Annotated in this window: 56 protein-coding genes (2 of these 56 cut by a window edge); 33 read left to right on the top strand and 23 right to left on the bottom strand. The window is 59.4% G+C overall.

Annotated elements, in window-relative coordinates; translation table 11 throughout:
• Positions 1 to 190, bottom strand: partial view of a PA0061/PA0062 family lipoprotein gene (locus CLU80_RS14030; protein WP_099757640.1) — the start only. It extends 230 nt beyond the left edge of the window; the window shows 190 of its 420 coding nt (coding positions 1-190); the start codon lies at positions 188 to 190; its stop codon lies beyond the left edge, outside the window.
• 40 nt (positions 191 to 230) lie between these two features.
• Positions 231 to 653, bottom strand: coding sequence for a PA0061/PA0062 family lipoprotein (locus CLU80_RS14025; RefSeq protein WP_034152270.1), 423 nt, complete (start codon positions 651 to 653; stop codon positions 231 to 233).
• 59 nt (positions 654 to 712) lie between these two features.
• On the opposite strand from CLU80_RS14025, the gene CLU80_RS14020 reads away from it, so the two are divergent.
• Complete coding sequence (locus tag CLU80_RS14020; protein WP_099757639.1) at positions 713 to 1795, top strand: aminopeptidase; 1083 nt, start codon at positions 713 to 715, stop codon at positions 1793 to 1795.
• Positions 1796 to 1888: 93 nt separating this feature from the next.
• On the opposite strand, the gene CLU80_RS14015 is transcribed toward CLU80_RS14020, so the two are convergent.
• Entirely contained in the window at positions 1889 to 2539 is a 651-nt protein-coding gene (locus tag CLU80_RS14015) for an HAD family hydrolase (RefSeq protein WP_093429482.1), read from the bottom strand.
• 28 nt (positions 2540 to 2567) lie between these two features.
• Positions 2568 to 3113: a gamma carbonic anhydrase family protein gene (locus CLU80_RS14010; RefSeq protein ID WP_099757638.1), complete on the bottom strand. Its 546-nt coding sequence runs from the start codon at positions 3111 to 3113 to the stop codon at positions 2568 to 2570.
• 88 nt (positions 3114 to 3201) lie between these two features.
• Here CLU80_RS14010 and prlC point away from each other — a divergent pair, with 88 nt between their 5' ends.
• Together prlC and CLU80_RS14000 are read left to right on the top strand one after the other, a co-directional pair.
• Positions 3202 to 5253, top strand: a complete 2052-nt coding sequence (prlC, locus tag CLU80_RS14005; protein WP_099757637.1) for an oligopeptidase A — start codon at positions 3202 to 3204, stop codon at positions 5251 to 5253.
• A complete protein-coding gene (locus tag CLU80_RS14000) occupies positions 5250 to 5537 on the top strand; it encodes a YheV family putative zinc ribbon protein (RefSeq protein ID WP_093429485.1) in 288 nt (95 codons plus the stop codon). The genes prlC and CLU80_RS14000 overlap by 4 nt, the downstream gene beginning before the upstream one ends.
• 49 nt (positions 5538 to 5586) lie before the next feature.
• On the opposite strand, the gene CLU80_RS13995 is transcribed toward CLU80_RS14000, so the two are convergent.
• Positions 5587 to 6231: a dual specificity protein phosphatase family protein gene (locus tag CLU80_RS13995; RefSeq protein ID WP_093429486.1), complete on the bottom strand. Its 645-nt coding sequence runs from the start codon at positions 6229 to 6231 to the stop codon at positions 5587 to 5589.
• Between the two features lie 303 nt (positions 6232 to 6534).
• Between CLU80_RS13995 and CLU80_RS13990 the strand changes: the two genes are divergently transcribed.
• From CLU80_RS13990 to CLU80_RS13980, 3 genes are read left to right on the top strand one after another with little or no spacing between them, the layout of a single operon-like run.
• The gene (locus tag CLU80_RS13990) at positions 6535 to 7281 is read left to right on the top strand and encodes a gluconate 2-dehydrogenase subunit 3 family protein (protein ID WP_099757636.1); all 747 of its coding nucleotides are present in this window, start codon (positions 6535 to 6537) and stop codon (positions 7279 to 7281) included.
• Positions 7282 to 7283: 2 nt separating this feature from the next.
• On the top strand, positions 7284 to 9068 hold the full coding sequence (locus CLU80_RS13985) for a GMC family oxidoreductase (RefSeq protein WP_034152261.1): 1785 nt from the start codon (positions 7284 to 7286) through the stop codon (positions 9066 to 9068).
• A gap of 12 nt (positions 9069 to 9080) precedes the next feature.
• Positions 9081 to 10382, top strand: coding sequence for a c-type cytochrome (locus CLU80_RS13980; RefSeq protein WP_099757635.1), 1302 nt, complete (start codon positions 9081 to 9083; stop codon positions 10380 to 10382).
• Between the two features lie 59 nt (positions 10383 to 10441).
• On the opposite strand, the gene CLU80_RS13975 is transcribed toward CLU80_RS13980, so the two are convergent.
• Positions 10442 to 10717, bottom strand: coding sequence for a hypothetical protein (locus CLU80_RS13975; RefSeq protein ID WP_093429489.1), 276 nt, complete (start codon positions 10715 to 10717; stop codon positions 10442 to 10444).
• Between the two features lie 207 nt (positions 10718 to 10924).
• A complete protein-coding gene (locus CLU80_RS13970) occupies positions 10925 to 11227 on the bottom strand; it encodes a hypothetical protein (protein ID WP_093429490.1) in 303 nt (100 codons plus the stop codon).
• Positions 11228 to 11454: 227 nt separating this feature from the next.
• On the opposite strand from CLU80_RS13970, the gene CLU80_RS13965 reads away from it, so the two are divergent.
• The 3 genes from CLU80_RS13965 to CLU80_RS13955 all read left to right on the top strand — a co-directional run bounded on the left by CLU80_RS13965 (position 11455) and on the right by CLU80_RS13955 (position 15097).
• Entirely contained in the window at positions 11455 to 12513 is a 1059-nt protein-coding gene (locus CLU80_RS13965; RefSeq protein ID WP_099757634.1) for a PA0069 family radical SAM protein, read from the top strand.
• A 238-nt stretch (positions 12514 to 12751) separates the two neighbouring features.
• Positions 12752 to 13480: a carbonic anhydrase gene (locus CLU80_RS13960; protein ID WP_064116616.1), complete on the top strand. Its 729-nt coding sequence runs from the start codon at positions 12752 to 12754 to the stop codon at positions 13478 to 13480.
• Between the two features lie 90 nt (positions 13481 to 13570).
• On the top strand, positions 13571 to 15097 hold the full coding sequence (locus CLU80_RS13955; protein ID WP_099757633.1) for a SulP family inorganic anion transporter: 1527 nt from the start codon (positions 13571 to 13573) through the stop codon (positions 15095 to 15097).
• Between the two features lie 129 nt (positions 15098 to 15226).
• Here the strand turns inward: CLU80_RS13955 and CLU80_RS13945 are convergent, their stop codons facing one another.
• Complete coding sequence (locus CLU80_RS13945) at positions 15227 to 15877, bottom strand: hypothetical protein (RefSeq protein WP_093429493.1); 651 nt, start codon at positions 15875 to 15877, stop codon at positions 15227 to 15229.
• Between the two features lie 369 nt (positions 15878 to 16246).
• On the opposite strand from CLU80_RS13945, the gene coxB reads away from it, so the two are divergent.
• The 4 genes from coxB (at position 16247) to CLU80_RS13925 (ending at position 20634) form a co-directional block, all read left to right on the top strand.
• Positions 16247 to 17374, top strand: a complete 1128-nt coding sequence (gene coxB, locus CLU80_RS13940; protein WP_034152255.1) for a cytochrome c oxidase subunit II — start codon at positions 16247 to 16249, stop codon at positions 17372 to 17374.
• Between the two features lie 82 nt (positions 17375 to 17456).
• Complete coding sequence (gene ctaD / locus CLU80_RS13935) at positions 17457 to 19043, top strand: cytochrome c oxidase subunit I (protein WP_034152254.1); 1587 nt, start codon at positions 17457 to 17459, stop codon at positions 19041 to 19043.
• Positions 19044 to 19169: 126 nt separating this feature from the next.
• Entirely contained in the window at positions 19170 to 19721 is a 552-nt protein-coding gene (locus CLU80_RS13930) for a cytochrome c oxidase assembly protein (protein ID WP_016986464.1), read from the top strand.
• A 25-nt stretch (positions 19722 to 19746) separates the two neighbouring features.
• Positions 19747 to 20634 carry a cytochrome c oxidase subunit 3 gene (locus tag CLU80_RS13925; RefSeq protein WP_093429494.1) on the top strand — a complete coding sequence of 296 codons (888 nt, stop codon included), beginning with the start codon at positions 19747 to 19749 and terminating at the stop codon, positions 20632 to 20634.
• 9 nt (positions 20635 to 20643) lie between these two features.
• Here the strand turns inward: CLU80_RS13925 and CLU80_RS13920 are convergent, their stop codons facing one another.
• Positions 20644 to 20847, bottom strand: a complete 204-nt coding sequence (locus tag CLU80_RS13920; protein WP_007911731.1) for a twin transmembrane helix small protein — start codon at positions 20845 to 20847, stop codon at positions 20644 to 20646.
• A gap of 71 nt (positions 20848 to 20918) precedes the next feature.
• On the opposite strand from CLU80_RS13920, the gene CLU80_RS13915 reads away from it, so the two are divergent.
• Genes CLU80_RS13915 through CLU80_RS13895 form a run of 5 tightly spaced genes read left to right on the top strand, consistent with a single transcriptional unit; the run spans position 20919 to position 24827 of the window.
• Positions 20919 to 21659, top strand: a complete 741-nt coding sequence (locus tag CLU80_RS13915) for an SURF1 family protein (RefSeq protein ID WP_099757632.1) — start codon at positions 20919 to 20921, stop codon at positions 21657 to 21659.
• Positions 21625 to 22218: a PA_0111/PP_0108 family redox-active disulfide protein gene (locus tag CLU80_RS13910; protein WP_099757631.1), complete on the top strand. Its 594-nt coding sequence runs from the start codon at positions 21625 to 21627 to the stop codon at positions 22216 to 22218. Before CLU80_RS13915 ends, CLU80_RS13910 begins: the two co-directional genes overlap by 35 nt.
• Before the next feature lie 10 nt (positions 22219 to 22228).
• Complete coding sequence (locus tag CLU80_RS13905) at positions 22229 to 23308, top strand: COX15/CtaA family protein (RefSeq protein ID WP_099757630.1); 1080 nt, start codon at positions 22229 to 22231, stop codon at positions 23306 to 23308.
• Entirely contained in the window at positions 23296 to 24195 is a 900-nt protein-coding gene (cyoE, locus tag CLU80_RS13900; RefSeq protein ID WP_093429498.1) for a heme o synthase, read from the top strand. Before CLU80_RS13905 ends, cyoE begins: the two co-directional genes overlap by 13 nt.
• Entirely contained in the window at positions 24192 to 24827 is a 636-nt protein-coding gene (locus tag CLU80_RS13895) for an SCO family protein (RefSeq protein WP_099757629.1), read from the top strand. Before cyoE ends, CLU80_RS13895 begins: the two co-directional genes overlap by 4 nt.
• 267 nt (positions 24828 to 25094) lie before the next feature.
• Here CLU80_RS13895 and CLU80_RS13890 read toward each other — a convergent pair whose 3' ends face one another.
• From CLU80_RS13890 to CLU80_RS13880, 3 genes are all read right to left on the bottom strand, one after another.
• Entirely contained in the window at positions 25095 to 25865 is a 771-nt protein-coding gene (locus tag CLU80_RS13890; protein WP_099757628.1) for a MetQ/NlpA family ABC transporter substrate-binding protein, read from the bottom strand.
• A 76-nt stretch (positions 25866 to 25941) separates the two neighbouring features.
• Entirely contained in the window at positions 25942 to 26616 is a 675-nt protein-coding gene (locus CLU80_RS13885; RefSeq protein ID WP_016986455.1) for a methionine ABC transporter permease, read from the bottom strand.
• The gene (locus CLU80_RS13880) at positions 26616 to 27623 is read right to left on the bottom strand and encodes a methionine ABC transporter ATP-binding protein (RefSeq protein ID WP_099757627.1); all 1008 of its coding nucleotides are present in this window, start codon (positions 27621 to 27623) and stop codon (positions 26616 to 26618) included. Before CLU80_RS13880 ends, CLU80_RS13885 begins: the two co-directional genes overlap by 1 nt.
• A gap of 260 nt (positions 27624 to 27883) precedes the next feature.
• Between CLU80_RS13880 and katE the strand changes: the two genes are divergently transcribed.
• Positions 27884 to 30025, top strand: a complete 2142-nt coding sequence (gene katE, locus CLU80_RS13875; protein ID WP_099759377.1) for a catalase HPII — start codon at positions 27884 to 27886, stop codon at positions 30023 to 30025.
• Between the two features lie 105 nt (positions 30026 to 30130).
• Here the strand turns inward: katE and CLU80_RS13870 are convergent, their stop codons facing one another.
• From CLU80_RS13870 to CLU80_RS13855, 4 genes are read right to left on the bottom strand one after another with little or no spacing between them, the layout of a single operon-like run.
• On the bottom strand, positions 30131 to 30844 hold the full coding sequence (locus tag CLU80_RS13870) for a PA5502 family lipoprotein (protein WP_099757626.1): 714 nt from the start codon (positions 30842 to 30844) through the stop codon (positions 30131 to 30133).
• Positions 30845 to 30881: 37 nt separating this feature from the next.
• Positions 30882 to 31670, bottom strand: coding sequence for a zinc ABC transporter permease subunit ZnuB (znuB, locus tag CLU80_RS13865; protein WP_093429502.1), 789 nt, complete (start codon positions 31668 to 31670; stop codon positions 30882 to 30884).
• Positions 31663 to 32448 carry a zinc ABC transporter ATP-binding protein ZnuC gene (gene znuC / locus CLU80_RS13860; protein WP_099757625.1) on the bottom strand — a complete coding sequence of 262 codons (786 nt, stop codon included), beginning with the start codon at positions 32446 to 32448 and terminating at the stop codon, positions 31663 to 31665. The genes znuB and znuC overlap by 8 nt, the downstream gene beginning before the upstream one ends.
• Positions 32448 to 32930 carry a Fur family transcriptional regulator gene (locus CLU80_RS13855; protein ID WP_007911760.1) on the bottom strand — a complete coding sequence of 161 codons (483 nt, stop codon included), beginning with the start codon at positions 32928 to 32930 and terminating at the stop codon, positions 32448 to 32450. Before CLU80_RS13855 ends, znuC begins: the two co-directional genes overlap by 1 nt.
• A gap of 66 nt (positions 32931 to 32996) precedes the next feature.
• Here CLU80_RS13855 and CLU80_RS13850 point away from each other — a divergent pair, with 66 nt between their 5' ends.
• Complete coding sequence (locus CLU80_RS13850; RefSeq protein ID WP_099759376.1) at positions 32997 to 33917, top strand: zinc ABC transporter substrate-binding protein ZnuA; 921 nt, start codon at positions 32997 to 32999, stop codon at positions 33915 to 33917.
• Positions 33918 to 34007: 90 nt separating this feature from the next.
• Here the strand turns inward: CLU80_RS13850 and CLU80_RS13845 are convergent, their stop codons facing one another.
• Both CLU80_RS13845 and CLU80_RS13840 read right to left on the bottom strand, forming a co-directional pair.
• Positions 34008 to 34961 carry a homoserine kinase gene (locus CLU80_RS13845; RefSeq protein WP_099757624.1) on the bottom strand — a complete coding sequence of 318 codons (954 nt, stop codon included), beginning with the start codon at positions 34959 to 34961 and terminating at the stop codon, positions 34008 to 34010.
• 61 nt (positions 34962 to 35022) lie between these two features.
• A complete protein-coding gene (locus CLU80_RS13840; RefSeq protein WP_093429504.1) occupies positions 35023 to 35319 on the bottom strand; it encodes a DUF2782 domain-containing protein in 297 nt (98 codons plus the stop codon).
• Positions 35320 to 35393: 74 nt separating this feature from the next.
• On the opposite strand from CLU80_RS13840, the gene polA reads away from it, so the two are divergent.
• Positions 35394 to 38198: a DNA polymerase I gene (gene polA / locus CLU80_RS13835; protein WP_099757623.1), complete on the top strand. Its 2805-nt coding sequence runs from the start codon at positions 35394 to 35396 to the stop codon at positions 38196 to 38198.
• 411 nt (positions 38199 to 38609) lie between these two features.
• Here polA and yihA read toward each other — a convergent pair whose 3' ends face one another.
• Positions 38610 to 39254 carry a ribosome biogenesis GTP-binding protein YihA/YsxC gene (yihA, locus tag CLU80_RS13830; RefSeq protein ID WP_099757622.1) on the bottom strand — a complete coding sequence of 215 codons (645 nt, stop codon included), beginning with the start codon at positions 39252 to 39254 and terminating at the stop codon, positions 38610 to 38612.
• A gap of 191 nt (positions 39255 to 39445) precedes the next feature.
• On the opposite strand from yihA, the gene CLU80_RS13825 reads away from it, so the two are divergent.
• From CLU80_RS13825 to CLU80_RS13795, 7 genes are all read left to right on the top strand, one after another.
• Positions 39446 to 39736, top strand: a complete 291-nt coding sequence (locus CLU80_RS13825; RefSeq protein ID WP_034152239.1) for a c-type cytochrome — start codon at positions 39446 to 39448, stop codon at positions 39734 to 39736.
• Between the two features lie 43 nt (positions 39737 to 39779).
• The gene (locus CLU80_RS13820) at positions 39780 to 40391 is read left to right on the top strand and encodes a c-type cytochrome (protein ID WP_008081240.1); all 612 of its coding nucleotides are present in this window, start codon (positions 39780 to 39782) and stop codon (positions 40389 to 40391) included.
• A gap of 187 nt (positions 40392 to 40578) precedes the next feature.
• On the top strand, positions 40579 to 41220 hold the full coding sequence (locus tag CLU80_RS13815; protein WP_093429506.1) for a thiol:disulfide interchange protein DsbA/DsbL: 642 nt from the start codon (positions 40579 to 40581) through the stop codon (positions 41218 to 41220).
• Between the two features lie 14 nt (positions 41221 to 41234).
• The gene (locus tag CLU80_RS13810; protein WP_093429507.1) at positions 41235 to 42113 is read left to right on the top strand and encodes an endonuclease/exonuclease/phosphatase family protein; all 879 of its coding nucleotides are present in this window, start codon (positions 41235 to 41237) and stop codon (positions 42111 to 42113) included.
• Positions 42110 to 44188 carry a GGDEF domain-containing protein gene (locus tag CLU80_RS13805; RefSeq protein ID WP_099757621.1) on the top strand — a complete coding sequence of 693 codons (2079 nt, stop codon included), beginning with the start codon at positions 42110 to 42112 and terminating at the stop codon, positions 44186 to 44188. The genes CLU80_RS13810 and CLU80_RS13805 overlap by 4 nt, the downstream gene beginning before the upstream one ends.
• A gap of 101 nt (positions 44189 to 44289) precedes the next feature.
• Entirely contained in the window at positions 44290 to 45072 is a 783-nt protein-coding gene (locus CLU80_RS13800; protein ID WP_099757620.1) for an N-acetylmuramoyl-L-alanine amidase, read from the top strand.
• A 76-nt stretch (positions 45073 to 45148) separates the two neighbouring features.
• A complete protein-coding gene (locus tag CLU80_RS13795) occupies positions 45149 to 46762 on the top strand; it encodes an EAL domain-containing protein (protein WP_175559542.1) in 1614 nt (537 codons plus the stop codon).
• On the opposite strand, the gene CLU80_RS13790 is transcribed toward CLU80_RS13795, so the two are convergent.
• Positions 46759 to 48549: a KinB sensor domain-containing domain gene (locus tag CLU80_RS13790; protein ID WP_099757619.1), complete on the bottom strand. Its 1791-nt coding sequence runs from the start codon at positions 48547 to 48549 to the stop codon at positions 46759 to 46761. The genes CLU80_RS13795 and CLU80_RS13790 overlap by 4 nt on opposite strands.
• A 10-nt stretch (positions 48550 to 48559) precedes the next feature.
• Complete coding sequence (algB, locus tag CLU80_RS13785) at positions 48560 to 49906, bottom strand: sigma-54-dependent response regulator transcription factor AlgB (RefSeq protein WP_095049546.1); 1347 nt, start codon at positions 49904 to 49906, stop codon at positions 48560 to 48562.
• A gap of 427 nt (positions 49907 to 50333) precedes the next feature.
• Between algB and CLU80_RS13780 the strand changes: the two genes are divergently transcribed.
• The 5 genes from CLU80_RS13780 to CLU80_RS13755 all read left to right on the top strand — a co-directional run bounded on the left by CLU80_RS13780 (position 50334) and on the right by CLU80_RS13755 (position 54803).
• Positions 50334 to 50618: a hypothetical protein gene (locus tag CLU80_RS13780; RefSeq protein ID WP_093429512.1), complete on the top strand. Its 285-nt coding sequence runs from the start codon at positions 50334 to 50336 to the stop codon at positions 50616 to 50618.
• 72 nt (positions 50619 to 50690) lie between these two features.
• Positions 50691 to 50855, top strand: a complete 165-nt coding sequence (locus CLU80_RS13775) for a DUF1328 domain-containing protein (protein WP_003177151.1) — start codon at positions 50691 to 50693, stop codon at positions 50853 to 50855.
• A 2-nt stretch (positions 50856 to 50857) separates the two neighbouring features.
• Positions 50858 to 51322, top strand: coding sequence for an inhibitor of vertebrate lysozyme family protein (locus CLU80_RS13770; protein ID WP_095049547.1), 465 nt, complete (start codon positions 50858 to 50860; stop codon positions 51320 to 51322).
• A 702-nt stretch (positions 51323 to 52024) separates the two neighbouring features.
• On the top strand, positions 52025 to 53356 hold the full coding sequence (gltP, locus tag CLU80_RS13765; protein ID WP_034152229.1) for a glutamate/aspartate:proton symporter GltP: 1332 nt from the start codon (positions 52025 to 52027) through the stop codon (positions 53354 to 53356).
• 217 nt (positions 53357 to 53573) lie between these two features.
• The gene (locus CLU80_RS13755; protein WP_099757618.1) at positions 53574 to 54803 is read left to right on the top strand and encodes a spore maturation protein; all 1230 of its coding nucleotides are present in this window, start codon (positions 53574 to 53576) and stop codon (positions 54801 to 54803) included.
• Positions 54804 to 54924: 121 nt separating this feature from the next.
• Here the strand turns inward: CLU80_RS13755 and CLU80_RS13750 are convergent, their stop codons facing one another.
• Both CLU80_RS13750 and CLU80_RS13745 read right to left on the bottom strand, forming a co-directional pair.
• The gene (locus CLU80_RS13750) at positions 54925 to 55548 is read right to left on the bottom strand and encodes an ABC-type transport auxiliary lipoprotein family protein (protein ID WP_093429516.1); all 624 of its coding nucleotides are present in this window, start codon (positions 55546 to 55548) and stop codon (positions 54925 to 54927) included.
• Positions 55545 to 56200, bottom strand: partial view of an MlaD family protein gene (locus CLU80_RS13745; protein ID WP_099757617.1) — the 3' portion only. Its footprint extends 283 nt past the window's final position; the window shows 656 of its 939 coding nt (coding positions 284-939); the start codon falls outside the window, past its right edge; the stop codon is at positions 55545 to 55547. Before CLU80_RS13745 ends, CLU80_RS13750 begins: the two co-directional genes overlap by 4 nt.

Below are 56200 nucleotides of genomic sequence, written 5' to 3'. Positions count from 1 at the left end.
TGCCCGGCGTGACCTGAAAGTAGCGCCCGTCATTCAGTCGCTGTTTGTCGAGTCGCTCGGCCATGAGCACTTTACCGCCGGGTGTCGGCGTCGAAAAATCGACCCAGGCCATCTGCGGATCGACCGGGGGCAATGGCGTCTGACAACCGGCCACAAGACTGGCAACGAACAACAACAGCAACTGGCGCATGACGAATATCCACTGATCTGAATACTCAGCATAGCGCCGTTCAGGTTCGCTGACAGCCTGCCGGCGTGCCTTGGCCTACCACTTTGCGCTGCTCGTCATAGAGCTTGGCCCAAGGCCGGAAACCAATACTGCCGGCCTGCAACTGATAACGCTGGCCGGCGTTGAAGTCCTTGAATTTCACGCTCAACTGGCAATCGCGCCACAGCGGCTCAGCGTCGGGACCGATGTTGGTCGCCTCGACCGGAAATTGATAACGCACCTTCAACTCATGGCTGCCGGGCTGTACTTCAAAGTAGCGTTTGTCGGCAGTCGCTTGGGTATCGACCTGCAGCGCTTGCAGCGCCGTGTCCTGCTGCCGGGCATCCAAATCGATCCAGGCTTGCGAAGGGTCAGGATCGGGCATTCCGAATCCGGCACAACCGGCCAGCGTCAGCAGGCCTCCTGACAGCATCAACATGCGCATAGCGGTGCTCCTTAAGGCGGGATAGTCTTGCGGGCAGACTCTCCGGGGGATTTCTTATTTTGAGCAGGCCGTTTCCAAGCCTTGGGTTACTTGATCGCGTTTTTCGGATTTTGTTTCCGGGTGTGATGTTTTTGTTGCTCAACGGTTGCGCCAGCGTCAGCTATTACACGCAGTTGGCCAGCGGCCAACTGCAATTGCTGCGGGCGCGCGAGCCTGTGGAAAAGGTGATCAACGATCCGAGCCGCGACGCCACTCTGCGCACCCACTTGGCGCAGTCGCAAAAGGCCCGTACCTTTGCCAGCGAGCATCTGCATTTGCCGGATAACCAGAGCTATCGCCTGTACGCCGACATCCATCGCCCGTACGTGGTGTGGAATGTGTTCGCCACTCAAGAGTTCTCCCTGACACCGCAGAACCATTGCTTCCCGATTGCCGGCTGCGTGGCCTATCGCGGTTATTACAGCCAGAGCGCGGCGCGCGGTGAAGCGGCGATCCAGCGATTGCAGGGCATGGACGTATCGATTGGCGGCGTCGAGGCCTATTCGACGCTCGGCTGGTTCAATGACCCGATTCTTAATTCGATGATGGGCTGGGGCGACGAGCGCCTGGCCACGCTGATCTTTCATGAGCTGGCGCATCAGCGCTTTTATGTGAAAGACGACACCGAATTCAACGAATCCTTCGCCACGTTTGTCGAGCAGGAAGGCACGCGGCAGTGGCGAGCATTTCGCGGGTTGCCGGTGGATACCGATTCGCGGCTGAAGCAGCGCGATCAGTTTATTGAATTGGTCCTCGATACCCGTTCACGGCTGGAGAAGCTTTACGTGCAGTCAATGCCGGTTGAGCAAATGCGCGAGCGCAAAGCGGCCGAGTTCGAGCAGTTTCGCCGGAGTTATCGGCTGATGAGGGACAGTCAGTGGTCCGGGGACAAGCGTTATGACGCTTGGGTGAATGCGCCGCTGAACAATGCGCGGTTGTTGCCGTTTGGGCTTTATGACCAGTGGGTCCCCGCGTTTTCGACACTATTCAAAAAGGTCGGGGGAGATTGGCTGAGGTTTTATGCTGAGGTAGAGCGGTTGGGTGGACTGCCGGCCGCTGAGCGCAAGGCGGCACTGAAAGCGTTGGCATATCCGGAAGTCTGAGGTGGCTGAAAGGGCGTCATCGCGAGCAGGCTCACTCCTACAGGGGAATGCGTTCCACATGCAGGAGTGAGCCTGCTCGCGATAGCAATCTAATCAGCGCTGCAGAAACGCCTGATGCAACTCGTCCAGCGTTTCAAAGTGATAAGCCGGCGCCTCGGCACTCAACTCTTCAAAACTGCCAAACCCATAACCGACCGCCGCCGCATCCAGCCCATTGCTGCGCGCCCCGATCAAGTCATGCTTACGGTCACCGATCATCAGCGTATCCGCAGGATCCAGCCCTTCTTCCTCGATCAGATGCGCAATCAACTCAACCTTGTTGGTCCGCGTGCCATCCAGCTCACTGCCGTAGATCACCTTGAAGTGCCGGGCAAAATCAAAATGCCGGGCGATCTCGCGGGCAAATTCCCACGGCTTCGAGGTGGCGATATACAGCTGCCGGCCTTGGCCACTGAGGGTTTCCAGCAACGGCGTGACGCCATCGAACACACGGTTCTCGTACAGGCCCGTCACTTTGAAGCGCTCGCGATAGAAATTCACCGCCTGCCATGCCTTGGCCTCATCGAATCCGTAAAACTGCATGAACGCCTGCAATAACGGCGGGCCGATGAAGTGTTCCAGCTTGGTCAAGTCCGGCTCATCGATGCCGAGCTTGGCGAGGGCGAACTGGATGGAACGGGTGATGCCCTCACGCGGGTCGGTCAGGGTGCCATCGAGGTCGAACAGTACGGTCTGGTAATGCATGAGAAATCCTGAGCAGTTGTAAGGCAATTCAGAGCTGGTCGTAACCTTCGGCAAGATGCAGGTCCTTGAGCTTCACGTAGTTCGCCGCGCTGTAAGTGAAGAAGGCTTTTTCCTTGTCGGTGAGTTCTCGCACCTGTTTCACCGGGCTACCCACATAGAGGAAGCCGCTTTGCAGACGCTTGCCCGGTGGCACCAGGCTGCCGGCGCCAATGATCACATCGTCCTCGACCACCGCGCCGTCCATGACAATGCTGCCCATGCCGATCAACACGCGGCTGCCAACACTGCAGCCATGCAGCATGACTTTGTGGGCGATGGTGACGTCATCGCCGATCAGCAGCGGGAAGCCGTCGGGATTGAACGGGCCGGCGTGGGTGATGTGCAGCACGCAACCGTCCTGGACGCTGGTGCGCGCACCTATACGAATGCGGTGCATGTCGCCACGGATCACGGTCAGCGGCCAGACAGAGCTGTCTTCACCGATTTCGACGTCGCCGATGACCACCGCCGAGCCGTCGACAAACGCGCCTTTGTTCAAGTGCGGGGTGTGATTCTGGTACTTGCGAACGGACACGATAATTTCTCTCTCTGTCGCCGATAGCTGCGGTGAATGTCGATTGTAATTAAGATGGGGCAATGTTTCCCCAGCCAAGGTGCCAACCGTGAGCGTGAACAACCCTCTGCTGCAGTCCTACGACCTGCCACCGTTCTCCACGATCCGTGCCGAACACGTCCTGCCCGCCATCGAAACGATCCTGGCCGACAACCGCGCCGCCATTGCCGAAATCCTCAAGACTCAGGTTCAGAACCCGACTTGGTCCGGCCTGGTACTGGCGATGGACGAACTTAATGATCGCCTCGGTGCTGCCTGGAGCCCGGTCAGCCACCTCAATGCCGTGTGCAACAGCGCCGAATTGCGTGAAGCCTACGAGTCATGCCTGCCGGCCTTGAGCGCCTACTCCACCGAGATGGGCCAGAACCGCGAGCTGTTCCAGGCTTATGAAGCGCTGGCCAACAGCCCGGAAGCCGCCGGTTTCGACGTGGCGCAAAAGACTATTCTGGATCACGCCCTGCGTGATTTCCGTCTGTCGGGTATCGACCTGCCGGAAGCCGAACAGAAACGCTACGCCGAAGTGCAGAGCAAACTGTCCGAGCTGGGCAGCCGTTTCTCCAATCAACTGCTCGACGCCACTCAGGCGTGGACCAAGCACGTCACCGACGAAGCCGCCCTCGCCGGCCTGACCGATTCAGCCAAGGCGCAAATGGCTGCTGCCGCACAGGCCAAAGGCCTCGACGGCTGGCTGATCACCCTGGAATTTCCGAGCTACTACGCGGTGATGACCTACGCGCAAGACCGCGCGCTGCGCGAAGAAGTCTATGCCGCTTACTGCACCCGCGCCTCGGACCAAGGTCCGAACGCCGGTCAGAACGACAACGGCCCGGTGATGGAAGAGATCCTCGACCTGCGTCAGGAACTGGCCAAACTGTTGGGCTTCGCCAGTTTCTCCGAGCTGAGCCTGGCCACCAAAATGGCTGAATCCAGCGATCAGGTGCTGAGCTTCCTGCGCGATCTGGCCAAGCGCAGCAAGCCGTTCGCTGCGCAGGATCTGCAACAGCTGCGCGCCTACGCCGCCGAACAGGGCTGCGCCGACCTGCAAAGCTGGGACAGCGGTTTCTACGGCGAGAAGCTGCGTGAACAACGCTACAGCGTTGCTCAGGAAACCCTGCGCGCTTACTTCCCGATCGACAAAGTGCTGGGCGGTCTGTTCGCCATCGTGCAGCGTCTGTACGGCATCGAAATCGCTGAACAGAAAGGTTTCGACACCTGGCATCCGGACGTGCGCCTGTTCGAAATCAAGGAAAACGGCCAGCACGTCGGCCGCTTCTTCTTCGACCTCTACGCCCGCGCCAACAAGCGTGGCGGTGCCTGGATGGATGGCGCCCGCGACCGTCGCCGCACCGTCGACGGCGTGCTGCAAAGCCCGGTGGCCAATCTGGTGTGCAACTTCACCCCGGCCGACAGCGGCAAGCCTGCGCTGCTGACCCACGATGAAGTGACCACGCTGTTCCACGAATTCGGTCATGGCCTGCATCACCTGCTGACCCGCGTTGATCACGCCGGCGTTTCCGGAATCAACGGTGTGGCATGGGACGCGGTCGAGCTGCCGAGCCAGTTCATGGAAAACTGGTGCTGGGAGCCGGAAGGCCTCGCACTGATTTCCGGTCACTACGAAAGCGGCGAGCCGCTGCCCCAGGACCTGCTGGAAAAAATGCTCGCGGCGAAGAATTTCCAGTCCGGCCTGATGATGGTCCGTCAGTTGGAGTTCTCGCTGTTCGACTTCGAACTGCACGCCACCCACGGCGACGGCCGCAGCGTGCTGCAAGTGCTCGAAGGCGTGCGTGACGAGGTGTCGGTGATGCGTCCACCGGCCTATAACCGTTTCCCGAACAGCTTCGCGCACATCTTTGCCGGCGGTTACGCGGCGGGTTACTACAGCTACAAGTGGGCTGAAGTGCTGTCGGCCGATGCCTTCTCGAAATTCGAAGAAGACGGCGTGCTCAACGCTGAAACCGGTCGGGCCTTCCGTGAAGCGATTCTCGCGCGCGGCGGTTCGCAGGCGCCGATGGTGCTGTTCGTCGACTTCCGTGGCCGTGAGCCATCGATTGACGCACTCTTGCGCCACAGCGGCCTGAGTGAGGACGCGGCAGCATGAGTGAGGCACCTGTGATTACCAAGAAACGCTTTATCGCCGGGGCGGTCTGCCCCGCGTGTAGCGAGCCGGACAAGTTGATGATGTGGAACGAGGACGGCGTGCCGCACCGCGAATGTGTGGCCTGCGGTTACTCGGATACGCTAAACGAGCAAGGGCTGTCGGTACCGAAAGAACTGGGCACGCGGGTCAACACCAGCGCGCTGAACAAACCTGCGCCGGACAAGACGGTGCAGGCAGTACAGTTCTTCCCGAATCCGAAGCTCAAGAAGAAATCCGAAGACTGAGCTGCAGCTTGAAAACCTTCCACGATGCAATGTCGTGGAAGGTAGCGGATTACTTCAGATTGACTGACTGAAACCAGCTCTTCATCGAGCAGGTGGCAAACGCACTGGTGCTGCAATCACCATTGGCCAGAGCGGTGCGCAGCTTGTCGACATCGGCCTGCATCACATAACGCACGCCATCCTTGAAATGACCGCTTTCTCCAAATCCGCCCTGAGTCATTTCATTCAGCGCATCTTCCTTGCTCCAGCCTTGCACCACGATCCGGTACATCGCCGCCATCAGGCCGGTGCGGTCAGAACCGTGTTTGCAATGCATCAACACCGGACCGTTGGCTTCGGCGGACTGAATCGCGCGCAGAGTCTTGAGCACATCGGCGTCATCGACATGATTGGTGCGGTAAGGCAATTGCACCTGATTGATGCCCGGCTCGGACAACCAGTTATTGTCCGCTTCCGGAAGGAAGTTGATCACCGTGGCGACTTTCAGATTCTTCAGCAACGGCACCGCACCGCCATCGGGCAAGGCGCTGCGATAGAGCGTCGGCGACATCTGGAACAGGTTGTATTGCACTTCGACCGGTTGCGCCCAATCAGCAGGACGAACTGTCGCAGTTGCCGCAGCCTGGGCAGGCATCCAGGGCAACAGCACCAATAGCGATAAGCACAAAGCGGAAAAAAAACGCACTCGGGACATGCTGGGGTAACCGTGTCGGGGTTCATCGGTGAGAGGAACTGCAGCTTCGATGTTGAGCGGTCAAAGCCCTGTGAGGCGCTTGTCAAAGAATCGTGAATCCGCACGGTTTCATGCACTGGCATGCGGAAAACCGCTGTTTTTTTCCACTGAATCGATTCATCCCGAAGCTTAGCCTGCTACCATTTGTCACACGATGTTGCAGACGCGTCCCCATTTTCCGGGTCATACCGTCACGTCGCGACGAAAAATCCTCAAGCCGTTCGCAGAAGCGGCTGTCCCCTAATGCCTGATGAGGTGCACCCCATGTCTGATGAAAGTCGAGACAACCCGCGGCGTGATTTCTTGCGCAAATCCCTGACCCTGATTCCGGTGGTCACCCTGGCTGGCACCGGTCTGGGCAGCAGCGTCTTGCAAGCAGCGCCTGAAGCCAAACCTGCTGCGCCCGCGCCGCAACCGGTTCGCGCTGATGCCAGCGTGTATCAGCCGAGCTATTTCACCGCCGAAGAATGGGCGTTCATCAATGCCGCCGTCGCACAGCTGATCCCCAACGATGCCCAAGGTCCGGGTGCGCTAGAAGCCGGTGTCCCGGAATACATCGACCGGCAGATGAACACACCGTACGCCGCCGGTGCGCTTTGGTACATGCAAGGCCCGTTCAATGCCGACGCCGCTCCGGAAATGGGTTGGCAGAGCAAACTGGTGCCCAAAGAGATCTATCGACTCGGCATCGCCGCCACGGATCAGTGGGCAAAATCCCTCAACGGTAAAGTATTTGCTGAGCAAGACAGCGCTACCCGAGACGATTTGCTCAAGCAACTCGAAGCTGGCAAGCCGCAATTCGATGCGGTTCCGGCAAAGATTTTCTTCAATCTGCTGCTGCAAAACACCAAGGAAGGGTTCTTCTGCGACCCGATCCACGGTGGCAACAAAGGCATGGTCGGCTGGACCATGATCGGCTTCCCCGGCGCCCGCGCCGATTTCATGGATTGGGTGGAACGTAACGAGCAATACCCCTTCCCGGCAGTTTCGATTCGCGGCGAGAGGGCGTAAGCATGGCAACGGTAATGAAGAAGGTTGACGCAGTAATCGTGGGCTTCGGCTGGACCGGCGCGATCATGGCCAAGGAGCTGACCGAAGCGGGTCTCAACGTGCTGGCGCTGGAGCGCGGGCCGATGCAGGACACCTACCCGGACGGCAACTATCCGCAGGTGATCGACGAACTCACCTACAGCGTGCGCAAAAAACTCTTTCAGGACATCTCCAAGGAAACCGTCACCATTCGCCACAGCGTCAACGACATCGCCCTGCCGAACCGCCAGTTGGGCGCGTTTCTGCCGGGCAATGGTGTTGGCGGCGCCGGACTGCACTGGTCGGGCGTGCACTTCCGAGTCGATCCGATCGAGTTGCGCATGCGTAGCCACTACGAAGAGCGCTACGGCAAAAGCTTTATCCCCAAGGACATGACCATCCAGGACTTCGGCGTCAGCTATGAAGAACTGGAGCCGTTCTTCGATTTCGCCGAAAAAGTCTTCGGCACCTCGGGCCAGGCCTGGACGGTGAAAGGCCAATTGGTCGGTCAGGGCAAGGGCGGCAACCCGTACGCGCCGGATCGCTCCAACCCGTTCCCGCTGGAAGCGCAGAAGAACACGGTGTCTGCACAGCTGTTCGGCAAAGCGGCTACAGAGGTCGGTTACAAACCCTATAACCTGCCGTCCGCGAACACCTCCGGACCGTACACCAACCCTTACGGCGCGCAAATGGGCCCGTGCAACTTCTGCGGTTTCTGCAGCGGCTATGTCTGCTACATGTATTCCAAAGCTTCGCCGAACGTGAACATTCTGCCGGCGCTGAAACCGCTGCCGAATTTCGAACTGCGCGCCAACGCCCACGTGCTGCGCATCAACCTCGACAGCACCAAGAGCAAAGCCACCGGCGTGACCTACATCGACGCTCAGGGTCGCGAGATCGAGCAACCGGCGGATCTGGTGATCCTCGGCGCATTCCAGTTGCACAACGTGCGTCTGATGCTGCTGTCCGGCATCGGCAAGCCATACGACCCGATCAGCGGCGAAGGCGTGGTCGGGCGTAACTTTGCCTACCAGAACATGGCGACCATCAAGGCGTTCTTCGACAAGGACACCCACACCAACAACTTCATTGGCGCCGGCGGTAACGGCGTGGCGCTGGACGATTTCAACGCCGACAACTTCGACCACGGCCCGCACGGCTTCGTCGGTGGCTCGCCGATGTGGGTCAACCAGGCCGGCAGCCGGCCGATTGCCGGCACTTCGAACCCACCGGGCACACCTGCGTGGGGCAGTGCCTGGAAACGCGCGACCGCCGATTACTACACCCACCAGGTGTCGATGGACGCCCACGGCGCGCATCAGTCCTACCGTGGCAACTACCTCGATCTCGATCCGGTGTACCGCGACGCCTACGGCTTGCCGCTGCTGCGGATGACCTTCGACTGGCAGGAAAACGACATCAAGATGAACCGCTTCATGGTCGAGAAAATGGGCAAGGTCGCCGAAGCGATGGGCCCGAAAGCCATCGCGGTGATCGGCAAGAAAGTCGGCGACCACTTCAATACGGCGTCGTACCAGACCACCCACCTCAATGGTGGCGCGATCATGGGCACCGATCCGAAGAAGAGCGCGCTGAACCGCTACTTGCAGAGCTGGGACGTGCACAACGTCTTCGTCCCGGGCGCCTCGGCCTTCCCGCAGGGCCTCGGTTACAACCCGACCGGGCTGGTTGCTGCGCTGACCTATTGGTCGGCGAAGGCGATCCGCGAGCAATACCTGAAAAACCCCGGCCCGCTGGTTCAGGCTTAAGGAGCGATGACCATGAAAAATCTCGTTATCGCGACTCTGGCGCTGCTCGGCAGTGCCTCCATTCATGCGGCCGACGTTGATCAAGCTTTGATCAAGCAAGGCGAATACCTCGCCCGCGCCGGTGATTGCGTGGCTTGCCACACCGCCAAGGGCGGCAAACCGTTCGCCGGTGGCCTACCGATGGAAACCCCGATCGGCACGATTTACTCGACCAACATCACCCCGGATAAAACCGGCGTCGGTGAATACAGCTTCGAAGACTTCGATCAGGCGGTCCGCCATGGCGTCGCCAAAAACGGCAGTACGTTGTACCCGGCGATGCCGTATCCGTCCTACGCGCGTGTCAGCGAAACCGACATGCAAGCGTTGTACGCGTACTTCATGCACGGCGTAAAACCGGTGGCGCAGGAAAACAAGGCCAGCGACATTCCGTGGCCGTTGAGCATGCGTTGGCCGTTGATGGGCTGGCGCTGGATGTTTGCGCCGAAGGTCGAGGACTACAAGGCAGTCGGTGACGACGCCGTCATCAGCCGTGGCGCGTATCTGGTCGAAGGCCTCGGCCATTGCGGTGCCTGCCATACGCCACGCGCGCTGACCATGCAGGAAAAATCCCTGAGTGCGGCTGACGGCACAACCTTCCTCGCCGGCAGTGCGCCGCTGGAAGGCTGGATCGCCAAGAGTCTGCGCGGCGATCACAAGGATGGCCTCGGCAGCTGGAACGAGGAACAACTGGTGCAGTTCCTCAAGACCGGGCGCAGCGACCGCAGCGCCGTGTTCGGCGGCATGAGCGACGTGGTCACCCACAGCATGCAATACATGACCGATGCCGACCTGACCGCGATTGCCCGCTACCTCAAATCACTGCCGGCCACTGATCCGAACGATCAACCGCATCAGTACGATGAAAAAGCCGCCAAAGCCTTGTGGAACGGTGACGACAGTCAGCGCGGAGCTGCGGTGTACATCGACAACTGCGCGGCGTGCCACCGCACCGATGGTCACGGCTACACCCGGGTGTTCCCGGCGCTGGCGGGCAATCCGGTGCTGCAATCGGAAGACTCGACTTCGTTGATTCACATCGTGCTCAAGGGCGGTACGTTGCCGGCGACGCACACGGCACCGTCGACGTTCACCATGCCGGGCTTTGCCTGGCGCCTGTCGGACCAGGAAGTGGCGGATGTGGTGAGTTTCATTCGTGGCAGTTGGGGCAACAAAGGCGCGCCGGTTGACGCTGAAGATGTAGCCAATCTACGCAAGAACGATATGCAAACGACTTCCGGGGATGATTTGGGGCAAGTCACCACGCATAACTGACGGACCTGATTGATACTCCGCTGGCACGGTCCGACTTTTCGTGCGGTGCCAGCGGACGGTCAACGCTTGGACTGAAAGCCTTTGAACTGCGCAAATGCATCGGCCAGTTGCAGATAGAGCTTCTCGTCATATTTGTCGATGTCGCCATCACCGTCAGCATCGACGGCGTCTTCGCAGATCACGTCATAACGACCATTGGCCTGCGACGACGAAGCAAAAAGCGCATAGTCGTAATCCATCATTTCGGTCGCGTCTTCGCTGTAGTGGTAAAACGCGATTTCCGGAGTTCCATCTCGATCCATATCCGCAATTTCCAGCAGTATTCTGATAGCCATGGATGAAACCCTTCAGATTGATTACGTGCTTGAGATTAGGGTTGGCGAAAATTCCGGTCTACTGTCAGAGTTGACAGGGTGTATACCCAGCCAGTCTTTTACTGGCCACCTGTCATTTACCGTCTTTTCTTCTAAAACAATAAAGTCCTGCATGAGTCGTCATGCAGGACTTTATTTTCATTTGCTGTGAGACTCTTGAATTTTCAATTACGGATTAACGATACTTACATAAGCCTTGGCCAGTGCAATCAACTTCGTTTTGTCGTCGTTATCAATATCGCCATCACCGTCCACATCTTTCTTGTTGGTGCGAACAGTGAACGTTTTGCCACGGTCGCTGGACACCGCCACCACGTAGATCGAGTCGACCAGTGCCTCGGTGGGCAGTTCCTGTTCGGCGTTCCAGCCCAGTTCCTTTCGTGCCAGTTGCATCGAAACAATCGTGTTGGGTTCCGATGCATTGGGTTGCATCATTTGCACAAAGACACCGCGCTGATTGAGGTAAGACATGAATTAAATCCTTTTAATTTAGTTATCGGACAAGAACCACTCGAAGTAGCCAAGACTATCTTTGATAACTTGTCACGACAATCGAACATATGTATCTCGGGTTGTACTTCGGCTCTGCACCTATATATAAATTTTGTAACTCAGCAAGTATCCCATCGCTGAACGGTACTGGATCAACGTGGGCTCGCTCATGTACTGTATGCATATACAGATCAGGAGCCTGCCCAATGATCAACCCTCTTCCCCAGCGCGGTCGCGGCACCGCCAGCAACCCGCACAATCGCTTCGCGCCGAACCTTTCGGTGACCGAGGATGACGGCTGGTATCAAGAGGTGCCGCTGACCCAAGGCACCGAGGTGATGATCGAAACCGCGAAAACCATCATTACCCGCAATACCTCTCCGGATCTGCCCTTCGACCGCTCGATCAATCCCTACCGTGGCTGCGAGCATGGCTGCATCTATTGCTACGCACGGCCCAGCCACGCTTACTGGGACATGTCGCCAGGGCTGGACTTCGAAACCAGGCTGATCGCCAAGACCAACGCCGCCCAAGTGCTGGAAGAACAGCTCGGGAAAAAAGGCTATCAATGTGCGCCGATCAATCTGGGCTCCAACACCGATCCGTATCAGCCGATCGAGCGCGAACACAAAATCACCCGGCAGACCCTCGAAGTGCTGCTGCGTTACCGGCACCCGGTGACCATCGTCACCAAAGGCTCGCTGATTCTGCGCGATCTCGACCTGCTGACTGAGTTGGCCGAGCAACGCCTGGTCGCGGTGATGATCAGCCTGACCACGCTCGATGACGAGCTCAAACGCATCCTCGAACCGCGCGCTGCTGCACCCAAAGCGCGATTGCGCGCCATTCGGGTCATGCGCGAAGCAGGCATACCGGTCGGCGTGCTGTGTTCGCCGATGATTCCGATGATCAACGACAGCGAGATCGAAAACCTGCTTAACGAAGCCCACGCGGCCGGAGCACAAAGCGCTGCCTATATGATGCTGCGTCTGCCGCTGGAAGTGGCGCCGCTGTTCGAAGAATGGCTTCAGGCGCACTATCCGCAACGCGCCGCGCATGTGCTGAGCCTGATCCGCCAGAGCCGTGGCGGCGAGCTCTACGACAGCCGTTTCGGCGCACGCATGCGCGGCGAAGGAGTGTTCGCCGACCTGCTCGCGCAACGATTTGCCAAAGCCATCAAGCGTCTGGGCATCAATCACCGCGAAAGCTACAACCTCGATTGCACTGCCTTCTGTCCGCCGGGTCGCCAGATGTCATTGATTTAGCGACAATTAGCCTATGGTTGAGGGGTTGGAATCCTTCCGCCGAAATCACTCAGTCACGTTTTTTGTGACCTGGAACACACGTGCTAGAGCGTTTGATTCAGTTTGAGTTAAGTTTCGGCGGCTACCTTGTTCATCGAGTGACTGACGGGTCGGGATGACCCGGATGTTTTAAACAGCCACTGGCTTCATACCGGAATACATGGGAACGACTCCCCTAATCCGCCAAAGAGGATGAATCATGAGTGACAAGGATAAACAGCCGTTGGCTGCGTCGGCGCAAACCCCTGAAGCGGAATCCGCCGATGCAGCGCTGCGACAGATCGTAGACGGCTTTTTGCATTTTCATCATGAGGTCTTTCCCCAGCAGGAAGAACTCTTCAAGAAACTCGCCACGGCCCAGGCGCCAAAGGCGATGTTCATCACCTGCGCCGACTCGCGCATCGTCCCTGAACTGATCACCCAGAGCTCGCCGGGCGATCTGTTCGTGACCCGTAACGTCGGCAACGTTGTCCCGCCTTACGGCCAGATGAACGGCGGCGTATCCACCGCGATCGAATACGCGGTGCTGGCGCTGGGCGTGCAGCACATCATCATCTGCGGCCACTCCGATTGCGGCGCCATGCGTGCGGTGCTCAATCCGGACAGCCTGGAAAAGATGCCGACAGTCAAAGCCTGGCTGCGTCACGCTGAAGTCGCGAAAACCATGGTGCACGACAACTGTCACTGCGCCGACGAAAAAGAAAGCATGCCGATCCTCACCGAGGAAAACGTCATCGCCCAATTGCAGCACTTGCGTACCCATCCTTCGGTAGCCTCGCGCATGGCGAACGGTCATCTGTTCATCCATGGCTGGGTCTACAACATCGAAACCAGCGAAATAAAAGCTTACGACGCGGATCAGGGACGTTTCCTGCCGCTCGATGGTAGCCATCCGATTCCGGTGGCGACGCCCAAAGCGCGCTTCTAAATCTTCCTAAACATCTGTGTGGTTTGACGCCGGCCGCTGTTTCAGCGGTTCGGCGAAGCCATGCCTGAAGAAAACTTCGGGAGAATCGCCATGCGTGCGGCTCAATTGAAAGCGGTGTTGCCACGGGAGTTGCTCGCTTCAGTGGTTGTGTTTCTGGTCGCGTTGCCGCTGTGCATGGGTATCGCGATTGCGTCAGGGTTGCCACCGGCCAAAGGTCTGATCACCGGGATCATCGGCGGTCTGGTGGTTGGCTGGCTGGCGGGTTCGCCGTTGCAGGTCAGCGGGCCGGCGGCGGGTCTGGCGGTGTTGGTGTTTGAACTGGTGCGCCAGCACGGCATCGAGATGCTCGGACCGATTCTGCTGCTCGCCGGTTTCCTGCAACTGGTGGCCGGGCGCTTGAAGCTCGGTTGCTGGTTTCGGGTCACGGCGCCAGCGGTGGTGTACGGGATGCTGGCGGGGATTGGCGTGTTGATCGTGCTGTCGCAGGTGCATGTGATGCTTGATGCGTCACCGAAGCCCTCTGGCCTGGATAACCTCACGGCGTTCCCGGCGGCTGTGGCGCAGGCCTTGCCGTCGTTCGGCTGGCAGGCCGGACTCCTCGGGCTGTCGACGATTGCGGTGATGTGGCTATGGGAAAAATTTCGCCCACATTCGTTGCGCTTCGTTCCGGGTGCGTTGCTCGGCGTGGGTCTGGCGACAGCTGCCAGTCTGCTGCTGGCGTTGCAGGTCAAACGTGTTGAAGTACCGGCGAATCTGGCCGAAGCCATTGACTGGCTGAAACCGGCGGACCTGCTCAGCCTGGCCGATCCTACGCTGCTGATCGCCGCGTTCGCCGTGGCGTTTATCGCCAGCGCCGAAACCTTGTTGTCCGCCGCTGCGGTGGATCGCATGCACAGCGGCGTGCGTTCGGACTTCGACCGTGAGCTTTCGGCGCAAGGTGTCGGCAACATGCTCTGCGGTCTGCTCGGCGCGCTGCCGATGACCGGGGTGATCGTGCGCAGTTCGGCCAACGTCCAGGCCGGCGCAACCACGCGTTACTCGACGATCTTCCATGGTCTGTGGCTGCTGGCGTTCGTGCTGTTGCTGTCGAGTGTGCTGCAAAGCATTCCGGTGGCGAGTCTGGCGGGTGTGCTGGTGTACACCGGGTTCAAACTGGTCGATCTCAAAGCGTTTCGAGGTCTGGGTCGTTATGGGCGGATGCCGATGTTCACCTATGCGGCGACGGCGCTGGCGATCATCTTCACTGACCTGTTGACCGGGGTGTTGATCGGTTTCGGTCTGACGATGTTGAAACTGGCGTTCAAGGCTTCGCGATTGAAGATCAGCCTGATCGATCTGCCGCAGGACGGCGAGATGGAGTTGCGTCTGGTCGGCGCGGCGACATTCCTCAAAGTGCCGGCGTTGACGCAAGTGCTGGGCAGTATTCCGCAAGGCACCACGGTGCATGTGCCGCTCAATAACCTGAGCTACATCGACCATTCGTGTCTGGAGTTGCTGGAGGAGTGGGGCCGGGCGAATGCGGCGAAGGGCTCGAAGCTGTTGATTGAGTCGCGCGGGTTGAAGCGCAGGCTTGAGGGACGGATTCGAACCACCACCGGGATCGGCGCTGCCGGCTAAATTTGCTGGTTGAACTCAACCCCTGTAGGAGTGAGCCTGCTCGCGATGGCGGTGGGTCAGTCAACAGAGATGTTGAATGATCTATCGCCATCGCGAGCAGGCTCACTCCTACATTGGATTGTGTGTAACTCAGGCGGCAGGCTGGTCCAGTTCCAGGCCCACACCCAGTCGGCGGCCCATGCACGGCCAGCGTTTCCACGCGGCGCCGGTGTCCGGGCTGCTGAGTTTACCGCGGTAGGCTTCTACCGATTCCAGGGCAAAACTCTCGTCGTTGAGCATCTCGTCGATGGCGTGATGCACCGCTTCGTCCAGTTGGTTGGCAAATTCCTCACCGATCAATTGGTGAGCAATCAAGTTAGCGACCGTCATGTCCAAGGGGATCAGTGGCTGGCCGAAATGCTTGATGTACAGGTCGTTGACCTCTTCGACAAAACGGTGCGCCAGATAGGCTTCGTCGAGCAGGCTGTCCAGGCCAACGTGCCCGGCCATGATGGCTGGCGGCTGGAGGAAATACTGCTCGGCGATTTTCAGCACCGGTTTGATCTGCGATTCGATTCCCGCTTCCCTGGCAACTTCATTGGCTGCATCCAGCAGGTCTGGCACTTCATCAATGTAGGCGGCGACAAAACGCGTCAGCACACCGTTGGCGTCGGCTTCCGGCAATTGGATCGCCGGGTGTAAATGAGGCAGCTTGCTTTCCAGCTGACGGGTCAGCAGGCCGGTTTCTTTTTCGTGTTGTTGGGCTTTTTGGATCTGCTCGCGCAATGCGGCGGTGTTCATGAAAACTCCAGGAAACAAGGCAATGAAATAGGGAAGACATAACTTAGCTGGCTTACGAAAAATGCTAAGACGCATTTGTCATAATTATTTCATCCTTGATGCACCTGCGTTATATCGGTTTGCCACCACTCGTCTGCATCCTTCTCCATTCGTGCCCTTGAACGCAAGTGCCAGCTGTTTCAGTTCATTTACGTGCGCACATTGCAATTTCCCGTCGCTGTCTATACTCGCCATTGAATGGAGTTAGCTGATGACGCCCGACTGCACCCGCAGCAAGGCCCGGCGATTCAAGTTCGTAGTCTGATGCAGCCGCTCCCTTGCCGCAGGCGAAAGCCGGCGGGATAACAAGAACGATAAGGGGAACCCGCAATGATGCGACATCCACACGTCTGGATGGGCCTCCTGTTGTGGTCGATTTTCAGTCCGGCACACGCTGCCTGGACTGTAAATATGGCGCCTGGAGCGACTGAAATCAGTCACGCAGTATTCGACCTGCACATGACCATTTTCTGGATCTGTGTGGTGATCGGGATCATCGTCTTCGGCGCCATGTTCTGGTCGATGATGGTGCACCGCCGTTCTACCGGGCAGGTCGCCGCAAAATTCCACGAAAGCACTACCGTCGAAATTCTCTGGACCGTCGTACCGTTCCTGATTCTGGTGGCGATGGCCGTACCGGCGACCGCCACCCTGATCAAGATGTACGACACCAGTGAGCCGGATATCGATATCCAGATCACCGGTTATCAGTGGAAGTGGCACTACAAATACCTGGGCCAGGACGTCGAGTTTTTCAGCAACCTGGCCACTCCCGCCGAACAGATCCACAACAAGGAAACCAAGGGCGAGCATTACTTGCTCGAGGTCGACAAGCCGTTGGTGCTGCCGACCGGCGCCAAAGTGCGCTTCCTCGTGACTTCCGCCGACGTCATTCACTCCTGGTGGGTGCCGGCCTTCGCGGTGAAACGCGATGCGATCCCGGGATTCGTCAACGAGGCGTGGACGCGCATCGACAAGCCCGGCATCTACCGTGGCCAGTGCGCCGAATTGTGCGGCAAGGATCACGGCTTCATGCCGATCGTGGTCGAGGTCAAAGAGAAGGCCGACTACGACAAATGGCTCGCCGACCGCAAAGCCGAGGCTGCGCAGCTCAAAGAGCTGACCAGCAAGGAATGGACCCTCGACGAACTCAAGGAACGCGGCGACAAGATCTATCACACCACCTGCGTCGCCTGTCACCAGGCCGAAGGTCAGGGCCTGCCGCCGATGTTCCCGGCGCTCAAAGGCTCGAAAATCGCCACCGGACCGAAAGAAGGCCACTTGAGCATTGTCTTCCACGGCAAGCCCGGCACCGCCATGGCGGCGTTCGGCAAGCAGCTGTCGGAAGTCGATATCGCAGCGGTCGTGACCTACGAACGTAACGCCTGGGGCAACAACAAGGGCGACATGGTCACGCCAAAAGAAGTGCTGGAGCTGAAACAGGCGGAAAGCAAATGAGCCGGTCTATCGCGTACCTCGTGAACCGGTCGGGGCAGAGCGCCCCGGCCTGCCTCATCCACTCACGTAAAGGAGACCGGCCATGAGCGCTGTCATTGATGACCACGGTCATGCCGACCACGCCCACGGCCCCGCCAAAGGCCTGATGCGCTGGGTGCTGACCACCAACCACAAGGACATCGGCACGCTGTACCTGTGGTTTGCGTTCTCCATGTTTCTGCTCGGCGGCACGTTCGCGATGGTGATTCGCGCCGAACTGTTCCAGCCCGGCTTGCAGATCGTCGAGCCGGCGTTCTTCAACCAGATGACCACCATGCACGGTCTGGTGATGGTCTTCGGTGCGGTGATGCCGGCGTTTGTCGGCCTCGCCAACTGGATGATCCCGTTGATGATCGGCGCGCCGGACATGGCCTTGCCCCGGATGAACAACTTCAGCTTCTGGCTGTTGCCGGCGGCGTTCCTGATCCTGGTGTCGACCCTGTTTACCCCCGGCGGCGGGCCGAACTTCGGCTGGACGTTCTATGCGCCGCTGTCGACGACGTATGCACCGGAAAGCGTGACCTTCTTCATCTTCGCCATCCACTTGATGGGCATCAGTTCGATCATGGGCGCGATCAACGTGATCGCCACCATCCTCAATCTGCGGGCGCCCGGCATGACGCTGATGAAAATGCCGCTGTTCGTCTGGACCTGGCTGATCACCGCGTTCCTGCTGATCGCGGTGATGCCGGTGCTGGCCGGGTGCGTGACGATGATGCTGATGGACATCCACTTCGGCACCAGTTTCTTCAGTGCTGCCGGTGGCGGTGACCCGGTGTTGTTCCAGCATGTGTTCTGGTTCTTCGGCCATCCCGAGGTGTACATCATGATCCTGCCGGCCTTCGGCGCCGTCAGCTCGATCATCCCGACCTTCTCGCGCAAGCCGCTGTTCGGCTACACCTCGATGGTCTACGCGACGGCGAGCATCGCCTTCCTGTCGTTCATCGTCTGGGCGCACCACATGTTCGTGGTCGGCATTCCATTGGTGGGCGAGCTGTTCTTCATGTACGCCACGCTGTTGATCGCGGTGCCGACCGGGGTGAAGGTGTTCAACTGGGCCAGCACCATGTGGCAAGGCTCGCTGACCTTCGAAACGCCGATGCTGTTTGCCGTGGCGTTCGTGATCCTGTTCTCCATCGGCGGTTTCTCCGGGTTGATGCTGGCCATCGCGCCGGCGGACTTCCAGTATCAGGACACCTACTTTGTGGTCGCGCACTTCCATTACGTGCTGGTGCCGGGGGCGATCTTCGGGATCTTCGCCTCGACCTACTACTGGCTGCCGAAATGGACCGGCCACATGTACGACGAAACCCTCGGCAAGCTGCATTTCTGGCTGTCATTCGTCGGCATGAACCTGACCTTCTTCCCGATGCACTTCGTCGGGCTTGCGGGAATGCCTCGACGGATTCCGGACTACAACCTGCAATTCGCCGACTTCAACATGGTCTCCTCGATTGGCGCGTTCATGTTCGGTGCGACGCAGATCTTCTTCCTGTTCATCGTCATCAAGACCATTCGCGGCGGCCCGCCAGCACCGGCCAAACCGTGGGATGGTGCGGAAGGTCTGGAGTGGAGCGTGCCGTCCCCGGCGCCGTATCACACCTTCACCACACCGCCGGAAGTGAAATGAACACAGATCTCCCTGTGGGAGCGAGCCTGCTCGCGAAGAACGATGACGCGGTTCATCTGATGCACCGAGTTGTCTGCTTCGCGAGCAGGCTCGCTCCCACAAGGGATCTGATGAGAGGCATGAACCATGGCTGATTCGATCTCGATGAAAAAACTCGTCACCCGCCTGCTCGGCGTGGTGGTGGCGATGTTTGTCTTCGGTTTTGCCTTGGTGCCGATCTACGACGTGATGTGCAAAGCCTTCGGCATCAACGGCAAGACCGCCGGGCAGTACGAGGGTGAGCAGGTGGTCGACACTTCGCGCCAGGTGCGTGTGCAGTTTCTGTCGACCAACAACGTCGACATGCCGTGGGACTTTTACCCCAAGCATGACGAACTCACCGCCAACCCCGGCGCGGTCAACGAGATGATCTTCATCGCGCGCAACCCCACCGACAAACCGATGAGTGCGCAAGCCGTGCCGAGCATCGCGCCGAGCAACGCCGCGGCATATTTCCACAAGACCGAATGCTTTTGCTTTACCCAGCAGGTGCTGCAGCCCGGTCAACAGATCGAGATGCCGGTGCGCTTCATTGTTGACCGCGACATGCCCAAGGATGTGAAGCACCTGACGCTGTCCTACACGCTGTTCGATATCACCGCCCGACATCCGCCGGTGGCTGTAAACACTGGCGGTTGAGCGTGCCCGATAAGGAGAACAATAAATGGCAACTCATGAGCATTATTACGTTCCGCCGCAAAGCAAATGGCCGATCATTGCGACCTTCGGCATGGCCATCACTGTGTACGGCCTCGCCACCTGGTTTAACGATCTGAAGGCAGCGCGCCCGGAATCCCACGGCCCGTACATCTTTTTCGTCGGTGGCCTGTTGCTGGCGTACATGCTGTTCGGCTGGTTCGGGGCGGTGATCAAGGAAAGCCGCGCGGGGCTTTATAGCCCGCAGCTCGATCGCTCGTTCCGCTGGGGCATGAGTTGGTTCATCTTCTCCGAAGTGATGTTCTTCGTCGCCTTCTTCGGTGCGCTGTTTTACGTGCGGCACGTCTCCGGACCGGCGCTCGGCGGTGAGGGCACCAAAGGCATCGCGCACATGCTCTGGCCGAACTTCCAGTTCACCTGGCCGTTGCTGCACACGCCGGATCCGAAACTGTTCCCGCCGCCAAAAGAAGTCATCAGCCCGTGGGGCCTGCCGCTGATCAACACAATTCTGCTGGTCAGCTCCAGCGTGACCATCACCATCGCCCACCATGCGCTGAAAAAGGGCCATCGCGGCGCACTGAAAATCTGGCTGGCGATCACCGTGCTGCTGGGCTGCGCGTTTCTCGGCTTCCAGGCTGAGGAATACATGCACGCCTACCACGAACTGGGCCTGACCCTCGGTTCCGGTATTTATGGCGCGACGTTCTTCATGCTCACCGGTTTCCACGGCGCCCACGTGACCATCGGCACGATCATTCTGTTTGTGATGCTGATGCGCATCATGAAGGGCCACTTCGACAACGAGCACCAGTTCGGCTTCGAAGCGGCGAGCTGGTATTGGCACTTCGTCGACGTGGTCTGGATCGGTCTGTTTATCTTCGTCTACGTACTCTGAGGATCACCACTACCAAGGCGCATGCGACACCAATTGGCCGCTGTAAAAGCCCCAGGCGATCAAGCCGACGGTGGCGGCGGCCAATGCCACCCGAACACTCAAGGCGATGACCAGGCGATTCGAGCTGCTGTCGTCCTTGACCAGGAAAAACAGGCCGCTGAACAGGCTGATCACCGTGGCAATCAGCATCAGGACGATGGCTGTTTTGAGCATGGGAAGAACTCCGGGGGACAGGCGATGCAGTTGAGTATAGCGATCGCAACGACTGACTTTGTGGCGCAGCCATGAAGCGCTTTCGCCCGGGCGTGATACCGACCGTGGTGGTGGCGTTGTTGCTGCCGTTGCTGGTTTCGCTAGGCTTCTGGCAATTGAGCCGGGGTGCCGAGAAAACCGCTCTGCTCACCAGCTACGCCGAACGCCGCGCGGCCGAACCGATGGCCAGCAGCGAACTGCTCAATAGCGCTGATCCGGCTTATCGCCGCGTGCATCTGCACGGCCAGTTCGATGCCGCGCACAGCTTGCTGCTGGATAACCGTCAGCGTAACGGCAAGGTCGGTGTCGAGCTGCTGCAACCGTTTCAGGATCAACGCACAGGCCTATGGCTGCTGGTTAATCGCGGCTGGCTGCCGTGGCCGGACCGCCGCGTGCCGCCGCAATTCACCACGCCTTCCGAAGCCTTGAATGTCGATGCCTGGGTCTACGTCGCCCCCGGCACCACTTTTCAACTTCATGCCGATCCGGTCAGCAACACCTGGCCGCAAACCATCACTGCCGTCGAACCCGCCAAGCTGTGGAAAACCCTTGAGCGCGACGGCTTTACCTACGAATTACGCGCCGAACCCGGCCCGGCCAGCTACGAGGCCGATTGGCCGGTGGTCGCCATGGGCCCGGAAAAACACCTCGGTTACGCCGTGCAGTGGTTCGCCATGGCCACCGCCCTGCTCGGCCTCTACGTCTATTTGGGCTTGCACAACGCAAAGGAGAAACACCATGGGAACGGCCATGAATCCACCCAGCATGTCTGAGGCGAAACCTGCCGCCACCCGTCGTCGCGGGCGCATTCAGTTGCTGCTGATATTGCTCGGCGTGATCGGCCCGATGGTGCTCGCCACCGGCATGTACAAATTGCAGTTCTGGGTGCCGGACGGTCGCAGCTATCACGGCGAACTGATCGGCAACGGCCAGACCCGCGCCGACCTCGGCGTGCAGGCCGACGAGGAGCGCTGGCAGATGCTGGTCACCGCGCCGAAGGATTGCGCGGTGGATTGCCAGCAACTGGTGTATCTGGCGCGGCAGATCCAGATCGGCCTCGGTCGCGATGCCGGCCGCGCCAGCCACGCTCTCGCCATGGCGCAACCGGTGAGCGCCGCTTACGAGGCCAAGCTCAACCGCGAATATCCACAGCTGCAACGCTATCCGCTGGACGCTACATCGTTCAGCAAAACCACGGGCGACAAGGCCACGCCGCAGCTTTGGATCATCGACCCCCACGGCAATCTCGTACTGCGTTACGAGCCGAATGTGAAAGGCAAGGATCTGCTCAACGACCTGCGTCACCTGCTGAAACTGTCGAACATCGGATAAGGGCATCGTCATGGCCAAACCTGGATTTCGCCTCGCGCTGTTTGCCACCCTGCTGGCGCTGATTGTGGTGCTGCTCGGCGCCTATACGCGCCTGACCCACGCCGGCCTCGGCTGTCCGGACTGGCCGGGCTGCTACGGTTTTATCAGCGTGCCGAAAAGCGAAGCGCAACTGGCCCATGCCGAACTGCATTACCCCGACTCGCCAGTGGTGGCGCACAAGGGCTGGAACGAGATGATCCACCGCTACTTCGCCGGCACCCTCGGCCTGCTCATTTCGATTCTGGCCGGGCGCGCGTGGGTCAATCGACGTCATCCGGGGCAGCCGTTGAAGCTGCCGCTGTTTCTGCTCGCGGTGGTGTTCGCGCAAGCGGCGTTCGGCATGTGGACGGTGACGCTCAAACTCTGGCCGCAAGTGGTCACCGGGCATTTGCTCGGCGGTTTTGCGACGTTGAGTTTGCTGTTTTTGCTGACCTTACGACTGTCCGGCGTGCTGCCGGCACTGACCGTGCCCAAGCGTTTGCAGTATTGGGCGACAGCGGGATTGTTGTTGGTGATTGGCCAGATCGCGCTGGGTGGCTGGGTCAGTTCCAACTACGCGGCGGTGGCCTGCATCGATTTCCCGACCTGCCACGGGCAATGGCTGCCACCGGCAGATTTCGCCAATGGCTTTCACCTGACTCAACACATCGGCCCGAATTATCTCGGCGGACAACTCGACAGCGATGCACGCACGGCGATTCACCTGACTCATCGTATCGGCGCGCTGCTGGTGACGCTGGTGCTGCTCGGCCTCGCCTGGCAATTGAAAGTGGTTGGCATGACGCGGTTGGCCGGGCTGGTGCTTATTGCCCTCGCAGCGCAGATCACCCTCGGCATCAGCAACGTGCTGTTCCATCTGCCGCTGCCGGTGGCGGTCGCGCATAACGCTGGCGGCGCGGCGTTGCTGCTGACCATGGTGCTGGTCAATTACCACGCGCGCACCAGCCTGGTCCGGGTCAAACAACCGGTGCTCGCGCGCTGGCGCCTGAGCCCGCGCAAACACACGGCCGCGCCCATCACCATAAAAGGAGAAACACCGTGGCGATTCTGATTGGCGAGCGCCCGCATCAGGCGATCTGGCGTGATTATCTGGAGCTGACCAAACCGAAAGTCGTGGTGCTGATGCTGATCACTTCGCTGGTTGGCATGTTCCTCGCGACCCGTGCCGGGGTGCCGTGGACGGTGCTGGTGTTCGGCAATCTGGGGATTGCCCTGTGTGCCGGTGGTGCGGCGGCGGTCAACCATGTGGTGGATCGGCGCATCGATGCGGTGATGGCGCGTACGCATAAACGGCCGCTGGCCGAGGGCCGGGTTTCACCGGCGGCGGCACTGACGTTTGCCTTGGTGCTGGCGTTGCTCGGTCAGGCGTTGTTGCTGACTTTCACCAATCCGCTGACCGCTTGGCTGACCTTGGCTTCGCTTCTTGGTTATGCAGTGATTTACACCGGCTTCCTCAAACGCGCGACGCCGCAGAACATCGTCATCGGTGGCCTCGCCGGTGCTGCCCCGCCATTACTGGGCTGGACCGCAGCCACCGGCCACGTCAGCGCCGAACCGTTGTTGCTGGTGCTGATCATCTTCGCCTGGACCCCACCGCACTTCTGGGCGCTGGCGATTCATCGCAAGGAGGAATACGCCAAGGCCGACATCCCGATGCTGCCAGTCACCCACGGCGAGCACTACACCAAGGTGCACATTCTGCTCTACACCTTCGCGCTGCTGGCGGTAAGTCTGCTGCCTTACGTGATTCACATGAGCGGCATGCTCTACCTGATTTGCGCGCTCTGCTTGGGCGCGAGGTTTCTGCAATGGGCCGTGGTGCTGTACCGTGGCACTCGGCCGCACGCGGCGATCAACACCTTCAAGTACTCTATTTGGTACTTGTTCCTGTTGTTCATCGCCCTGCTCGTAGACCACTACTTACTGTTGAACCTATGACTCGAACCCAGAAAACCGTCTTCATCCTCGTCGCCGTGATCGCGCTGATCCTGGGACTTACCGTCAACAAAGTGCTGAGCGGCAAGGGCCAGGGCGACCCGACTGCGCTGATCGACGCCGGCATTATCCTGCTGCCGCAGAGCCGCAATCTGCCGGATGTGACGATGACCGATCAGGACGGTAAACCGGTGGCGATCAACGAGTTGAAAGGCAAGTGGAGCCTGCTGTTCTTCGGCTACACCTTCTGCCCGGACATCTGCCCGACTACGTTGGCGCAGCTGCGGCAGATCAAGAGTGAACTGCCGAAAGACGCTGTGGACAAGTTGCAGATCGTGCTGGTCAGTGTTGACCCGAACCGCGATAACCCCAAGCAGTTGAAGCAGTACCTGGGCTATTTTGATCCGCAGTTTGTCGGCCTGACACCGACTTCGATCGAAGAGCTGCAGAAGGTGGCGAACGCGGTGAGTATTCCGTTTATTCCGGCGGATACGAGCAAGCCGAATTACACCGTCGACCATAGCGGCAATCTGGCGGTGATCGGTCCGGACGGGACGCAGCGGGGGTTTATTCGAGCGCCGTTGAACAATGCCAAACTGATTGCGCAGCTGCCGTTGATGCTTAACCGCAAATAAAAGCTGAAGAGCGAAAAGCCCCTCACCCTAGCCCTCCCGAAACGTCGGACCGCCCAGAGGGAGAGGGAACTGACCGAGGTGTTTGTTCGAGTTGCGCCGACCTGCAATTGAGAGTCGAACTCAGGCTCGAAAAGCCTGAAGATCGGCCCCCTCTCCCTCGGGAGAGGGCTGGGGTGAGGGGCAGCGTCACAGCAGGTCCAAAGCCAAACACCAGAGACAAAAAAGGGGACGCTCATGGCGTCCCCTTTTTCATTACAGCAACCCCAATCAGAACGCCGGCAATACCGCGCCTTTGTACTTCTCGGTAATGAATTTCTTCACTTCCGGGCTGTGCAGCGCAGCAGCGAGTTTCTGCATCGCGTCGCTGTCTTTGTTGTCCGCGCGGGACACGAGGATGTTCACGTACGGCGAGTCGTTGCCTTCGATTACCAGCGCATCCTTGGACGGATCGAGCTTGGCTTCCAGCGCGTAGTTGGTGTTGATCAGCGCCAGATCGACCTGGGTGAGCACACGCGGGATGGTCGCGGCTTCCAGTTCACGGATTTTCAGGTCTTTCGGGTTTGTCTTGATGTCTTTGACGGTCGACAGGATGTTGGTCGGATCCTTCAACGTGATCACGCCAGCCTTGGCCAGCAGCAACAGGGCACGGCCGCCGTTGGTGGCGTCGTTCGGAATCACCACGTTGGCACCGCTTGGCAGATCCTTCAGATCCTTGAGCTTGCTCGAGTAGGCGCCCAGCGGCTCCAGGTGCACACCGGTCACGGCAACCAGACTAGTGCCCTTGGCCTTGTTGAACTCATCGAGGTACGGCTGGTGCTGGAAGAAGTTGGCGTCCAGACGCTTTTCCGCGACCTGTACGTTCGGCTGAATGTAGTCGGTGAAGACCTTGACCTTCAGCTCCACGCCTTCTTTGGCTAGCGCCGGCTTCACGAACTCAAGGATTTCCGCGTGCGGCACCGGGGTGGCGGCAACGGTCAGGGTTTCGGCGTGGGCCGAGAATGCTGCAACGGCAGCGAAAGCAGCGATCAGTTTTTTCATTCAGCTAACTCCTTATGAGGCGCCCGTCTGGCGCCTGCCAGCGAATGGCCGGCTCATCTCTTGATTACAAAACCGGTTATTTGCGCGAGAAATGCACAACCAGTCGATCACCGACCATCTGCAGCACTTGCACCAGAATCAACAGCAACACCACGGTGACGATCATTACGTCAGTCTGGAAACGCTGGTAACCGAAACGGATCGCCAGGTCACCCAGACCACCAGCGCCGACCACACCGGCCATCGCCGTGTAGGACACCAGTGTAATCGCCGTCACCGTAATCGCCGCGAAGATGCCCGGGCGGGCTTCCGGCAGCAAAGCGTTCATGATGATCTGCCGCGTGGTCGCGCCCATCGACTGGGTCGCTTCGATGATGCCGCGATCGACTTCACGCAGCGCGGTTTCCACCAGACGCGCGAAGAACGGTGTCGCACCGACTACCAATGGCGGAATCGCACCGGCCACGCCCAGCGACGTGCCGGTGATCAGCACGGTGAACGGGATCATAACGATCAACAGAATGATGAACGGCAGCGAACGCAGGATGTTCACCGCCAGCGACATGAATGCGTAGAGGCCACGGTTTTCCAGCAATTGACGCGGGCTGCACAGAAACAGCAACACGCCCAGCGGTAGGCCGAGTAATACGGTGAACAGCAGCGAACCACCGAGCATCAGCATCGTGTCGCCGGTGGCCAGCCAGATTTCGTACCAGTCGATATTGGTGAAGAAACTGATCAGGTCTTCCATTAGCGCAATACCTCCATGTGAACGTCAGCGGCGGTGAAGCGGGCAAACGCCGCTTCCATGTCGCCACCGGTGACGGCGAGGGTCAATTGCCCGTACGGAATGTCTTTGATGCGGTCGATGCGACCGGCGAGGATGCTGTAGTCGACGCCGGTTTCCCGAGCGACGGTACCGAGCAGCGGCGCGTAGGTCGCTTCGCCCTGGAAGGTCAGACGCACAATGCGGCCCGGCACGTGAGCGAAGTCATCACGCTGTTCGCTTTCGTCGATCTGCTCGCTTTCCTGCACAAAACGCTTGGTGGTCGGGTGTTTTGGATGCAGGAACACATCGGCGACCGAACCTTGCTCGACGATCACACCAGCGTCCATTACCGCCACTTGATCGCAAACGCGACGGATCACATCCATCTCGTGGGTGATCAGGACGATGGTCAGTTTCAGTTCGCGGTTGATCTCGGCCAGCAATTGCAGGACCGAAGCGGTGGTCTGCGGGTCGAGGGCACTGGTGGCCTCGTCGCACAGCAGAATCTTCGGCTTGGTTGCCAAGGCGCGGGCGATGCCGACGCGCTGCTTCTGGCCACCGGACAATTGCGCCGGGTACTTCTTGGCGTGGTCGGACAGACCGACCCGCGCCAGCAATTCGGCAACACGCTTGTCAATCTCGCCGCCCGACAGTTCGCCGGCCAGGGTCAGCGGCAACGCAACGTTGTCGGCCACGGTCTTGGAGGCAAGCAGGTTGAAGTGCTGAAAGATCATCCCGACTTGCTGACGGAAACGGCGAAGGCCGTTGGCGTCCAGTGCGGTGACTTCTTCGCCGTCGACGATGATCTTGCCGCCACTGGAGTCTTCCAGGCGATTGATCAGACGCAGCAGGGTACTTTTGCCCGCGCCGGAATGGCCGATCAGGCCGAACACCTGCCCGTTCTCGATAGAGAGACTGGTCGGGTGCAGCGCGGGAATATCCTTACCGGCGACGCGGTAAGTCTTGTGGACGTTTTGAAACTCGATCACGTAGCGAACCTTGTGGGGCGCGTTAGAAAAGGATCAGCGGTTAGCCGGGCGCGCATTTTAGCCTGTCCGTATAGAGGTTCTTAGCATTTATTTCGCAATTAACCTTCGATTTGGCAATAACAAGATCAAAGGTCATAAAAAAGGAACGCCCCCAACGCCTCATCAGTCACTAAGTAAGCGACTTGAAAACCCTGGGTGCCGTGCCCGGGAACCACTCAAGAGTCCCCGGCAAACCACGGGGTCAACCGAGGAGTTTACGACTGATGAGCAAGAAGCCTACGACCGATAAAAGCCAGATGGCCGGAACCGATGCCCCGGATCGCGCCAACACCAACGCCAAACTCGACAGCCTGGAGAAATTCCGCTCCGACGCCACTGGCCAGGCGCTGCGCACCAACCAGGGTGTGAAGATTGCCGACAACCAGAACACCCTCAAGGCCGGCCCGCGCGGGCCGTCGCTGCTTGAAGATTTCATCATGCGGGAAAAGATCACGCATTTTGACCATGAGCGGATCCCGGAACGCATCGTCCACGCACGCGGCACCGGGGCGCATGGTTTCTTTCAGGCCTACGAGAACCATTCGACGCTGACCAAGGCCGGGTTCCTACAGGATCCGGGGAAAAAGACCCCGGTGTTCGTGCGCTTTTCCACGGTTCAGGGCCCACGCGGTTCCGGCGACACCGTGCGTGACGTACGCGGTTTCGCGGTGAAGTTCTTTACCGATGAAGGCAACTTCGACCTGGTCGGCAACAACATGCCGGTGTTTTTCATTCAGGACGCGATCAAGTTTCCCGACTTCGTCCACGCGGTGAAACCCGAGCCGCACAACGAAATCCCTACCGGCGGCTCGGCTCACGACACCTTCTGGGACTTCGTTTCGCTGGTCCCGGAATCGGCGCACATGGTCATCTGGGCGATGTCCGACCGGGCGATCCCGAAAAGCCTGCGCAGCATGCAGGGCTTCGGCGTGCACACCTTCCGCCTGATCAATGCCGAGGGCAAATCGCGCTTCGTCAAATTCCACTGGCGCCCTACCGCCGGCACTTGTTCGCTGGTGTGGGACGAGGCGCAGAAGCTTGCCGGTAAAGATACCGACTACCACCGTCGCGACCTCTGGGAAGCGATCGAGATGGGCGATTACCCGGAATGGGAACTCGGCGTACAGATCATCGAGGAGGAAAACGAGCACGACTTCGATTTCGACATCCTCGACCCGACCAAGCTGATCCCCGAAGAAATCGTGCCGATCACGCCGCTCGGCAAAATGACCCTGAACCGCAACCCCGACAACTTCTTTGCCGAGACCGAGCAGGTCGCGTTCTGCCCTGGCCACATCGTGCCCGGTATCGACTTCTCCAATGACCCGCTGCTGCAAGGTCGGCTGTTTTCCTACACCGACACGCAAATCAGCCGACTCGGTGGGCCGAATTTTCACGAGTTGCCGATCAACCGGCCGGTGGCACCGTTCCACAATGGCCAGCGTGATGCGCAGCACCGCACGGTGATCGACAAGGGCCGCGCCTCGTATGAGCCGAACTCGATTGATGGCGGCTGGCCGAAAGAAACGCCGCCGGCCGCACAGGACGGTGGCTTCGAGAGCTATCCAGAACGCATTGATGCGAACAAGATCCGCCAGCGCAGCGAGTCGTTCAGCGATCACTTCTCCCAAGCGACGCTATTTTTCAACAGCATGAGCGATCACGAGAAGGAGCACATCATTGCGGCCTACAGCTTCGAGCTGGGCAAGGTTGAGCGTGAGTTCATCCGCGCACGGGAGGTGAACGAGATTCTCGCCAATATCGATCTGGAACTGGCCAAGCGTGTCGCGGCTAATCTGGGTCTGCCGGCGCCGAGCAAAGGTACGGTCGAAGTGCGCAAGGTTGCCTTCGATCACTCGCCGTCATTGAGTCAGGCTAATTTGCTGCCAGAAAACATCAAAACCCGAAAAGTGGCGATTCTTGCTGCCAACGGCGTCGATGGTGCGGCGATTGATGCAATGAAGAAGGCATTGGCCGCTGAGGGTGCGCACGCCAAGTTGCTCGGCCCAACTTCAGCGCCGGTGAAGACCGCTGACGGCAAAACGTTGCCAGTGGATGCCTCGATGGAAGGCATGCCGTCAGTGATTTTCGATGCGGTGTTCGTACCGGGTGGCGCGGCGTCGGTGAAGGCGTTGAGCGGCGATGGCGTGGCGTTGCATTACCTGCTGGAGGCGTACAAGCATCTGAAGGCGATTGCGTTGCAGGGTGATGCGAAGCAGTTGCAGGATCTGCTGAAACTGGAGACGGATGACGGATTGCTGCAAGGCAAGGATGTGCCGGCGTTGACCAAGCCGTTCTTTGCGGCGATCGGGCAGCATCGGGTTTGGGCGCGGGAGCCTAAGGCGAAGGCCATTCCGGCTTAAAAGCTTCGTTGGCTGAAAGGACGCTTTCGCGAGCAAGCTCGCTCCCACCCTGGTTTTGTGTCGTTCACAAACCCAGTGTGGGAGCGAGCCTGCTCGAGAAGCTTTTTAGGGTTTACGCGGACTCAAGACCATTTGTGCAGGCACGGTACGCACGGTCTGCTTCTCAATCTTCAGATCAAAATCCGGGTTCAACTTCTTCACCCGCTTGGTCAGCAGAGTCGCCAGCCACGGATAGTCATCGGTACGTGGTGCCTGAATGGTCACCCCACACTCGTAATTCACTACATCAGCGGCGATCGCGTCGAGTTGCCGACGAAGTTTGCGGCTATCGGTGATGTTCAGCGCAACCGTGGTGCTCTCGGCAGTCGGATCAATCACTTTGGCTTTCGGCTTGGCCTCGGCGGCCAGCAATGCAGCCTCAGCCTTTTCCAGCTCAGCTTTGCGCGCTTCAGTAATGGCACCGTTGACGCCACCGGTCAGCGCCGGCGCTTTCGGCATCAAAGCGCGGGCACGACTTAACGCCGTAGCGGCAGCATTCACATCGCCCTTCTGCAGCACAATCTGGCTGCGACGCAGATACGCTTCGGCCAATTGCCGCTGGTATTGCTCAAGGGATTGATCGTTGGGGGTTTCTTTCTGCAAAGCGGCCAACTGATCTTCGGCAGTGGCCAGCTCGCTGCTGGCCAGGCTTTGCTCCAGCTGTGCGATGGCCGCAGCTCGCGCATCGGGGACTTCGGCCACCGGCGGCGTGCTTTGGCAGGCGCCCAGTAGCACTGAAAATGCGACAAGGAGCAGATAACGGGAGGCGAACGGCTTCATTCCTGCGACTCTCTATTTGCGCAAAAAGCGGCCAAGTCTACACCCCACGACGGGGCAGAACAAAACTCAACAGAAACAGTGCGGCCGCCGTCACAACGATAGACGGCCCCGCCGGGGTGTCTTTGAACCACGACAGCGCCAGCCCGCCACACACGGCGAGCATGCCCAGCAGGCTTGCGCCCAGTGCCATCTGCTCCGGCGAGCGGGCGTGACGCTGTGCCGCAGCCGCCGGGATGATCAACAGTGAAGTAATCAGCAACACTCCGACGATTTTCATCGCCACCGCAATCACCACCGCGATCAACAGCATCAGCGCCATGCGCAGGCCCGCCACCGGCAGACCTTCAACCTTGGCCAGCTCTTCGTGCACGGTGATCGCCAGCAATGGCCGCCACAGTGTCACCAGCAATGCCAGTACCGCCGCGCTGCCACCGAGGATCCACGCCAGATCGGTCGGGCTGATCGCCAGCAGGTCGCCAAACAGATAGGCCATCAGGTCGATCCGCACTTCATGCATGAAGCTTAGTACCACCAGGCCGAGAGAGAGCGTGCTCGGTGCGAGAATTCCCAACAACGTGTCGGACGCCAGCGGTTGACGCTGTTGCAATGTGACCAGCAGCACCGCCAGCAACAGACAGCCTACGGTCACCGCAACGGTCGGGCTGACATCCAGCAGAAAGCCCAGCGCCACACCCAGCAACGCGGCGTGGGACAAGGTGTCGCCGAAATAGGCCATGCGCCGCCAGACCACAAACGAACCCAGCGGACCTGCAACGATCGCCAGCGCCAGACCTGCAAGCAGGGCATACAACAGAAAATCAGCCATGCTTGCAGTTGTCTCCGTGAACGTGAGGTTGGCCAATAACCGGCCCTTTGACCACCGAACCGTGCAGGTCGTGAGCGTGGTCGTGATGGTGGTGATAAACCGCCAGGCTCTGCGCGTTCTTGCCGAACAGCTCGACGAACGCAGGATCGCCGCTGACCTGCTCGGGATGCCCGGAACAGCAGACATGACGGTTGAGGCAGACCACCTGGTCGGTGGTGCTCATCACCAGATGCAAATCGTGGGACACCATCAACACGCCGCAACCATGACGATCGCGCAGACGGGTGATCAGGCTGTACAACTCCGCTTGGCCGGCGACGTCGACACCTTGCACCGGTTCATCGAGCACCAGCAATTCCGGCTCGCGCAACAACGCGCGAGCGAGCAGCACGCGCTGTATTTCACCGCCGGAAACGCTTTGCACCGGGCTGTCGATGACGTGTTCGGCGCCAACTTCTTTCAACGCAGCCAGCGCACGCGGGCGATCAACGCCCGGAACCAGGCGCAGAAAGCGCAGCACCGACAACGGCAAGGTCGGATCGACGTGGAGTTTTTGCGGCATGTAACCGACGCGCAGCTTCGGCTTGCGCCAGACACTGCCGCTGTCCGGCTTGAGCAAGCCGAGCACGGCGCGCACCAGCGTGGTCTTGCCGGCGCCGTTGGGGCCGATCAGGGTGACGATCTGCCCCGGCTCGACGCTCAGCTCGATGTTGTCCAGCACAGCCTGCCCGGCAAACGTGACGGCGACCTGCTCCAGACGGATCAGCGCATTGCTCATCAAGCCCCCTGGCAACCGGAACACAGGCCGACGACTTCGACGGTCTGCGCTTCGACGATGAAACCAACGTCTTTGGCGCTGTTGATGATCGCGTCGCTGATCACTTTTTGCTCAAGTTCGATGGCGGCGTGGCAATCGCGACAGATCAGGAACTGACCCTGATGCGCGTGCTCCGGGTGCACGCAGCCAACGAAGGCGTTGAGCGAGGAGATGCGGTGCACCAGGCCGTTTTCCAGAAGGAAATCCAGCGCGCGATACACGGTCGGCGGCGCGGCGCGGCGGCCGTCCTGCTCGCTGAGCACGGCGAGAATGTCATAGGCGCCCAGCGGTTTGTGGCTCTGCCACACCAACTCCAGCACCCGGCGGCGCAACGCGGTCAGGCGCAAGCCTTTCTGGGCGCACAAGGTATCGGCCTCGGACAAAGCGCTGTGCACGCAATGAGAGTGGTCGTGGGGACGGCTGGCAATCGGTGTAATAGGCATGGGCGGCGACGAGTTTTGATAGAGACGTTATTATGTTACCCGTTCTCGCCTCCTTGAGTGGTCATCGTGTCCCGACTTTTTTCTGTTTTTGTGGCTTTTGTCGCCAGTTTCCTGCTGATCGGTTCGGCTCAGGCCGAGGTCAAAGTCCTCACCAGCATCAAACCGTTGCAGCTGATTGCAGCGGCCGTGCAGGACGGCGTAGCGATTCCCGAAGTGCTGCTGCCGCCGGGTGCTTCGCCACACAATTACGCCCTGCGGCCATCCGACGTACGGAAGGTGCAATCGGTGGATCTGCTCTACTGGATCGGCCCGGACATGGAAGGCTTTCTGCCGCGCGTGTTGAACGGTCGGACGCTGCCGAGCGTCGCGGTGCAGGATCTGCCAGGGATGAAACTGCGGCGTTTCGCAGAGGACAGCCACTCCCACGCCGAAGAGGCTGACGAGCATGATCACGATCACCGTCCTGGCACGCTCGATGCGCATTTGTGGTTATCACCGGGCAATGCGCGGGTAATTGCCGACAAAATGGCCGCTGACTTGAGCACTGCGGACCCGGAGAACGCCGAGCGTTATCAGAGTAATGCCAAGGCGTTTGATGAGCGTCTGGACGCACTGGATCAGCGTTTGAAGAAGCGTCTGGCCAGCGTTGAAGGCAAGCCGTACTTCGTCTTTCACGAGGCGTTTGATTACTTTGAAGAGGCTTACGGCCTGAAGCATGCCGGCGTGTTCAGCGTGGCCGCCGAAGTGCAGCCGGGCGCGCAACATGTCGCGGCGATGCGCAAGCGTTTGCAGGAAGTCGGCAAGACGTGTGTGTTCAGTGAGCCGCCGTTGCGGCCGCGTCTGGCGGAGACGCTGGTGGCGGGTTTGCCAGTGAAACTGGCGGAGCTGGATGCGCTGGGCGGGTACACCCCGGCGACGGCTCAGGGCTATGAGCAAGTGCTGGAGAAGTTGGGTAACGATATGGCGGGCTGCCTGGAATCGCTTTAAGGCTGATTCGGCTTCGCCTCAATCGCGAGCAGGCTCACTCCTACAAGAGATCACCTAACCCCTGTAGGAGTGAGCCTGCTCGCGATGCTTTTAAAGGGCGAAAGGTAACGGTGTGTGAACCTGCTGCCGCTGCGCCAAGCGCTGCTCAAACTCCTTGGGATCGTGTATCAACACATCCTGCCCGGCAAACTGCTCCGCCGCGATCAACCGCGACAGCCAGAACCGCACGCAGGCCACGCGCAGCATGGTCGGCCACAACTCGGCCTCCGCCGCCGTAAACGGTCGCAGCGCCGCATAGGCACCAAGGAATGCGCGGGCTCGCGGCCCATCGATCAGACCGTCCTCGTCCGAACACCAGTCGTTCAACGCAATCGCCACGTCATACAGCATCGGCCCCGAGCAGGCGTTGTAGAAGTCGATCAGCCCGGTTAGATGCGTGCCTTCGAACATCGCGTTATCGCGAAACAGGTCGGCATGAATGTTGGCCCGAGGCAGCGCGAGGATCTTCTCTTTGCGCTCGGTGATTTCATCCAGCGCCTTTTGCAGCAAGGCACGCGGCTCATCGCTCAGGTGCGAGAGCAACTCGTTGCCCTCCTCCAGCATCCAGTCCAGGCCACGATCGGTCTTGCGCTTGATCATGCGCTCGCCCTGGGTCGCCAGATGCAGATGCGCCTGCAACTCGCCGACCTGCGCGCAATGCTGAGCATTGGCGACTTTGATGTGCTTGCCGGACAGCCGCGGTTGCAGCAGCGCCGGTTTGCCCTTCAGCTCACGCAATGCCACGCCGTCAGTGGTGCGCAGCGCGTACGGCACCGGCAGATCGGCTTCGTGGAGCACATCGAGCAGATCGATGAAAAACGGCATCTCCTGCACCGGGCCGCGCTCGACCAGAGTCAGGACGAATTCGCCCTGCTCCAGGCTGATAAAGAAATTGGTGTTTTCGCTGCCGGCGGCGATCCCCTGGAAATCAAGCAGACGGCCAAGCCCGTAAGGGGCGAGAAAAGTTTCCAGCTCGGGCCGAGCCAGGGGAGTGAACACAGACATGGTTAAAAACTGCTCAGTTCAGGCGCCACGACCGCGTAGCGCCGATTAAAAGTCAGGAAACTTACTTCCAGGTAAAGATTTCCCACGACGGAATCAGCATATCCGGCTGGTCGGAGCGAATGTAGTTCGCGTCCGTACCATCGGCGCGCACCAGGAAATACGGTTTGCCACCCTTTGGCGTGACCTTGATCGCATAGACGAAACCACTGCGACTGTATTCCTGGATAACCTTGTCGCCTTCCGTGTGCGTGTTAATGGTAACTTCCGGCTCCTTTGACGGCGCATCATCCGCCGCCATCGCGGCCAACGGTGAGGCAGCAATCAGACCGACCAGCAGCAAGCGATTTAACGTACGCATGATAACCTTGTCCCTTTGTCGTCAACGGTCCCGCTATTCTAGCGCCGGACCCGCCGAAAAGGTTGATCCTGCTCATGAGCCAAGCCCCCCTCGTCCTGGTGGACGGTTCGTCTTACCTGTACCGCGCCTTTCACGCGCTGCCACCACTGACCACCTCCAAAGGCCTGCCGACCGGTGCGGTCAAAGGCGTGCTGAACATGCTCAAGAGTCTGCGCAAGCAGTACCCGGACAGCCCGTTCGCCGTGGTTTTCGACGCCAAGGGCGGGACATTTCGCGATGAAATGTACGCCGAATACAAAGCCAACCGCCCAAGCATGCCCGACGACATGCGCGTGCAGATCGAGCCGCTGCACCAGAGCGTGATCGCCCTCGGTTTCCCGCTACTGTGCGTGGAAGGCGTCGAGGCTGACGACGTGATCGGCACCCTGGCGCGCAGCAGCGCGGCGGCGGATCGCCCGGTGATCATCTCCACCGGCGACAAGGACATGGCGCAACTGGTCGATGGCCACATTACTTTGGTCAACACCATGTCCGGTAGCTCGATGGACGTGGAGGGCGTTAAGGAGAAATTCGGCGTCGCTCCGGAGCAGATCATCGATTATCTGGCGCTGATGGGCGATTCGTCCGACAACATTCCAGGCGTTCCCGGCATCGGCCCGAAGACTGCGTCCGGCCTGTTGGTCGGCGTCAACGGCGGCCTCACCGAGCTGTACGCCAATCTCGACATCGTCCCGACCCTGCCGATTCGCGGCGCGAAAACCCTGCCGGCCAAGCTTGAAGAGCACAAGGAGATGGCGTTCCTCTCCTATCAACTGGCGACCATCAAGGTCGACGTGCCGCTGGACGTCGAACTCGATGATCTGCAGATGGGCGCCGAAGACCCGGCCAAGCTCTACGAACTGTACTCGCTGCTGGAATTCAAAAGCTGGATCAACGATCTCGATCGCGACGCCAAACGTCTGGAACTGAGCGCAGCCAGCGAACCTGCGCTGGCCGGCGATCTGTTCAGCGCACCAGCGGAAGAAGCGCCTGTCGCTCCCGCTGAAGCCGCTTACGAAACCATCCTCGATCAGGCACGTTTCGACGTCTGGCTGGAAAAACTCAACAACGCCAAGCTGTTCGCCTTCGACACCGAAACCACCGGCATCGACGCGCAGCAGGCGCAACTGGTCGGCCTGTCGTTCGCCGTGCAGGCCAACGAAGCCGCGTACATTCCGCTGACCCACTCCTACATCGGCGTGCCGGAACAGCTGGATCGCAACACCGTGCTGCGCGCACTCAAGCCGATTCTCGAAGACCCGAGCAAGCTGAAGGTCGGCCAGCACGCCAAGTTCGATATGAATATTCTGGCCAACTGTGCCATCGGCGGCGATCAGAGCCAAGGCATCAACGTGCGCGGCATCGCCTTCGACACGATGCTTGAGTCCTACGTGCTCAACTCCACCGCCACCCGCCACGACATGGACAGCCTCGCGCAGAAGTACCTGGATCACACCACCGTGAGCTTCCAGGACATCGCCGGCAAAGGTGCCAAGCAGCTGACCTTTGACCAGATTGCGCTGGAACAGGCCGGGCCGTACGCCGCTGAAGACGCTGATATCACCCTGCGCCTGCACCAGACGCTGTTCGAAAAACTCAGCGCGATCCCGAGTCTGGCCAGCGTTTTGACCGATATCGAGATTCCGCTGGTGCCCGTTCTCGCCCGCATCGAGCGCCAAGGCGCGTTCGTTGACGCTGAGTTGCTCGGCATTCAGAGCATCGAACTGGGCAACAAAATGGTCGCGCTGGAGCGCGAAGCGTTCGAGATCGCCGGGGAAGAATTCAATCTTGGCTCGCCGAAGCAACTGGGCGTGATTCTTTACGAGAAACTCGGCCTGCCGGTACTGAAGAAGACCGCCAAGGGTCAGCCGTCCACTGCTGAAGAAGTGTTGGCGAAACTCGCTGAAGACGATCACCGCTTGCCGAAGGTGCTGATGGAGCACCGCTCGATGAGCAAGCTGAAAAGCACCTACACCGATCGCCTGCCGGAGCAGATCAATCCGCGCACCGGGCGTGTCCACACCTCGTATCATCAGGCTGTGGCGTCGACCGGTCGCTTGTCCTCCAGCGATCCAAACCTGCAGAACATCCCGGTGCGCACCGCTGAAGGTCGACGCATCCGTCAGGCGTTCGTCGCGCCGAAGGGCTACAAACTGTTGGCGGCGGACTATTCGCAGATCGAGCTGCGGATCATGGCGCACCTGTCCAAGGACGAAGGCCTGATGAATGCCTTCCGCAACAATCTGGACGTGCACACCGCCACCGCTGCCGAAGTGTTCAAGGTCGAACTCAACGAAGTGACCTCCGACCAGCGCCGTGGCGCCAAGGCGATCAACTTTGGCCTGATCTACGGCATGGGCGCACAAAAACTCGGCAAGGACATCGGCGTCGATACCAAGACCGCCAAGGCTTACATCGATACCTACTTCGCCCGTTATCCGGGGGTTCGCGAATACATGGATCGCACCCGCGCGCAGGCAGCGGATCAGGGTTATGTCGAGACGTTTTTCGGTCGTCGTCTGTACCTGCCGGAGATCAACTCGAACAAGCCGCAGGAACGCGCCGCTGCCGAGCGCACAGCGATCAACGCGCCGATGCAGGGCACGGCTGCCGACATCATCAAGAAAGCCATGGTGGCGGTGGATAACTGGCTGGCGACATCCGGGCTGGACGCCAAAGTCATCCTGCAGGTGCACGATGAACTGGTGCTGGAGGTTCGTGAGGATCTGGTCGAACAAGTCAGTGCCGAGATTCGCGTGCACATGAGCGAGGCGGCGAAACTGGATGTGCCGCTGCTGGTCGAAGTGGGTGTGGGCAACAATTGGGATGAGGCTCACTGAGGCTTTTGAACACGGTTTGCCGCGACCTGTTGTCGCGGCAACGCCAGTAAAACCTGCTTATTTCGAAAAGCGCTTGGGATTATTCCAAAGCTTTTTGAAAAAAATCTGAACTAATCTGGAAGGACACCACTCAGAGTTACTGAATGGCTGGTGAAGCCCTTCGATGCTCCTATGTTGTGTTAAGTGTTGGCAGATATCTGAACCCCGCCCTAGCGGTTCGGAACTTAAACCCCGGAATTTCTCCCTCCCCAATGAAATCCGGGGCTTTTTTTGCCCAAAAATCGGCTGTAGCGCGGCCATGCTGCGTTAAAGGCGCTACTCAAAATGCTCGTTTAGGTCCCTAAACTCCGCTTTTGAGCATCACCTTTGCCTTGCCTGACCACACTACAACCAATTTTTCCCAATCCCGACTTACTCGGCTGCCGCCTCGGCGCTTTTGTCTGCCAGTTCCATCCAGCCGGCCAGTACAGTGTAGGCCTCTTCCAGGCCCATGCGTTTTGGCGCGGAGAACAGCTGGATGGTGACCAGGTCGCCCCAACCCTTGCGGATTTCCGACTGCACTTTGAGCAGGGTGTTCTTGGCTGCGCCGTAGGTGAGTTTGTCGGCCTTGGTCAGCAGGATGTGCATCGGCATGCCGGCCGCAACGGCCCAGTCGAGCATCAGCAGGTCGAAGTCGGTCATTGGATGACGGATGTCCATCATCAGAATCAAACCCTTCAAACTCTCGCGGCCACCGAGGTAAGCCTCAAGGTGACGCTGCCAGTGCATCTTCAGCGGGATCGGTACTTTTGCGTAACCGTAGCCCGGCAGGTCGACCAGACGGCGATCTTCGTCTAGCTTGAAGAAGTTCAACAGCTGTGTGCGACCCGGGGTTTTCGAGGTACGCGCCAGGCTGGCGTGAGTCAAAGTGTTCAGCGCGCTGGATTTGCCGGCGTTGGAACGACCGGCGAACGCTACTTCGAAGCCTTCGTCGTCAGGGCATTGATCGACTTTGGCGGCACTGAGCATGAACGTGGACTGTTGGCACAGGCCGAGGATGGGATTCTTGAGTTGCATGGGATTTCCGATGTGGGCGGCGCCGGGATTGGGCGCGGAACGCGGTGTCGCTTCCGTTTCAGTGACGCCAGTATATAATGCCGCAGATTTTGTGTGTGCTTTGTCCCAGCGTAGGATGAAGTTCACGAGAGCGACAGACCTTGATTGCGCATTAGAACGCAGAACGCTCTCAACCCTGAAAAGGTCGTTTTATGACGAAATGGCTGCTGGCTGCCGGAGTCTTGATGCCGCTTTACAGCGCACAGGCTACACAGGATCCGGAAGCTGTGTACAACCGTGTTTGTGGTGCCTGTCATTCCGGCCAACTACCCATGGCGCCCGAAAGAGGCGATCAGGAAGCTTGGACGCCGAGGTTGGCGAAAGGTATGGAGACGCTGGTGCAACACGTGACCCAGGGTTTCAAGGCGATGCCGCCGCGTGGTTTGTGCATGGACTGCAGTGCCGAGGATTACCAAGCCATCATCCTTTGGATGAGCGAGTAAACCCGGTCCATAACTTAACCCTTAGCCGTAGTTGGATTAGCTGATGAACAAATTGATCGTGAGTCTGCTGTTGACCGTGGGAATCTCAGGCTTCGCCCATGCTGCCGGTGATGCCGCAGCAGGCCAGGCAAAAGCCGCCGTATGCGGAGCCTGCCATGGCCCGGACGGGAACAGCATGGCGCCAAACTTTCCGAAACTGGCCGGCCAAGGTGAACGCTACCTGACCAAGCAACTGCACGACATCAAGTCGGGCAAACGCACCGTTCTGGAAATGACCGGCCTGCTGACCAACCTGAGCGATCAGGACCTGGCCGACATCGCCGCCTACTTCGCCAGCCAGAAAGGCAGCGTCGGCGCCGCCGACCCGAAGATCGTCGCTCGCGGTGAAGCGCTGTTCCGTGGCGGCAACCTGGCCAAGGGCCTGCCAGCCTGCACTGGCTGCCATTCGCCGAATGGCGCTGGCAACGCCGCCGCCGGGTTCCCACACCTGGGTGGCCAACACGCTCAATACATCGCCAAGCAGCTGACCGATTTCCGCAAGGAAGAAGGTGGCCGCACCAACGACGGCGACACCATGACCATGCAGACCATCGCCAAGCGCCTGAGCGACGAAGATATTGCTGCGGTCTCCAGCTACATTCAAGGTCTGCACTAAGAGCATTTGGCAGCGATAGATCTCGTGCAACGTTAACGCTCGATTAATCCGTCGCAGCAAGTATAAAAAGGGTGGCTTTGGCCGCCCTTTTTTGTGGCCGCTGCCGTTACACTACAGAACTCATGCCCGCCAGGATCTGTCTGAAAACAGGTCGCGCGAGGCGACCCAAATTGTCCAGGAGTAAAGCATGCGTAATCTGATCATCAGCGCCGCCCTCGTCGCTGCCAGCCTGTTCGGCGTGACCGCTCAAGCCGCCGAAGCCCCTGCCGCCCCTTACGTGGAACTGGCCAACCCGGTACCGGTTGCAGAGCCTGGCAAGATCGAAGTGGTCGAGCTGTTCTGGTACGGCTGCCCGCACTGCTACGCCTTTGAGCCAGTGATCAACCCATGGGTTGAAAAACTGCCATCCGACGTCAACTTCGTGCGTATCCCGGCGATGTTCGGCGGCCCGTGGGACGCTCACGGCCAGATGTTCCTGACCCTGGAAGCGATGGGTGTCGAGCACAAGGTTCACAACGCCGTGTTCAACGCAATCCAGAAAGAACACAAGAAGCTGACCGACAAGAACGACATGGCTGACTTCCTCGCCACTCAAGGCGTGGACAAGGACAAGTTCCTCGCCACCTTCGACTCGTTCGCCATCAAAGGCCAGATCGTCAAGGCCCGTGAACTGGCCAAGAAGTACGAAATCACTGGCGTGCCAACCATGATCGTCAACGGCAAGTACCGCTTTGACATCGGCTCTGCCGGTGGTGCCGAGCAGGCGCTGAAACTGGCTGACCAACTGGTTGCCAAAGAGCGAGCGGCAACCAAGGCTGCTGCCAACTAAGCGCGGCAACCGCCATGCGCCGCTGGAAGTCTGAACGCATCGTTGGCCTGCATGATCCGCAGGTCAACGAGCATCACCTGGAGTCCACGGGCCTGCCCGCAGACCAGCGTCTGCGCTTGCTCAGTTTCAATATCCAGGTCGGCATCAGCACCGAGCGCTATCGACATTACCTGACCCGTAGCTGGCAGCACCTGCTGCCGCACAACGGCCGCTCAGGCAATCTGCAAAAGATCGGCGACCTGCTCGGCGACTTCGATCTGGTCGCGCTGCAGGAAGCCGATGGCGGCAGCCTGCGTTCGGGCTACGTCAATCAGGTCGAACATCTGGCGCAGCTCGGCGCCTTCCCTTATTGGTATCAACAACTCAATCGCAACCTCGGTCGACTGGCCCAGCACAGCAATGGCGTGCTCAGTCGCCTGAAACCGTGGGCGATCGAGGATCACCCGCTGCCCGGTCCGAAAGGTCGCGGCGCGATTCTGCTGCGCTTCGGCGAAGGTCCGGAGGCGTTAGTGGTGGTGATGATGCATCTGGCCCTTGGCGCGCGAACCCGCAGCCTGCAACTGGCCTATATTCGTGAGCTGATCGGTGGCTACAAACACCAGGTATTGATGGGCGACATGAACACCCATGCCAGCGATCTGCTGCAACATTCTCCGTTACGCGATCTCGGCCTGCTGGCCCCGCAGGTGGAAGCGACATTCCCCAGCTGGCGTCCTCAGCGTTGCCTTGATCATATTTTGCTCAGCCCGACCCTGACGCTGGAAAAGGTCGAAGTGCTGGCACAACCGATTTCCGATCACCTGCCGGTCGCGGTAGAGATTCGTCTGCCGGGTTCGCTCACGGCCGATGCATTGCCCGCGTTGAGTCCTGCCCCTCGCGGAACCCCTGAATGAGCGACGACGCCCAGCGCTGGAAAGAGAAGTACCTCAAAAGCATCGAACAGCAAGACAAGCTTGAACGGCGCTGGGCCGCCAGGCTCGACTTGCTGCGGCGCGGTCTGGTGCGCAGCACGCTAGCGGCTGAAGGCACCGACAAAGTCGTCGATCAGTGCATGAAAGAGATGCGCGACGTGGTGCGCACCGACGATATGGACGCCGGCCTCGCCGCCCTGCTACCGCGCCTGGAAAAAGCCGTGCTCGATTCCGAACAGCGCCGCGAAACCCGCATCGATCAAGTCAGTACCGCGCTGACATCGCTGGTCACTCAGTTGCAGGCTTTGCCGTTGCCGCGTGAAGTCGCTCAGCCACTGAAGAAATTCGCCAAACAACTGGATAGCCGCGTCGGTTCGGCGCGGGAAATGCCCCTGTTGCTGAGTGAACTCAGCGGCTTGCAGGGCAAGGCTTTGAGTCAGCTGGAAACGCCAGCCGAACCGGGGCGCCCAGGATTGTTGCAGCGTTTGTTTGGTAGCCGTGACAGCGAAGAAGCGCTAGCGACACAATCCCCCGCGCAGGTTCCAGCCTCGCCGCCAGAGCAACCGCTGACTGCACCGTCACCCACAGCGGAAACCGCACAGCTCGCGCCTGTCGCGGCGGCTGAGCCGGTACCGGCAGCGCCTGCCAGCGAAGCACTTGCACCTGTTGTCGAACCACCCACGCCAGCCGCTCCAACCCCGTTGGAACCGGCAAATGTAGTGGCCTTCGTGCCGCCAACGGTCGTCAGCGAAGTTATCAGTGAACCGCTCGAACCGGAGGCAGAGCGCTTCGAGCCCGAGCCTGTTTTCGCCCCCGCTTCAGCGCCGGCTCAAGCGCCGATCACCGCTGAGGCGGTCAATCCTGATGAACTGATCCACCCCGGTGATCCATCACCACCGATCATCGACAGCCTGCCCCTGCCCGAACCGATTGCTCAGGCGCTGGCCGCCATCGACCCGGAACAGCCCGAGCACGACATCCTGTTCGCCCTGCCGGACACCCCGGAGCCGTCTTACAGTTCCGTGGCCAAGCACATCGAAGACACCCTGATCGGGCTGCTCGACGACCTGACCCTGCCGGAACGCCACCGCCCGCAAGCCGAAGCCATGCGTGAGCGACTAAAACACGGTTTGAACTGGTACGAACTGATCCCGATTCTCGACGATCTTGCAACGTTGATGCTGGCGATCACCGACAGCGGCCAGCACGAATTCGAAGCCTATCTGCAACAGCTCAATGAACGCCTCGAAGCGTTTCAGAGCAATCTGCAAGCCGCCAGCGAGGGCCATGCCGATAACAGCTCGGCGGCGAAAGCCATGGACACGCAGATCCGTGAGCAAGTCGACGGCCTGCAGACCAGCATGCAGGAAGCTGCGGATCTGGAAGACCTCAAGCACGTGCTGGAAAATCATCTCGAAGGCCTGCTCGGCACCATGGACCAGCATCAGAAGCAGCGCGACGCCCGCGAGCAGGAAGTCGCCACGCGGCTGAAAAGCCTGTCCGAACGCGTGGCGCACATGGAGCAGGAAGCCCAGGGTTTCCGCGAACATCTTGAAGTACAACGGCAGAAAGCACTGATCGACCCGCTCACCGGCCTGCCGAACCGCGCCGCGTGGAGCGAGCGCCTTGAGCATGAAATCAAGCAGTGGCAACAGCACGGCAACACGCTGAGCCTGGCCATGCTCGACCTCGATCACTTCAAGCGGATCAATGACAACTACGGCCATCTGGCCGGCGACAAGGTGCTGAAAATCATCGCCACCGTACTGCGCAAGCGTCTGCGCGGCGGCGATTTCATCGCCCGTTTCGGCGGTGAGGAATTCGTTCTTTTGATGCCGGCGACGCCGCCAGCGGTCGGCGCAAAACTGCTGGAAACCCTGCGCGCCGCTATCGAAGCCTGCCCGTTCCACTTCAAGGGTGAACGAGTGACCATCACCCTTTCCATGGGACTGGCGACATTCCGTGCCGGAGAACACAGCGATCTTGTATTGAAAAGAGCCGATCAGGCGTTGTACCGGGCGAAAAATGCGGGGCGCAACAGGGTCGAGCTGGGCTGAGCAAATTGTTCCATTTTGTTTAAATCCGCCCACTGACCGTCGAGACGCAAGGCAGTACGTTACACTGTTGCATTACTGTCTTGCGTGTACTGTCCTCTGCCATGAAATTCTTTGCCCTCCTCGCGTCGCTGCTCGTTCTGGCCGGTTGTGCCAGCGCCCCGCGTTACGACACCAGCCATCCTTCAGCCAATTACGACAGCCGTATCCAGTTCGTGATCGTCCACTACACCTCGGCGTCGCTGGAACGCTCGCTGCAACTGCTGACCCATGGCGAAGTCAGCAGCCATTACCTGATCGGCGACGACAAGAGCGGCACCATCTACAAGCTGATGGACGAAAACCAGCGCGCCTGGCACGCCGGCGAAAGCCAATGGCAGGGCCGTACCTGGCTTAACTCAAGTTCGATCGGTATCGAAATCGTCAATCCGGGCTTCAAGGACACCCCGACCGGCCGTCTGTGGTATCCGTACAGCGAAGCGCAGATTCAATCGTTGATCGTCCTGCTCAAGGACATCAGCAAGCGCAACGGCATCAGCCCGCGCCACATCATCGGCCATAGCGACATCGCGCCACTGCGCAAACTCGATCCGGGCCCATTGTTCCCGTGGAAACGTCTCGCCGCCGAAGGCTTGGGCGTATGGCCGAACGAACAGGCAGTAGCGCGCCAGCAAATGCTGTTCAACAGCAGCGAACTGCCGAGCATCAGCTGGTTCCAGGCACAGTTGGCGCACTTGGGTTATGACACACCGCAGACCGGTGAGCTGGACGTTGCCACACGCCACGTCCTCGCCGCCTTCCAGATGCACTTCCGCCCTTCGCGCTTCGACGGCACGCCGGATGCACAAACGGCAGCGTTGTTGCTGGTACTCAATCAGACAAAATAATGACGCCCGCCCGACGGTCAGGGCGAAATTGCAATCAGCAGCTATAACTCATTGGTAATTCTTCGGATATTCCATGATGGTTGCTACCCGAGAGACGCTGCGTAGCTGGTTTTATCGCCCCTGGTTTTTGGCGATGATCGCGGCTGTCCTCAGTGCCAGCCTGCTGATCGCCGGCGGTATGTTCGTGGCGATGCGTCAGGTCGAGCAAAACGAAAGCCAACAAATGAACGCACAAGGCGAACGTTTTCTGGCCCGCCTCGAACAATTGTTTGGCCAGTTGCGTGAAAGTCTCGATGATCTGGAAGCGCAGCCCTTGCGCAGTTGTGACGATGAAATGATCGCCACCCTGCAGCAAGTCACCTTCAACTATCGCTTCGTCTATGAAGCGGCTTACATGGACGCCTCGCGGATCTGCTCCAACCGTCCGCGCCAGGAAGGTCTGTCAGTGGTCCGCGCGCCAGACATCAAAGGCCCGACCTACAGCTATTGGCTGAACACCACCACCGAACCTGATGAAAATCGCGCAGCGCTGATGCTGGGGCGCGGCAATTTCCGCGTGGCCACCTCGCGCGGGCATCTGACCGACATGGTCGATTTGTCCCCCGGCAGCAGCCTGCTGGTGGTGCTCGATCATGGCACCCGTGCTATCCCGGTGCTTGGCACGGCGCAAGCCTGGCCACCCACGGAACACTGGCCACCGAAAAGTCGCGATGCCCTGCAAGTTACGCAAACCCGGCTGATCTACCGCATGCCCACGGATAATCCGGAATATCAGTTGGTCCTGATCACACCCAGAACCGGCATGCACATTCCGGCTGTCTGGTGGTGGATCATCCCGGCGTGTCTGCTGCTCGGCGCCTTTGTCGGATTTTTCGTGTTCTTACTGGTGCGCCAGCGTCAGTCTCTGGATGCCGAACTACACGGTGCGATCCGCCGTGGCGAACTGCAGGTGCTCTATCAACCGATCTTCGACCTCGATAGCCGCAACTGCGTCGGTGCCGAGGCCCTGCTGCGCTGGCGCCGCCCCGACGGTACGCTGACCAGCCCTGACCTGTTCATCCCCATGGCAGAAAACACCGGGCAGATCCGGCAGATGACCGACTTCGTCCTGCAGCGCCTGCTGGAGCAACTGGGCCAGTTGCTGCGCGCCAATCCGCAGCTATACATCTCGGTCAACCTGGCAGCCTGCGACGTGATGGTGCCGCGCATCGGCCAGGTCATGGCGCGGCTGCTCACCCTGCATCGCGTGGCGGCGCGGCAGATTGCCTTCGAGGTCACCGAACGTGGCTTGATTGATGTGGTTGTGGCGCGGGAAAACCTGCAAGCCTTGCGCAACGTTGGCCATCAGGTGTTGATCGACGACTTCGGCACCGGCTATTGCAGTCTCGCCTACTTGCAAACCTTGCCAGTGGACTGCTTGAAGATCGACAAAGCATTCATTGATGCACTGGGCCATGACGCGGCCAGCAGCGGCGTCGCCCCGCACATCATTCACATGGCTCAGGCGCTGGATTTGAAGGTGATTGCCGAAGGCATCGAGCTCGAATCCCAAGCGCAATTGCTCAGCAGTGAAGGGGTGAAATTCGGTCAGGGCTGGTTGTTCGCCCATGCGCTGAGCGCGGTGCAATTCATCGAACTGATCACCCGTGGCCGGCGCCTTGCCGGTCGACGCATGGATGACGAAGCCTAGACAGCGAGCGCCATATAAAACTGCGTACCCTGCCCCGGCCGTGAGTAAACGCCCATACGACCACCATGCAACTGGACGATTTCCTTACACAACGCCAGGCCCAAACCGGCACCGCCCTTCTTGCGCCCTACCTGCACGAAAGGTTCGAAGATCCGCCCCTGCTGGCCGTAGGCAATGCCTTCGCCGTTGTCTTCGACGCTGATAATCAGCCGCTCGCCATGCCGACGTGCCTGCAAGCGGATCTGACCGTCGCGGGCGGTATGGCGCAAGGCGTTGTCGATCAGGTTATCCAGCACACGATCGAGCTGTGCCTGATCGGCCTGCAAACGTGGCAACGGTCCCTGCACTTCGACATGCAGGGCGATGCCCTTGGCCGCCGCCGAATCGGCAAAGCGCAGTTGCGCCTGCTCCAGCAAATCCTCGATGGAGCATGGTGCCAGCGTTAGTTTCTGCAGGCCGTTCTGATAACGCGAGAAGTTGAGCAAGTCGTTTATCAACTGCATCAAGCGCTGCATCTCTTCGTTCACGGTGTCGAGCAAATCGGCTTCGCGCGATTCCGGGGCGTACTTCGCTCGTTCGCGGAACAGCCCGAAGGCCATGTGCATGCCGGTGACCGGCGTGCGCAGCTCATGGGAAGCGCGCAACACGAATTCGCTGCGCACCCGCTCGAAGGCACGTTGCTCGGTCACGTCATGCAAGACCATCACCGCGCCAAGGATATGCCCCTGCGTGTGGCTGACCGGCGTCAGGCTGTAGGTCAGCAAACGAGATTCGCCGTCGACCTCGATGCTCAGGTCTTCCGGTGCGCGCTCAAGCGAGCCACCGCGCAACACCAGTTGCAACTGCGCATCCAGCTCCGGCCGCTCCAGCGCGGTGCCCAAGCCTTGGCCGAGGCGATCATCGTCCCAACCCAACTGGCGCTGAGCCACCGGATTGAGGTGTTCCAGATGCCCCTCGCGGTCGATCATCAGCAAGCCGTCGTCGATACTGTCGAGCACCGCTTGCAGCCGCTGCTGACCGGCGAACAATTCGTAGACATTGGTCGCCTGATGTTCCCGCAGGGCCTCAGCCATCAGGCCGAAACGCTTGGTCAGCAGGTTCATTTCCATCGCCGAGGAAATCGGCAGGGTCACTTCAAAATTGCCTTGGCCGATATTGTCCGCCGCCTGCGCCAGCGCCTCAATCGGCGCGCCGAAACGCCGGGCAATCCCGTGGGCCGTGATGAAGCCGATGATCAACACCGCCAGCCCGACAAAACCCAACAGACCGGCGATCAACAATGCTCGGTCGCGCGCTTGATGCTGAACCGCGTTGATGTTGTCCAGTGCATGCTTGTGTTCAGTGATCAAACCGTTGCGCAGCGTGTTGAAGCGCTCTCTGAGGTTGGCGTTGCTGCTCAACGCAGTCGCCGGATCACGGGACACATCAAAGGCCTGAAGAAAACTCAGGTAATCAGCCTTGGCCTGACTGAAACCATACTGGCGGCCATCGCCAATGTGCTCTTGGGCGATACCGTCATCAAGCAACTTGAGATACTGCTGCTTCGACGCCTCGAACGCGACCGCATCGGGTTTTTCGGCGAGCATGAGGACCAGTTGATCACCCAGGGTTTGTCGCAGCTTGAGGCCCAGATCGAGAGTGACGAAGTTGTTACGCAGCGTCGTTTCCTGCGAGCCAGCCATTTGCATCACGCTGACCAGCCCGAGCAACAGCCCGAGCAAGGCCACGGTGATGAGCGCGGAAATGCTCAAGAACAAACGGGTCCGCAACTTCATCGCCAATTTCATCGTCGGGCGCTCACAGGTTGTACTGCTTGCGCTTGCGATACAGGGTCGAGGCATCGATGCCGAGCGTTTTCGCCGCCTGGTCCAAGGTGCCGGCGGTGGCGAGGACGGCGCCGATGTGGGCCTTCTCCAACTCGTCGAGACTCAACGCGGCACCGACTCGTGGCGCGTTGTTGGCCGGTTGTTCGGCCATGCCCAGGTGGCTGATCTCCACGCGTTCCTGCGGGCAGATGATGCTCGCCCGCTCGACCACGTTGCGCAACTCGCGAATGTTGCCCGGCCAGCGATAGCCGAGCAGTGCCTCGCGAGCCTCGTCGCTGAAGCCGCGTGCCGGACGCGCATACTCTTTGACGAAGCGCGCGAGGAAACGGTCGGCCAACGTCAGGATGTCCTCGGCACGCTCGCGCAGAGGCGGCAGGTGCAGAGTAATGACGTTGAGGCGATAGAGCAGGTCTTCACGGAATCGGCCGTCACGGACCATGTCTTCCAGATTGAGGTTGGTTGCGGCGAGGATGCGCACATCCGCGCGACGAGTCACCGGATCCCCTACCCGCTCATATTCCTTGTCCTGAATGAAACGCAGCAATTTTGGTTGCAATGTCAGCGGAAAATCGCCGATCTCGTCGAGAAACAGCGTACCGCCGTCGGCCTGATTGACTCGGCCCAGTGTACTTTCGCTGGCACCGGTAAATGCGCCTCGACTGTGGCCAAACAGCTCGCTTTCCATCAGTTCAGCGGTCAACGACGGGCAGTTGATGGTCACGCAGGATTTTTTCTCGCGCTTGCTCCAGCCGTGAATCGCTCGGGCCAGCTCACCTTTACCGGTGCCGGACTCGCCGAGGATCAGAATGTTGGCGTCGGTGCCGGCGACCTGACGTGCAGTTTCCAGTACGACCTTCATCGCCGGGCTGTGGGAATCGAGACCGTCCTTCGGTTTGCGGATCTCGCCTTCGAGGGCCTCGAGGCGCGCCGACAGTTGGCGCACTTCCAATTGCTTGGCAGTGGCCAGACGCAACTGATCCGGGCTGCACGGTTTGACCAGATAGTCGGCGGCGCCGGCCTGGATCGCGTCGACGGCGGTATCGACAGCCGAATGCGCGGTGACAATCACCACTCGCATCCATGGTGCCTGAATGCGCATCTGCGCCAGTACGTCGAGGCCGTTGTCTTCTCCCAGACGTAAATCAAGGAAGCACAGATCGAAGACCTGGCGTTGCAGCAAGGTGTCGGCCTGAGCCGCGCTGTTGGCTGTGGCAACCGTATAGCCTTCATCTTCGAGGCAATAACGGAAAGTACGCAGGATGGCGGATTCGTCGTCCACCAGCAGAATGCGGCCTTGATGCTCAGTGGCAGATTCCATTTTTCCTACGCTCCATAGTGATTGGTCTTGGGTTAGTCCCGGAAAAATCGGGCAAGTTGCATGGTTGATTCTGAACGATGCCAGCCATAGGAGGGTAGCTCTCTCCTGCTTTTACGGCCAATACGTTGATTTTGTTGGTTTTTTAAACAAATGCCGATTTGCAGGGCATTCCCTGCGTACTTTTCTGACATCTGCGCCCTGCTCTCAATTCCATAAGAATGAAATCTCCTACGAAAAAATCGTGCATTGCGCACGATCCCAGATGCCCCATCGTGCAGGATGCGTCGCGAAAGTTTTCTACCGCGCCTATAACCAATTGATTTTATTGAATATTTTTCAATTAAAAAACTGGCATGCAGGCTGCAATACCTCATTCAGCCCGGGCAGAAATGAACTGCCCCAACCGAATAAGAGTGAGGAACCCAGGATGACTCGCCAACGTGCCGCCCAAGTGCGTATCTCGCCACTGCATATTCAGCAAGGTCTGTTTGGCGTACTGGCGCTGTTGATCACCCTGATCGCCTGTCAGCAATACCTGCGCTGGGAAAACAGCCAGCAGGTTGAGCCGCTGATTTCGATCCAGCACAACACGCAAACGCACTTCAGCGCCGTCAGCAGCAGCCAGGCCGAGAGCGCCTCGATGCGCATGATGGATGTCGATCAGGCGCAGCCGCTGGATCAACTGCCACGTGAAGAGCGTTGGGTTTTCTAAAGAACAGATGAATTCGGGCGCGCAGCGCCAGAACACGTAACACCCCTAAATAGAGAAGTAAGGAGAATCACCATGTTGAGCTGGGCAATTACATTCTTGATCATTGCCATCATCGCTGCAGTACTGGGCTTCGGTGGTATCGCGGGCACCGCCACGGGTATCGCCAAGATTCTCTTTGTCGTGTTCCTGGTGATGTTCATCGCTTCCTTCTTCTTTGGCCGTCGCGGCCGAGGTTAACGATGACTGTGTTAAAGACACTGGCAGCCGCCCTGCTTCTGGGCGGCAGTGCCATGGCGATGGCGGCCAATGACGGCCAGGCGCGGGTCAACGAACTATTGAGTTCCGACCCGCAGTATCGCGAAACCTGGGAAGGCGTGGTGAAGAAGGAAGAACGCCTGCCGGAATGGGTGATGAACCTGTCCGGCACGCCTGACCAGCAGATGAATGCCGTAACTGAAGATGGCGACCAGTATCTGGTCGGCCCGCTCTGCGAATCTGCAGACAAGTGCCTGAACCACCGCTTGATCGTCGCGTTCAGTTTCGACAAGAAAGACGCATACGCCATGCTCGTGGATGTGCCCGAAGGACTGCCGGCCGACAAGTCGCCAACGCGACATGCCACCTACCGCTTCCTCGGCAAACCCGATCAGGGCATGCAGGATCTTTTGATGGAAACCCTGAAGAAAGATCCGAAGTGGTACTGATTTGAACATGAAGGCAGCAGCCCTGCTGCCTTCCATTGCGCCCACCTGAGGAAGGCAGGCGCATGACCAAGGGGCCGGGACGTTCTGACTGTTGCAGGGTCGGAGTGACCTACGGGGACAGGGAGTGCCTGCGCAAGGGCCGGGTCAGGGTAAAAGCTGCGCCGCAGGTTCGCCGACCCGTAGTGGCTCGACGGACTTGCGCTGAGCTTTCCAACACGCAAAACATTGATCCAGAGCGTCCAGCTCATCCTTTTTATCGCTGACACTGCGCGCGAAAACATTACGCGGTGTTTCATGGCGACCGTATATCGACAAAGAGACCACTTAAACAGTAGGACTTCTAGTCTTCCTGCGTAGGCTTTTTCCTAAATATTTCGTCGATTTTTCTCGTTCAAAAAACAACCAACCTAGGCTGTGATGGCCGGTTCACGGCACTTATGCCGGCCGAAATGTCACAATCGAACCGGTTGGGACGCCAGTTTCATTTAAAAAAGCTCATGCCGATTCGGCATAGGGTAGGCGTTTACGGCATTAGACGGCGCAACCTTGCATCGGAATAGTTGCGCCTTTTTTCGCCTGCCGAAGAGCCGTAAATACGCGCTTCGGGGCACCTTATACGGAGGCAGATGCACAGACTTTTCCGCTAAAGAGCGTTCCAGTTCCTGCATGTGCCTGAGTCAAACGCAAGTAAGGGTAAAGATAATGAAGAAGGCAAAAATCAGCCTCGCCTGGCAGATCCTCATCGGTCTTGTTCTAGGGATTGCAATTGGTGCGTTGCTCAATCACTTCAGTGCCGAGAAGGCTTGGTGGATCAGCAACGTCCTGCAACCGGCAGGCGATATCTTTATCCGTCTGATCAAGATGATCGTGATCCCGATCGTCATCTCTTCCCTGATTGTCGGCATTGCCGGCGTGGGCGACGCCAAGAAACTCGGGCGGATTGGCCTGAAGACGATCATCTATTTCGAAATCGTCACCACCATCGCCATCGTTGTCGGCCTGCTGCTGGCCAACCTGTTCCACCCGGGTACCGGCATCGACATGAGCACCCTGGGCACGGTGGACATCTCGAAGTACCAGGCGACCGCCGCCGAAGTGCAGCATGAACACGCGTTCATCGAGACCATCCTCAACCTGATCCCGTCGAACATCTTCGCGGCCATGGCCCGCGGCGAAATGCTGCCGATCATCTTCTTCTCCGTGCTGTTCGGTCTCGGTCTGTCGAGCCTGCAGTCGGACCTGCGCGAGCCGCTGGTGAAGATGTTCCAGGGCGTCTCGGAAAGCATGTTCAAAGTCACCCACATGATCATGAACTATGCGCCGATCGGCGTGTTCGCACTGATCGCGGTGACCGTGGCCAACTTCGGCTTCGCCTCGCTGCTGCCGCTGGCGAAACTGGTGATTCTGGTTTACGTCGCCATCGCCTTCTTTGCCTTCGTGGTGCTGGGCCTGATCGCCAAGCTGTTCGGTTTCTCTGTGATCAAGCTGATGCGCATCTTCAAGGATGAGCTGGTGCTGGCCTACTCCACCGCGTCTTCGGAAACCGTGCTGCCACGCGTGATTGAGAAGATGGAAGCCTACGGCGCACCGAAAGCCATCTGCAGCTTCGTGGTGCCTACCGGTTATTCGTTCAACCTCGACGGTTCGACCCTGTACCAGTCGATCGCCGCCATCTTTATTGCCCAGCTCTACGGCATCGACCTGTCGATCAGCCAGCAGCTGCTGCTGGTCCTGACCCTGATGGTCACCTCCAAAGGCATCGCCGGTGTACCGGGCGTGTCCTTCGTGGTACTGCTGGCCACTCTGGGCAGCGTCGGCATTCCGCTGGAAGGCTTGGCGTTCATCGCCGGTGTCGACCGCATCATGGACATGGCGCGTACCGCTCTGAACGTGATTGGTAACGCCCTGGCGGTACTGGTTATCGCACGTTGGGAAGGCATGTACGACGATGCCAAGGGCCAGCGCTACTGGAACTCCCTGCCGCACTGGCGCAGCAAGGAAAAACTGCCTGCAGGCGAAATCTCGAAGAACTGACACACCCCTGTAGGAGCTGCCGCAGGCTGCGATCTGTTGATCTTGCTTTTTAAAAACAAAATCAAAAGATCGCAGCCTTCGGCAGCTCCTACAGGAGATTGAGGTCAACCCGGTAAATGGGGTGGCAGCAGGTACACACAAACCCCGGAGAAATCCGGGGTTTGTCGTTTCTGGTGACCCCGCTATCATTCGCGGCATTCTTCGGGGGATTTGACTGATGCTTAATGGCCTGTGGCTTGGCTTCTTCATCGTGGCAGCCGTATCGGCGCTGGCGCAGTGGCTGATCGGCGGTAACGCCGGGATCTTCGCGGCGATGGTGGAAAGCATTTTCGCCATGGCCAAGCTCTCGGTCGAAGTCATGGTGCTGCTGTTCGGCACCCTCACCCTGTGGCTGGGCTTTCTGCGCATTGCCGAGAAGGCCGGCATCGTCGAATGGTTGGCCAAGATCCTCGGCCCGCTGTTTCTAAGGCTGATGCCGGAAGTCCCACCCGGTCACCCTGCCCTTGGCCTGATCACCCTGAACTTCGCCGCCAACGGCTTGGGCCTCGACAATGCCGCGACGCCCATCGGCCTGAAAGCCATGAAGGCGCTGCAAGAGCTCAATCCCAGCGCCACCATCGCCAGTAACGCGCAAATCCTCTTCCTGGTGCTCAACGCCTCCTCCCTGACCCTGCTGCCGGTGACGATCTTCATGTACCGCGCCCAGCAAGGCGCGCCAGATCCGACGCTGGTGTTCCTGCCGATCCTGCTGGCGACCAGTTGTTCGACGATCGTCGGCTTCCTCTCGGTGGCGTTCATGCAGCGCCTGCGGATCTGGGATCCGGTGGTGCTGGCCTATCTGGTACCGGGTGCGCTGTTGTTGGGTGGTTTCATGGCGTTGCTCGGCACCCTTTCAGCGACGGCTTTGGCGGGATTGTCGTCGATCCTCGGCAATCTCACGCTGTTCGGGTTGATCATGCTGTTTCTGATCATCGGCGCGTTAAGGAAAGTGAAGGTTTACGAGGCGTTCGTTGAAGGCGCGAAGGAAGGCTTCGACGTCGCGAAGAACCTGCTGCCGTATCTGGTGGCGATGCTCTGCGCGGTCGGCGTACTGCGTGCGTCCGGGGCGCTGGACTTCGGTCTGGACGGCATTCGTCATCTGGTCGAGTGGGCGGGTTGGGACACGCGGTTTGTCGATGCGTTGCCGACGGCGATGGTCAAGCCGTTCTCCGGCAGCGCAGCGCGGGCCATGCTGATCGAGACGATGAAGACCTCGGGCGTCGACAGCTTCCCGGCGCTGGTCGCGGCGACGGTGCAGGGTAGTACCGAGACGACGTTCTATGTGCTGGCAGTGTATTTCGGCGCGGTGGGGATTCAACGCGCGAGGCATGCGGTGGGGTGTGCGTTGCTGGCGGAGTTCGCTGGTGTGATTGGCGCCATTGCCGTCTGCTACTGGTTCTTCGGCTGAACAAAAATCCAGACTGTAGGAGTGAGCCTGCTCGCGATAGCGGTGTATCAGTCACCGATGATGGCGATTGATAAACCGCTATCGCGAGCAGGCTCACTCCTACAGGGGTTGTGTGTCGGGCTTAAGGTTTTGGGGGGGCGAGTTTCTGGCCTTGGTCGACAGCCCAAGCGACGACTTTCGCGGTCAGGCGATCACTGGCCTGGCCAAACCCGGCCACCACCGCCGGCACCTGCACATCGCTCAACGGCTGGCGCTCTTCAAAGCGGCGACTGGCGAGAATGCGCTGGTCATAACCGCGCACCAGCAACGCATCGACGCGCACCACAACGCTGGCCTGTGAGCCTTGGTATTCGGTCTGAAACGCCTGCAAACTCCCGCCCAATTCCAGATCCGCCGCAAAGTTGCTGTCATCGGTACTAAGCAACGTCACCCGACCATCACGCTGAAACCCATCGAGCAAGCGATTACGCACCAGCACCGGCGCCGGATCACTCCAGCGCGAGCCCTTGTAACTGCTGATCACGTCGCCCTGCGGAATCACCGCAATCGTCGGCCGGTTCAACGCCTCACTGGCCTGCAACTTGTTCAGCCGCAACGACCAAGACTGAGTCGCCGCCGAACTGGCCGAGGCGGGCGCCTGTGCGGCCGGCAGGCGATAGACATCCGACGGCTCCGACTGGGGCAGAATCGAACAGGCGCTGATCAGCGTGAAGCCGGCGAGAAGGGCAAGTCGAGTCAGCTTCATGGCGTGAATTCCTTGTTCTTGTCACGGCCCAGCAGGTAGCCGCTGGGGTTGGCCTCAAGGCGTTGGGAGATGGCGCGCAGCGAGGTCAGCGTCTCGCGCAGTTCGCGGATCGCCGGGGCCAGGCCATTGAGGCCCTGCATGCCGTTGTCGAGGGAGTTTTCGTTTTTGTTCAGCAGGGTGCTGATCGTCGCGGTACTTTGCTCCAGCGACTTCATGGCTTGTTCGGCACTGCCCAATGCCTGCTTGCCCTGATCGTTGATCAAGCCGTTGGCATTGCGCATTAGCAACGAGGTCTGTTCGAGCATGCTGCCGGCCTGTTTGCCGACGGTCGCCAATTGCTGCATGGCTTGCTTGATGTCGCCGCGCTGATCGTTGATGGTGCCGGTGGTCTGCTCCAGATGGGCGAGGGTCTTGCTCACACGCTCGACGTTGTCGGCAGAGAACATCTGGTTGGCGTTTTGCAGCAGCGCAGTGATGCCGGTCATCAAATCGTTGCTGTCATTGAGCAAGCGCGAAATAGGCGAGGGCGAGGCGACGATGGTCGGCAGATTGCCGTCATGCCCACGCAGTTTCGGGCTTTCGGGTGTACCACCGCTGAGCTGGATGATCGAGGTCCCCGTGATCCCGGCCAGCGCCAGTTTGGCCTGGGTGT

This window comes from Pseudomonas sp. 29 (genome assembly GCF_002754355.1).
In the GTDB taxonomy this organism is placed as follows: Bacteria; Pseudomonadota; Gammaproteobacteria; order Pseudomonadales; family Pseudomonadaceae; genus Aquipseudomonas; species Aquipseudomonas neuropathica.
The sequence above is the reverse complement of the archived record's forward strand: the minus strand, read 5'-3'. Positions and strand labels throughout refer to the sequence as shown.

Coding starts and splice junctions, on each gene's coding strand:
- CLU80_RS14025 (WP_034152270.1), bottom strand. CDS start 653: ATGCGCATGTTGATGCTGTCAGGAGGCCTGCTGACGCTGGCCGGTTGT.
- CLU80_RS14015 (WP_093429482.1), bottom strand. CDS start 2,539: ATGCATTACCAGACCGTACTGTTCGACCTCGATGGCACCCTGACCGAC.
- CLU80_RS14000 (WP_093429485.1), top strand. CDS start 5,250: ATGAGTGAGGCACCTGTGATTACCAAGAAACGCTTTATCGCCGGGGCG.
- CLU80_RS13995 (WP_093429486.1), bottom strand. CDS start 6,231: ATGTCCCGAGTGCGTTTTTTTTCCGCTTTGTGCTTATCGCTATTGGTG.
- CLU80_RS13990 (WP_099757636.1), top strand. CDS start 6,535: ATGTCTGATGAAAGTCGAGACAACCCGCGGCGTGATTTCTTGCGCAAA.
- CLU80_RS13985 (WP_034152261.1), top strand. CDS start 7,284: ATGGCAACGGTAATGAAGAAGGTTGACGCAGTAATCGTGGGCTTCGGC.
- CLU80_RS13980 (WP_099757635.1), top strand. CDS start 9,081: ATGAAAAATCTCGTTATCGCGACTCTGGCGCTGCTCGGCAGTGCCTCC.
- CLU80_RS13975 (WP_093429489.1), bottom strand. CDS start 10,717: ATGGCTATCAGAATACTGCTGGAAATTGCGGATATGGATCGAGATGGA.
- CLU80_RS13970 (WP_093429490.1), bottom strand. CDS start 11,227: ATGTCTTACCTCAATCAGCGCGGTGTCTTTGTGCAAATGATGCAACCC.
- CLU80_RS13965 (WP_099757634.1), top strand. CDS start 11,455: ATGATCAACCCTCTTCCCCAGCGCGGTCGCGGCACCGCCAGCAACCCG.
- CLU80_RS13960 (WP_064116616.1), top strand. CDS start 12,752: ATGAGTGACAAGGATAAACAGCCGTTGGCTGCGTCGGCGCAAACCCCT.
- CLU80_RS13955 (WP_099757633.1), top strand. CDS start 13,571: ATGCGTGCGGCTCAATTGAAAGCGGTGTTGCCACGGGAGTTGCTCGCT.
- CLU80_RS13945 (WP_093429493.1), bottom strand. CDS start 15,877: ATGAACACCGCCGCATTGCGCGAGCAGATCCAAAAAGCCCAACAACAC.
- coxB (WP_034152255.1), top strand. CDS start 16,247: ATGATGCGACATCCACACGTCTGGATGGGCCTCCTGTTGTGGTCGATT.
- ctaD (WP_034152254.1), top strand. CDS start 17,457: ATGAGCGCTGTCATTGATGACCACGGTCATGCCGACCACGCCCACGGC.
- CLU80_RS13930 (WP_016986464.1), top strand. CDS start 19,170: ATGGCTGATTCGATCTCGATGAAAAAACTCGTCACCCGCCTGCTCGGC.
- CLU80_RS13925 (WP_093429494.1), top strand. CDS start 19,747: ATGGCAACTCATGAGCATTATTACGTTCCGCCGCAAAGCAAATGGCCG.
- CLU80_RS13920 (WP_007911731.1), bottom strand. CDS start 20,847: ATGCTCAAAACAGCCATCGTCCTGATGCTGATTGCCACGGTGATCAGC.
- CLU80_RS13915 (WP_099757632.1), top strand. CDS start 20,919: ATGAAGCGCTTTCGCCCGGGCGTGATACCGACCGTGGTGGTGGCGTTG.
- CLU80_RS13910 (WP_099757631.1), top strand. CDS start 21,625: ATGGGAACGGCCATGAATCCACCCAGCATGTCTGAGGCGAAACCTGCC.
- CLU80_RS13905 (WP_099757630.1), top strand. CDS start 22,229: ATGGCCAAACCTGGATTTCGCCTCGCGCTGTTTGCCACCCTGCTGGCG.
- CLU80_RS13895 (WP_099757629.1), top strand. CDS start 24,192: ATGACTCGAACCCAGAAAACCGTCTTCATCCTCGTCGCCGTGATCGCG.
- CLU80_RS13890 (WP_099757628.1), bottom strand. CDS start 25,865: ATGAAAAAACTGATCGCTGCTTTCGCTGCCGTTGCAGCATTCTCGGCC.
- CLU80_RS13885 (WP_016986455.1), bottom strand. CDS start 26,616: ATGGAAGACCTGATCAGTTTCTTCACCAATATCGACTGGTACGAAATC.
- CLU80_RS13870 (WP_099757626.1), bottom strand. CDS start 30,844: ATGAAGCCGTTCGCCTCCCGTTATCTGCTCCTTGTCGCATTTTCAGTG.
- znuB (WP_093429502.1), bottom strand. CDS start 31,670: ATGGCTGATTTTCTGTTGTATGCCCTGCTTGCAGGTCTGGCGCTGGCG.
- znuC (WP_099757625.1), bottom strand. CDS start 32,448: ATGAGCAATGCGCTGATCCGTCTGGAGCAGGTCGCCGTCACGTTTGCC.
- CLU80_RS13855 (WP_007911760.1), bottom strand. CDS start 32,930: ATGCCTATTACACCGATTGCCAGCCGTCCCCACGACCACTCTCATTGC.
- CLU80_RS13845 (WP_099757624.1), bottom strand. CDS start 34,961: ATGTCTGTGTTCACTCCCCTGGCTCGGCCCGAGCTGGAAACTTTTCTC.
- CLU80_RS13840 (WP_093429504.1), bottom strand. CDS start 35,319: ATGCGTACGTTAAATCGCTTGCTGCTGGTCGGTCTGATTGCTGCCTCA.
- polA (WP_099757623.1), top strand. CDS start 35,394: ATGAGCCAAGCCCCCCTCGTCCTGGTGGACGGTTCGTCTTACCTGTAC.
- yihA (WP_099757622.1), bottom strand. CDS start 39,254: ATGCAACTCAAGAATCCCATCCTCGGCCTGTGCCAACAGTCCACGTTC.
- CLU80_RS13825 (WP_034152239.1), top strand. CDS start 39,446: ATGACGAAATGGCTGCTGGCTGCCGGAGTCTTGATGCCGCTTTACAGC.
- CLU80_RS13820 (WP_008081240.1), top strand. CDS start 39,780: ATGAACAAATTGATCGTGAGTCTGCTGTTGACCGTGGGAATCTCAGGC.
- CLU80_RS13815 (WP_093429506.1), top strand. CDS start 40,579: ATGCGTAATCTGATCATCAGCGCCGCCCTCGTCGCTGCCAGCCTGTTC.
- CLU80_RS13810 (WP_093429507.1), top strand. CDS start 41,235: ATGCGCCGCTGGAAGTCTGAACGCATCGTTGGCCTGCATGATCCGCAG.
- CLU80_RS13805 (WP_099757621.1), top strand. CDS start 42,110: ATGAGCGACGACGCCCAGCGCTGGAAAGAGAAGTACCTCAAAAGCATC.
- CLU80_RS13800 (WP_099757620.1), top strand. CDS start 44,290: ATGAAATTCTTTGCCCTCCTCGCGTCGCTGCTCGTTCTGGCCGGTTGT.
- CLU80_RS13795 (WP_175559542.1), top strand. CDS start 45,149: ATGGTTGCTACCCGAGAGACGCTGCGTAGCTGGTTTTATCGCCCCTGG.
- CLU80_RS13790 (WP_099757619.1), bottom strand. CDS start 48,549: ATGAAATTGGCGATGAAGTTGCGGACCCGTTTGTTCTTGAGCATTTCC.
- algB (WP_095049546.1), bottom strand. CDS start 49,906: ATGGAATCTGCCACTGAGCATCAAGGCCGCATTCTGCTGGTGGACGAC.
- CLU80_RS13780 (WP_093429512.1), top strand. CDS start 50,334: ATGACTCGCCAACGTGCCGCCCAAGTGCGTATCTCGCCACTGCATATT.
- CLU80_RS13775 (WP_003177151.1), top strand. CDS start 50,691: ATGTTGAGCTGGGCAATTACATTCTTGATCATTGCCATCATCGCTGCA.
- CLU80_RS13770 (WP_095049547.1), top strand. CDS start 50,858: ATGACTGTGTTAAAGACACTGGCAGCCGCCCTGCTTCTGGGCGGCAGT.
- gltP (WP_034152229.1), top strand. CDS start 52,025: ATGAAGAAGGCAAAAATCAGCCTCGCCTGGCAGATCCTCATCGGTCTT.
- CLU80_RS13755 (WP_099757618.1), top strand. CDS start 53,574: ATGCTTAATGGCCTGTGGCTTGGCTTCTTCATCGTGGCAGCCGTATCG.
- CLU80_RS13750 (WP_093429516.1), bottom strand. CDS start 55,548: ATGAAGCTGACTCGACTTGCCCTTCTCGCCGGCTTCACGCTGATCAGC.